At 40.6% G+C, this 57,030-nt stretch carries 62 protein-coding genes; 24 read left to right on the forward strand and 38 right to left on the reverse strand.

Features of this window, described 5'->3' with window-relative positions; genetic code table 11:
• Window positions 1-459 precede the first annotated feature (459 nt).
• The 4 genes from B9T29_RS01315 to ftsY form a co-directional block, all read right to left on the reverse strand.
• The gene (locus B9T29_RS01315) at window positions 460-1,134 is read right to left on the reverse strand and encodes a DUF2057 family protein (RefSeq protein WP_086174195.1); all 675 of its coding nucleotides are present in this window, start codon (window positions 1,132-1,134) and stop codon (window positions 460-462) included.
• A gap of 211 nt (window positions 1,135-1,345) precedes the next feature.
• Complete coding sequence (locus tag B9T29_RS01320) at window positions 1,346-1,939, reverse strand: nitroreductase family protein (protein ID WP_086174196.1); 594 nt, start codon at window positions 1,937-1,939, stop codon at window positions 1,346-1,348.
• Between the two features lie 189 nt (window positions 1,940-2,128).
• Entirely contained in the window at window positions 2,129-2,815 is a 687-nt protein-coding gene (locus B9T29_RS01325; protein WP_086174197.1) for a nitroreductase family protein, read from the reverse strand.
• 172 nt (window positions 2,816-2,987) lie between these two features.
• Window positions 2,988-4,088, reverse strand: coding sequence for a signal recognition particle-docking protein FtsY (gene ftsY, locus B9T29_RS01330; RefSeq protein WP_086174198.1), 1,101 nt, complete (start codon window positions 4,086-4,088; stop codon window positions 2,988-2,990).
• A gap of 223 nt (window positions 4,089-4,311) precedes the next feature.
• On the opposite strand from ftsY, the gene B9T29_RS01335 reads away from it, so the two are divergent.
• Together B9T29_RS01335 and B9T29_RS01340 are read left to right on the forward strand one after the other, a co-directional pair.
• A complete protein-coding gene (locus B9T29_RS01335) occupies window positions 4,312-5,652 on the forward strand; it encodes a M16 family metallopeptidase (protein ID WP_086174199.1) in 1,341 nt (446 codons plus the stop codon).
• An 11-nt stretch (window positions 5,653-5,663) separates the two neighbouring features.
• On the forward strand, window positions 5,664-7,244 hold the full coding sequence (locus B9T29_RS01340) for a M16 family metallopeptidase (protein ID WP_171263947.1): 1,581 nt from the start codon (window positions 5,664-5,666) through the stop codon (window positions 7,242-7,244).
• On the opposite strand, the gene B9T29_RS01345 is transcribed toward B9T29_RS01340, so the two are convergent.
• Together B9T29_RS01345 and B9T29_RS01350 are read right to left on the reverse strand one after the other, a co-directional pair.
• Window positions 7,171-7,491 carry a hypothetical protein gene (locus B9T29_RS01345; protein ID WP_086174201.1) on the reverse strand — a complete coding sequence of 107 codons (321 nt, stop codon included), beginning with the start codon at window positions 7,489-7,491 and terminating at the stop codon, window positions 7,171-7,173. The two genes, B9T29_RS01340 and B9T29_RS01345, sit on opposite strands and share 74 nt — an antisense overlap.
• A 106-nt stretch (window positions 7,492-7,597) precedes the next feature.
• Window positions 7,598-7,960 carry a hypothetical protein gene (locus B9T29_RS01350; protein ID WP_086174202.1) on the reverse strand — a complete coding sequence of 121 codons (363 nt, stop codon included), beginning with the start codon at window positions 7,958-7,960 and terminating at the stop codon, window positions 7,598-7,600.
• Between the two features lie 222 nt (window positions 7,961-8,182).
• Here B9T29_RS01350 and B9T29_RS01355 point away from each other — a divergent pair, with 222 nt between their 5' ends.
• The 3 genes from B9T29_RS01355 to B9T29_RS01365 all read left to right on the forward strand — a co-directional run bounded on the left by B9T29_RS01355 (window position 8,183) and on the right by B9T29_RS01365 (window position 9,492).
• Window positions 8,183-8,416, forward strand: a complete 234-nt coding sequence (locus tag B9T29_RS01355) for a hypothetical protein (RefSeq protein ID WP_086174203.1) — start codon at window positions 8,183-8,185, stop codon at window positions 8,414-8,416.
• A 138-nt stretch (window positions 8,417-8,554) separates the two neighbouring features.
• Complete coding sequence (locus B9T29_RS01360; protein WP_086174204.1) at window positions 8,555-8,929, forward strand: DUF2750 domain-containing protein; 375 nt, start codon at window positions 8,555-8,557, stop codon at window positions 8,927-8,929.
• 131 nt (window positions 8,930-9,060) lie between these two features.
• A complete protein-coding gene (locus tag B9T29_RS01365) occupies window positions 9,061-9,492 on the forward strand; it encodes a CBS domain-containing protein (RefSeq protein ID WP_086174205.1) in 432 nt (143 codons plus the stop codon).
• 134 nt (window positions 9,493-9,626) lie between these two features.
• On the opposite strand, the gene trpB is transcribed toward B9T29_RS01365, so the two are convergent.
• The 9 genes from trpB to B9T29_RS01410 all read right to left on the reverse strand — a co-directional run bounded on the left by trpB (window position 9,627) and on the right by B9T29_RS01410 (window position 17,333).
• On the reverse strand, window positions 9,627-10,835 hold the full coding sequence (gene trpB, locus B9T29_RS01370) for a tryptophan synthase subunit beta (RefSeq protein WP_086174206.1): 1,209 nt from the start codon (window positions 10,833-10,835) through the stop codon (window positions 9,627-9,629).
• A gap of 45 nt (window positions 10,836-10,880) precedes the next feature.
• Window positions 10,881-12,068 (reverse strand): vWA domain-containing protein, encoded by a 1,188-nt coding sequence (locus tag B9T29_RS01375; protein WP_086174207.1) that lies wholly within the window; start codon window positions 12,066-12,068, stop codon window positions 10,881-10,883.
• Between the two features lie 12 nt (window positions 12,069-12,080).
• Window positions 12,081-12,932, reverse strand: coding sequence for an AAA family ATPase (locus B9T29_RS01380; protein WP_086174208.1), 852 nt, complete (start codon window positions 12,930-12,932; stop codon window positions 12,081-12,083).
• A 21-nt stretch (window positions 12,933-12,953) separates the two neighbouring features.
• Window positions 12,954-13,337, reverse strand: a complete 384-nt coding sequence (locus tag B9T29_RS01385) for a hypothetical protein (protein ID WP_086174209.1) — start codon at window positions 13,335-13,337, stop codon at window positions 12,954-12,956.
• A gap of 21 nt (window positions 13,338-13,358) precedes the next feature.
• On the reverse strand, window positions 13,359-13,667 hold the full coding sequence (locus B9T29_RS01390; protein ID WP_086174210.1) for a YcgL domain-containing protein: 309 nt from the start codon (window positions 13,665-13,667) through the stop codon (window positions 13,359-13,361).
• Window positions 13,668-13,796: 129 nt separating this feature from the next.
• A complete protein-coding gene (locus B9T29_RS01395; protein ID WP_086174211.1) occupies window positions 13,797-14,939 on the reverse strand; it encodes a ribonuclease D in 1,143 nt (380 codons plus the stop codon).
• Between the two features lie 225 nt (window positions 14,940-15,164).
• Window positions 15,165-15,761 (reverse strand): recombination mediator RecR, encoded by a 597-nt coding sequence (gene recR / locus B9T29_RS01400; protein ID WP_086174212.1) that lies wholly within the window; start codon window positions 15,759-15,761, stop codon window positions 15,165-15,167.
• 12 nt (window positions 15,762-15,773) lie between these two features.
• Window positions 15,774-16,103, reverse strand: coding sequence for a YbaB/EbfC family nucleoid-associated protein (locus B9T29_RS01405; RefSeq protein ID WP_086174213.1), 330 nt, complete (start codon window positions 16,101-16,103; stop codon window positions 15,774-15,776).
• Between the two features lie 42 nt (window positions 16,104-16,145).
• Window positions 16,146-17,333, reverse strand: a complete 1,188-nt coding sequence (locus B9T29_RS01410) for an O-succinylhomoserine sulfhydrylase (RefSeq protein ID WP_086174214.1) — start codon at window positions 17,331-17,333, stop codon at window positions 16,146-16,148.
• 137 nt (window positions 17,334-17,470) lie between these two features.
• Between B9T29_RS01410 and B9T29_RS01415 the strand changes: the two genes are divergently transcribed.
• From B9T29_RS01415 to B9T29_RS01460, 10 genes are all read left to right on the forward strand, one after another.
• Window positions 17,471-18,562: an alpha/beta fold hydrolase gene (locus B9T29_RS01415; RefSeq protein ID WP_086174399.1), complete on the forward strand. Its 1,092-nt coding sequence runs from the start codon at window positions 17,471-17,473 to the stop codon at window positions 18,560-18,562.
• A 10-nt stretch (window positions 18,563-18,572) separates the two neighbouring features.
• On the forward strand, window positions 18,573-19,445 hold the full coding sequence (locus B9T29_RS01420; RefSeq protein WP_086174215.1) for an NAD(P)-dependent oxidoreductase: 873 nt from the start codon (window positions 18,573-18,575) through the stop codon (window positions 19,443-19,445).
• Window positions 19,446-19,526: 81 nt separating this feature from the next.
• Window positions 19,527-19,796 carry a YARHG domain-containing protein gene (locus tag B9T29_RS01425; protein WP_086174216.1) on the forward strand — a complete coding sequence of 90 codons (270 nt, stop codon included), beginning with the start codon at window positions 19,527-19,529 and terminating at the stop codon, window positions 19,794-19,796.
• A 31-nt stretch (window positions 19,797-19,827) separates the two neighbouring features.
• Window positions 19,828-20,241, forward strand: coding sequence for an HIT family protein (locus B9T29_RS01430; protein ID WP_086174217.1), 414 nt, complete (start codon window positions 19,828-19,830; stop codon window positions 20,239-20,241).
• Window positions 20,242-20,546: 305 nt separating this feature from the next.
• Complete coding sequence (locus tag B9T29_RS01435) at window positions 20,547-21,647, forward strand: porin (RefSeq protein ID WP_086174218.1); 1,101 nt, start codon at window positions 20,547-20,549, stop codon at window positions 21,645-21,647.
• 446 nt (window positions 21,648-22,093) lie between these two features.
• The gene (gene cydP / locus B9T29_RS01440; protein ID WP_086174219.1) at window positions 22,094-22,285 is read left to right on the forward strand and encodes a cytochrome oxidase putative small subunit CydP; all 192 of its coding nucleotides are present in this window, start codon (window positions 22,094-22,096) and stop codon (window positions 22,283-22,285) included.
• Window positions 22,285-23,871 carry a cytochrome ubiquinol oxidase subunit I gene (locus B9T29_RS01445; RefSeq protein WP_086174220.1) on the forward strand — a complete coding sequence of 529 codons (1,587 nt, stop codon included), beginning with the start codon at window positions 22,285-22,287 and terminating at the stop codon, window positions 23,869-23,871. Before cydP ends, B9T29_RS01445 begins: the two co-directional genes overlap by 1 nt.
• On the forward strand, window positions 23,868-25,013 hold the full coding sequence (cydB, locus tag B9T29_RS01450; RefSeq protein WP_086174221.1) for a cytochrome d ubiquinol oxidase subunit II: 1,146 nt from the start codon (window positions 23,868-23,870) through the stop codon (window positions 25,011-25,013). Before B9T29_RS01445 ends, cydB begins: the two co-directional genes overlap by 4 nt.
• A gap of 32 nt (window positions 25,014-25,045) precedes the next feature.
• Complete coding sequence (gene cydX, locus B9T29_RS01455; RefSeq protein WP_002120988.1) at window positions 25,046-25,147, forward strand: cytochrome bd-I oxidase subunit CydX; 102 nt, start codon at window positions 25,046-25,048, stop codon at window positions 25,145-25,147.
• 3 nt (window positions 25,148-25,150) lie between these two features.
• Window positions 25,151-25,447 carry a cyd operon YbgE family protein gene (locus B9T29_RS01460; RefSeq protein ID WP_086174222.1) on the forward strand — a complete coding sequence of 99 codons (297 nt, stop codon included), beginning with the start codon at window positions 25,151-25,153 and terminating at the stop codon, window positions 25,445-25,447.
• A gap of 47 nt (window positions 25,448-25,494) precedes the next feature.
• On the opposite strand, the gene B9T29_RS16235 is transcribed toward B9T29_RS01460, so the two are convergent.
• The 8 genes from B9T29_RS16235 to B9T29_RS01495 all read right to left on the reverse strand — a co-directional run bounded on the left by B9T29_RS16235 (window position 25,495) and on the right by B9T29_RS01495 (window position 32,418).
• Complete coding sequence (locus B9T29_RS16235) at window positions 25,495-25,644, reverse strand: hypothetical protein (RefSeq protein WP_171263948.1); 150 nt, start codon at window positions 25,642-25,644, stop codon at window positions 25,495-25,497.
• Window positions 25,645-25,659: 15 nt separating this feature from the next.
• The gene (locus B9T29_RS01465; RefSeq protein ID WP_086174223.1) at window positions 25,660-26,169 is read right to left on the reverse strand and encodes a DUF6988 family protein; all 510 of its coding nucleotides are present in this window, start codon (window positions 26,167-26,169) and stop codon (window positions 25,660-25,662) included.
• Window positions 26,170-26,219: 50 nt separating this feature from the next.
• Window positions 26,220-27,356, reverse strand: a complete 1,137-nt coding sequence (gene rodA / locus B9T29_RS01470; protein ID WP_086174224.1) for a rod shape-determining protein RodA — start codon at window positions 27,354-27,356, stop codon at window positions 26,220-26,222.
• A gap of 82 nt (window positions 27,357-27,438) precedes the next feature.
• A complete protein-coding gene (gene ispD, locus B9T29_RS01475; RefSeq protein ID WP_086174225.1) occupies window positions 27,439-28,155 on the reverse strand; it encodes a 2-C-methyl-D-erythritol 4-phosphate cytidylyltransferase in 717 nt (238 codons plus the stop codon).
• Entirely contained in the window at window positions 28,121-28,516 is a 396-nt protein-coding gene (gene ftsB / locus B9T29_RS01480; RefSeq protein ID WP_086174226.1) for a cell division protein FtsB, read from the reverse strand. Before ftsB ends, ispD begins: the two co-directional genes overlap by 35 nt.
• Before the next feature lie 17 nt (window positions 28,517-28,533).
• A complete protein-coding gene (eno, locus tag B9T29_RS01485; protein WP_086174227.1) occupies window positions 28,534-29,823 on the reverse strand; it encodes a phosphopyruvate hydratase in 1,290 nt (429 codons plus the stop codon).
• 64 nt (window positions 29,824-29,887) lie between these two features.
• Window positions 29,888-30,745 carry a 3-deoxy-8-phosphooctulonate synthase gene (gene kdsA, locus B9T29_RS01490; RefSeq protein WP_086174228.1) on the reverse strand — a complete coding sequence of 286 codons (858 nt, stop codon included), beginning with the start codon at window positions 30,743-30,745 and terminating at the stop codon, window positions 29,888-29,890.
• A gap of 32 nt (window positions 30,746-30,777) precedes the next feature.
• Entirely contained in the window at window positions 30,778-32,418 is a 1,641-nt protein-coding gene (locus tag B9T29_RS01495; RefSeq protein WP_086174229.1) for a CTP synthase, read from the reverse strand.
• Between the two features lie 226 nt (window positions 32,419-32,644).
• Here B9T29_RS01495 and B9T29_RS01500 point away from each other — a divergent pair, with 226 nt between their 5' ends.
• The 3 genes from B9T29_RS01500 to B9T29_RS01510 all read left to right on the forward strand — a co-directional run bounded on the left by B9T29_RS01500 (window position 32,645) and on the right by B9T29_RS01510 (window position 34,440).
• On the forward strand, window positions 32,645-33,070 hold the full coding sequence (locus B9T29_RS01500) for an internalin (RefSeq protein WP_086174230.1): 426 nt from the start codon (window positions 32,645-32,647) through the stop codon (window positions 33,068-33,070).
• A 267-nt stretch (window positions 33,071-33,337) separates the two neighbouring features.
• Window positions 33,338-33,814 (forward strand): CinA family protein, encoded by a 477-nt coding sequence (locus B9T29_RS01505; RefSeq protein ID WP_086174231.1) that lies wholly within the window; start codon window positions 33,338-33,340, stop codon window positions 33,812-33,814.
• The gene (locus B9T29_RS01510) at window positions 33,814-34,440 is read left to right on the forward strand and encodes an aminotransferase (RefSeq protein WP_416202473.1); all 627 of its coding nucleotides are present in this window, start codon (window positions 33,814-33,816) and stop codon (window positions 34,438-34,440) included. Before B9T29_RS01505 ends, B9T29_RS01510 begins: the two co-directional genes overlap by 1 nt.
• Window positions 34,441-34,482: 42 nt before the next feature.
• Here B9T29_RS01510 and prpC read toward each other — a convergent pair whose 3' ends face one another.
• Both prpC and prpB read right to left on the reverse strand, forming a co-directional pair.
• A complete protein-coding gene (prpC, locus tag B9T29_RS01515) occupies window positions 34,483-35,622 on the reverse strand; it encodes a 2-methylcitrate synthase (RefSeq protein ID WP_086174233.1) in 1,140 nt (379 codons plus the stop codon).
• A 23-nt stretch (window positions 35,623-35,645) separates the two neighbouring features.
• Window positions 35,646-36,521: a methylisocitrate lyase gene (prpB, locus tag B9T29_RS01520; RefSeq protein ID WP_086174234.1), complete on the reverse strand. Its 876-nt coding sequence runs from the start codon at window positions 36,519-36,521 to the stop codon at window positions 35,646-35,648.
• Between the two features lie 247 nt (window positions 36,522-36,768).
• Here prpB and B9T29_RS01525 point away from each other — a divergent pair, with 247 nt between their 5' ends.
• The 3 genes from B9T29_RS01525 (at window position 36,769) to B9T29_RS01535 (ending at window position 39,021) form a co-directional block, all read left to right on the forward strand.
• Window positions 36,769-37,419 (forward strand): TetR/AcrR family transcriptional regulator, encoded by a 651-nt coding sequence (locus tag B9T29_RS01525; RefSeq protein ID WP_086174235.1) that lies wholly within the window; start codon window positions 36,769-36,771, stop codon window positions 37,417-37,419.
• 110 nt (window positions 37,420-37,529) lie between these two features.
• Window positions 37,530-38,450 carry an ornithine carbamoyltransferase gene (gene argF / locus B9T29_RS01530; protein WP_086174236.1) on the forward strand — a complete coding sequence of 307 codons (921 nt, stop codon included), beginning with the start codon at window positions 37,530-37,532 and terminating at the stop codon, window positions 38,448-38,450.
• A gap of 142 nt (window positions 38,451-38,592) precedes the next feature.
• Window positions 38,593-39,021, forward strand: coding sequence for a hypothetical protein (locus B9T29_RS01535; RefSeq protein ID WP_228146544.1), 429 nt, complete (start codon window positions 38,593-38,595; stop codon window positions 39,019-39,021).
• Window positions 39,022-39,061: 40 nt separating this feature from the next.
• On the opposite strand, the gene B9T29_RS01540 is transcribed toward B9T29_RS01535, so the two are convergent.
• The 8 genes from B9T29_RS01540 to rpiA form a co-directional block, all read right to left on the reverse strand.
• Window positions 39,062-39,415, reverse strand: a complete 354-nt coding sequence (locus tag B9T29_RS01540) for a YnfA family protein (RefSeq protein WP_086174238.1) — start codon at window positions 39,413-39,415, stop codon at window positions 39,062-39,064.
• 100 nt (window positions 39,416-39,515) lie between these two features.
• The gene (clpA, locus tag B9T29_RS01545) at window positions 39,516-41,792 is read right to left on the reverse strand and encodes an ATP-dependent Clp protease ATP-binding subunit ClpA (RefSeq protein ID WP_086174239.1); all 2,277 of its coding nucleotides are present in this window, start codon (window positions 41,790-41,792) and stop codon (window positions 39,516-39,518) included.
• A gap of 9 nt (window positions 41,793-41,801) precedes the next feature.
• Window positions 41,802-42,215, reverse strand: a complete 414-nt coding sequence (gene clpS, locus B9T29_RS01550) for an ATP-dependent Clp protease adapter ClpS (RefSeq protein ID WP_086174240.1) — start codon at window positions 42,213-42,215, stop codon at window positions 41,802-41,804.
• Between the two features lie 18 nt (window positions 42,216-42,233).
• Window positions 42,234-42,989, reverse strand: coding sequence for a DUF6776 family protein (locus B9T29_RS01555; protein WP_086174241.1), 756 nt, complete (start codon window positions 42,987-42,989; stop codon window positions 42,234-42,236).
• Between the two features lie 78 nt (window positions 42,990-43,067).
• Window positions 43,068-44,123 carry an N-acetyl-gamma-glutamyl-phosphate reductase gene (gene argC / locus B9T29_RS01560; RefSeq protein WP_171263950.1) on the reverse strand — a complete coding sequence of 352 codons (1,056 nt, stop codon included), beginning with the start codon at window positions 44,121-44,123 and terminating at the stop codon, window positions 43,068-43,070.
• Window positions 44,124-44,308: 185 nt separating this feature from the next.
• Entirely contained in the window at window positions 44,309-45,055 is a 747-nt protein-coding gene (locus tag B9T29_RS01565; protein WP_086174243.1) for a PDZ domain-containing protein, read from the reverse strand.
• Window positions 45,056-45,193: 138 nt separating this feature from the next.
• On the reverse strand, window positions 45,194-45,871 hold the full coding sequence (locus tag B9T29_RS01570; protein WP_086174244.1) for a SprT family zinc-dependent metalloprotease: 678 nt from the start codon (window positions 45,869-45,871) through the stop codon (window positions 45,194-45,196).
• Between the two features lie 131 nt (window positions 45,872-46,002).
• The gene (gene rpiA, locus B9T29_RS01575; RefSeq protein WP_086174245.1) at window positions 46,003-46,674 is read right to left on the reverse strand and encodes a ribose-5-phosphate isomerase RpiA; all 672 of its coding nucleotides are present in this window, start codon (window positions 46,672-46,674) and stop codon (window positions 46,003-46,005) included.
• Between the two features lie 107 nt (window positions 46,675-46,781).
• On the opposite strand from rpiA, the gene ilvA reads away from it, so the two are divergent.
• The gene (gene ilvA, locus B9T29_RS01580; protein WP_086174246.1) at window positions 46,782-48,320 is read left to right on the forward strand and encodes a threonine ammonia-lyase, biosynthetic; all 1,539 of its coding nucleotides are present in this window, start codon (window positions 46,782-46,784) and stop codon (window positions 48,318-48,320) included.
• Between the two features lie 49 nt (window positions 48,321-48,369).
• On the opposite strand, the gene B9T29_RS01585 is transcribed toward ilvA, so the two are convergent.
• Window positions 48,370-48,915: a hypothetical protein gene (locus B9T29_RS01585; RefSeq protein WP_086174400.1), complete on the reverse strand. Its 546-nt coding sequence runs from the start codon at window positions 48,913-48,915 to the stop codon at window positions 48,370-48,372.
• Window positions 48,916-49,215: 300 nt separating this feature from the next.
• Between B9T29_RS01585 and B9T29_RS01590 the strand changes: the two genes are divergently transcribed.
• On the forward strand, window positions 49,216-49,866 hold the full coding sequence (locus B9T29_RS01590) for a potassium channel family protein (RefSeq protein ID WP_086174247.1): 651 nt from the start codon (window positions 49,216-49,218) through the stop codon (window positions 49,864-49,866).
• 3 nt (window positions 49,867-49,869) lie between these two features.
• Window positions 49,870-51,210, forward strand: coding sequence for a TrkH family potassium uptake protein (locus B9T29_RS01595; protein ID WP_086174248.1), 1,341 nt, complete (start codon window positions 49,870-49,872; stop codon window positions 51,208-51,210).
• 55 nt (window positions 51,211-51,265) lie between these two features.
• Here the strand turns inward: B9T29_RS01595 and B9T29_RS01600 are convergent, their stop codons facing one another.
• The 4 genes from B9T29_RS01600 to B9T29_RS01615 all read right to left on the reverse strand — a co-directional run bounded on the left by B9T29_RS01600 (window position 51,266) and on the right by B9T29_RS01615 (window position 56,955).
• Window positions 51,266-52,420: a phospholipase A gene (locus B9T29_RS01600; protein ID WP_086174249.1), complete on the reverse strand. Its 1,155-nt coding sequence runs from the start codon at window positions 52,418-52,420 to the stop codon at window positions 51,266-51,268.
• A 23-nt stretch (window positions 52,421-52,443) separates the two neighbouring features.
• Entirely contained in the window at window positions 52,444-55,383 is a 2,940-nt protein-coding gene (locus B9T29_RS01605; RefSeq protein ID WP_086174250.1) for an insulinase family protein, read from the reverse strand.
• A gap of 207 nt (window positions 55,384-55,590) precedes the next feature.
• Window positions 55,591-56,358 carry a hypothetical protein gene (locus B9T29_RS01610; protein ID WP_086174251.1) on the reverse strand — a complete coding sequence of 256 codons (768 nt, stop codon included), beginning with the start codon at window positions 56,356-56,358 and terminating at the stop codon, window positions 55,591-55,593.
• A 147-nt stretch (window positions 56,359-56,505) separates the two neighbouring features.
• Window positions 56,506-56,955, reverse strand: a complete 450-nt coding sequence (locus B9T29_RS01615) for a GNAT family N-acetyltransferase (protein WP_086174252.1) — start codon at window positions 56,953-56,955, stop codon at window positions 56,506-56,508.
• Between the last annotated feature and the right edge of the window lie 75 nt (window positions 56,956-57,030).

Here is a 57,030-nt window from a genome sequence, read left to right on the forward strand (position 1 = left end):
TCAAAACACCAAATCTGGCTCATCAATTTTCTGACATTAATTTCTCAAATAAACTTCGAGTCATTTCTACCATCAATCAATGAAAATAATTTCGATCAATCAACCAGTAAAAATCCACACAAGTTGTTCTTCATAATCTCTTAATGATCTTCTTGCTGATTCGTCACCAGCAAGCTAACGTTTAACACTTAACGTTTCGTTTCATGTATCTCGTCGGGATGCAGCGTATTCTATAGAGTTTTTAAATCAACACAACCCCTATTATAGAATTTTCTACAATTTTGTATTCGAGTGTTTGTTTTTTAACCCAGAAAGGTATTTTTAGCATATTTAAAGGTTATTTTGAGTGTTTTTTACACATTGCTACATTCATTTTTTAGATCATCTCGACCATTTTAATTTTTAATCTTCCCTCTCAAAATAATAAAACCAGCTTTATGCTGGTTTTATTTAAACTTATTAATTGGAATGCTCTGCTAGCCATGACATAAACTTCTGACGTTCTGCCTTATTTGCTTTTTGCCATAATTGAATCAGTTGCTGATCGCCAGTGATTGCTAAAGCTCCTGACTCACTAGAGGCAACTGCCGCTACTGTAGGTTGAACTGCCGCTTGTATATATACAGGTGCAGGCTGATTCTCCACAGCTGTTTTCTTTTGAGTTAAATCTGTAGGTTTTGAAAATATACCCTGCCCCAGCCAAGGTTTTTGCTCTGTGTTTGCACCCACTTGTTGAACCACTATCTGATTATTTTTATCAAACAGTGCCACAATAGGTTGTTCAGCATATTTTTTGGCAGCTTCAAAATTTGCTGGTGCATTGACCAAGTCTAGTCGATATTCTGTACCATCTTTTAAATCTGGTGTTTTAATAGTAACAACACCAGATTTCACAATATCGTGTTCACCATTCAAATGTTCAAAATACTGAGTGTAACGCACACTGATATTACTCGTACCTGCATCGACTTTATATTGATTGTTCTTGGCACGAAATAATCCGGTATTAACTTCTTGATCATTCACCGCTAGAATTTTAATTTCTTCTGGAGCTGAAATAGTGACTGCCGAAAATGCAGCACCACTTACACTTACCATCAATGCAGCTGCAGCAAAAGTTAATTTTAAGCTCATCCCACTATCTCTTCTTTGAATATTAAAAATATATTGCACTATGCAATTAACAAATGACAATTTTATGACAAAGCTATTTTCAATACAGCTGTATTTTCAAGACTTTGTTGAGATAAGCTTTGCAACTTAACTGATTTATCTGCAATTCGCCCTAGCAATAAAGAGAGTGCTGTTTTAGCACTCTCTTAACTTCACTTAAATGAAACATTCATCAGTCAAATCTTTTGAAACGCATACTATCATCAAGAAATGTTTTTTCTCCCGCTGATGCTTCAATTGAACCAAACACCAGTTCAGCACGTAACTTCCAGTTTTTAGGAATATCGAAAGTAGCTGCCACTTCATCATCAATTACAGGATTGTAATGCTGTAAAGAAGCACCAATATGCTGTTCTGCCAATGATGACCATACGGCAAATTGTGCAATTCCGGTGGAATGCTCTGACCATGCCGGAAAATGTTCAGCATATAAGGGAAATTGTTCTTGAAGCAACTTTACCGCGTCTTGATCTTCAAAAAACAATACCGTGCCATATCCTGCTGCAAAACTGTTAATTTTTGCATTGGTATTTTCAAATGCACTTTCTGGCACCATTTTACGTAACGTTTCGCGCACAATACTCCAGAATTTCGCATGCGATTCACCATATAAAGTCACCACACGTGAAGTTTGTGAATTGAAAGCAGAGGGGCTATTACGCACTGCATCTTTAATGACGTCTTCTATTTTATCTGCTGTGATCGGAACGTTTTGACCAATTGCATAAATAGTACGGCGTTGTTTCATATGGGCTAAAAATGACATGGTTTCACCTTCCTTGAATTTTAATAAGCGTAATCAGAATATATTGATCTTATGTTAATTTTAGAATTATTCCACAATTAAAAAAGTGACATTGTGTTTTATTTATGGAACAGTTTCATAGCTGATTTTCAACTGATATAAAAATAAAAAAGCACCCATTAAAAGTGCTTAATTGATACAGCGATGAGATTAATTCAAAATTCTAAATCGTTCAGCGTTCTGAGGTTCCTGTTTGATCTCTGCTTGTTGCTCTATAGAACCGAATACCAGTTGTGCCCGTAACAACCAGGATTCATCAATATGAAAATGTTCCGAAACTGCCGTATCAATACTCGGATTATAATGTTGCAAACAAGCACCAATACCTGAATCAGCCAAGGCTGTCCATACTGCATATTGCACCATACCCGATGTTTGCTCAGACCAAATTGGAAAATCATCGGCATTAAAAGGAATTTTCTTTTGCAATTTTTGTATGGTGCTCTGATCTTCATAGAACAGTACGGTTCCATATCCTGCCATACATTGCTCTATCTTCATTTCCGCACCGGCGAATACATGTACGGCAACTAATTTGCGTTGTACTTCTTTGACAATTTGCCAAAATTGCTCATGGGAATCACCAAATAAAACTATAATTCTAGAACTTTGAGAATTTAACGCAGACGGACAACTTTTTACTGCTTCCTGAATAAGCTGGGTCAAATAAGCCTGGCTAAAATGAACCTTTTTCCCCAGCACATAAATACTCCGACGCTTTTTTAAATGATCGACAAAAGTTAATTCAGGAATCTCATCTGTGATTCTTTTTTTCAATTTCAAATCTTTGGTGATATCTGCCGTTAGAACCTGACCAATTTTATCTAATAACGCCACAGCAGTACTCCCCAATACAAATGCTAAGCTTGTAATATTTTTAATATTCTAGCGGTTTTATTGAGGGATCCTTTGAATTAGATATTTTTGAATGTCGTTTTTTAAATCAAACAGTTATCGCAAAAACAACAAACTCCGCATTTAGCGGAGTTTGTGTGAAATATAACGCATTTTACTTTTCAGTTTCAAATAACGCGGCAACAAATGATTTTGCCGAGAACGGACGTAAATCATCAATTTTCTCGCCCACACCAATAAAGCGAATAGGCACATGGGTACGGCTTGCAATGTTAAATAACACCCCACCTTTAGCGGTACCATCCAGTTTGGTAATGGTTAGTCCTGTCAAACCTACAGCTTCATCAAACATTTCAACTTGATTAATTGCATTTTGACCTGTGCCTGCATCGACCACCAACATAATTTCATGCGGTGCTGTGGCATCAATTTTTTGCATCACTCGTTTTACTTTGGTGAGTTCCTGCATTAAATTACTTTTATTATGTAAACGTCCTGCAGTATCAGCAATCAGGACATCTACACCTTTGGCACGTGCACTTTCAAAAGCATCAAAGATCACAGAAGCACTGTCTGCACCATGACCCTGTGCGACAACTGAAATATTATTGCGCTCACCCCAAATCTGAAGCTGTTCAGTGGCTGCTGCACGGAAGGTATCCCCCGCGGCCAGCATGACTTTTTTACCTTCACCCTGCAAGCGTTTAGCCAATTTACCAATGGTTGTGGTTTTACCCACACCATTTACACCCACCACCAAAATCACAAATGGATTTTTATTGGGGTCAATATGTAAAGGTTTAACACGCGGTGCCAGCAAAGCCACCAATTCTTCTTGCAGTGCTTTGTAAAGCGAGTGTGAATAGATCAAATCGCCACGTTCAGTACGCTCAGTCAAGTTTGCAATAATGGTTTTAGTTGCCTCTACACCAATATCTGCAACCAGTAATTGCTCTTCAACTTCTTCCAGCAATTCATCATCGATTTCTTTACCACCAATGAGAATATTAACCATACCATCGGCAAGGTTTTTACGGGTTTTGGTCAACCCGACTTTCATGCGGCTGAAAAAGCCACCTTTAGATGAATCATCTTGTTCTGTTTCTGTGGCTACAGGCGCAGAAACAGCAGCTTGTTCATTTTGAGTTTCAACAATAGGGATATTTACCGCAGGTAAATTCGGTAAAGTGACATCGTCATCCCCGATATCAGCATCAATCAAAAATTTATTTTGCCCATTAGATTGCTGTTGCATGCCGAATCCTTGAAAAGCATTGCGTTAAAAAACAAGAATTCTAGCATAGTTTTGTCGTGCATTTCCCAGTAGACATTGAACACACCAAAAACCAACAACTTAAGCTTGCTTTCAAATTAGAGTTTCTGAAAAATATTTATAAATTTAATTCATCACTTGGGTAAGTCTTGTGCTCAAAAGTTACCTCTCACTTTTTCCAAAGCTGACTTTTTCTAAAAAGTATATGTTAACGATCAGCTTGGTATTGCTTACGCTGCAAAGCGATTTGACGCAGGCAGAAACGCGGAGTGAACTGGCACGTACCACCTTTGAAACTACACTGAAGAATGGTTTAAAAGTGATTATCCGGGAAGACCACCGTTCTCCCATGGTGATGACACAAATTTGGTATCGCGTGGGCAGTAGTGATGAATCGGGAAATTTATTAGGGATCTCACATGTACTGGAACATATGATGTTTAAAGGTACGCAAAAAGTTCCCAATGACGAGTTTACCCGCTTAAGCCGTATGTATGGTGGCAGGGTCAATGCTTCGACTTTTACCAATTACACCAATTATTATCAGCTTTATCCTAAAACCTATTTACCGATGGCTTTGGAACTTGAAGCGGATCGCATGAGCAACTTGTTGTTACGCCAACAAGATTTTGACCCGGAAATTAAAGTGGTTATGGAAGAACGGCGCTTGCGTACCGACGACAACCCGACAGCACTGGCTTTTGAACGTTTTAAATGGATTACTTATCCAACCAACCATTATCGCCAACCGGTGATTGGATACATGAAAAACCTGCAAAACATTCAGCTGGAAGATGTCAAAAAATGGTATCGAGACTGGTATAGTCCGAATAATGCCATCTTGATTATTGTCGGTGATGTAAATGCTGAAAATGCCTTGCTGCAAGTGCAAAAGTATTTTGCCGATATTCCTGCCCGAAAAACCCCGCCACGTAATGACGTATTAGAATTTGATCATGTTGGTTATCGGCATATGGAACTGAATCTGCCTGTTAAAGTGCCGAATCTGTTTATGGCCTGGAACGTGCGTTCGTTACCTACTGCAAAAAATCCGCAAGATGCTTATGCCTTAACCATTATTAAAAACATTTTGGACAGTGGAATTTCTTCACGACTGCAAGATCGGCTGGTGCGCGATAAAAAAATATTGACCGCAGTCAGTGTGTCCTATGACCCTTATAGTCGCGGAGACAGCTTGGTGAGTATTTCGGCCTTGCCCGCGGAAGACGTGAGTTTGCAAGAGGCTGAAAAAGCTATTCAGGCTGAAATTGAGCTGTTAAAAACAGAGTTGATTAAGCCCGAAGAAGTCAATCGCGTGACAGCTAAATATGCCTCCAATTTAGTCTATAGCCAGGATGACATTGCTGGGCAAACCCGAATGATGGGTAATCTGGAAATCAATGGTTTAAGTTTTCGCTTGATGGATGAGTTACCAAAACATTTTGAAACCGTCAGTCCACAGGACATTCAGCGCGTGGCGAATGTTTATTTTAGCCGGGACAATCTGAGCACCTTATACCTTTCGCCTGAAAATAAAGCCCAATAATGGAATTTACCATGATCAAGCTACATTCTTTTCTTATTTTCAGTTGCATGAGTTGGGCTCAAGCCGTCATGGCAGATGTGGATTTAGATACCATTCCAGATGACAATCCGACACAGCTTACCTCTATTTTGCTGTTACAGAGCTTAAAAACTGCCAATAAACAAAGTCAATTTTATGCCCCTTATGTGCATGAGCTGAAAAATAAATATAAAGTTCGCACGCTCTTTGTAGAATCAGCAGATTTGCCTATGGTTGATGTTCAGCTGACATTCAATGCTGGCTCAGCCCGAGATGAAGAAATTGCACCCGGTTTATATGGCATTGCCAATATGGCGGCAAAACTGATTGATGAAGGTACAGAAAACTATACGGCCAATGAAATTGCCAATGCTTTTGAAAGTGTGGGAGCGCGATTTAGTGCCCAAGCGTATCGGGATATGTTCATTGTAAAATTACGGGTATTATCTGATCCTCAAAAGCTTGAACCCGCCTTGGCGATGATGATGGAGCTTTTGAAGCATGCCAGCTTTGAAAAATCCCGTATCAGTCTGGTATTAAGCAACACGCAAGTCGGACAAAAGCAAATTCAGGAAAGCCCAAGCCGGATGATGAGTGTTCTGTTTTATCGGGCTTTATATGGGAAACATGCCTATGCCGAACCGATTAGCGGAACTCAGCATAGCATCAGCAAAATCACACCAGCACAATTAAGACAATTTAGTGATCAATTTTTGGTGGCACAAAACCTGAACATTGCCATCACAGGTCAACTCAGTAGCAAACAGGCACAGCAACTTTCTGAACGTATTGCCGGCAACCTGAAACAAGGTGAAAAAGCCAAACCCTTGGCTCAACCCGTCGATAAATCAAGTTTTGATATCCGTCACATTAAATTTAATTCCACTCAGGCACATGTCATGATGGGTCAATTAGGTCCCTCACGCTTCGATCCGGATCGCCTGGCCCTGGAAGTTGCCAATCAAATGTTTGGTGGAAGTGGCTTCAACTCCATCTTGATGAAAGAACTGCGGGTTAAGCGCGGTTTGAGTTATGGGGCTTATAGTTCATTTTCCTTTAGCCAGGCTCCAGGAACCTTTAGCTTCAGCTACTCTACCCGTCAAGATCAACTGCTCGACAGCCTGAAAGTCGCCCATCAGGCTTTGGTCAATTTTGTCCAACAACCCATTGACCAGAAACAGCTGGAAGAAACCAAAGCAGGTATGTTACGTGCCTTTCCGAATAATTATAGTAGTAATGCCAACATTAACGCCCAGTTAGGTTCTATAGGATTTTACAACCAACCGGCAGACTACTTGAGTCACTATCCAAAATTATTAGAAAAAATTACCGCACAAGATGTGCAGAATGCCATTCAAAAACATCTACATCCTGAACGTCTTACCATCATTGTAGTGAATGAGAAATTAGATAAAATCGCATTGGAAGCAGTACTAAAACAAGACCTGAATCCGCAAACTCCCAAAAACATACCTACAATCAAGCAGAACCCGGAAACTATTATTGCTCCGGTTGCAGAGGCGGTAACTGATGCGCCTGTGTCATCTCCAACTGATGCGCCTGCATCAATTTAAAATATTGGGCATAAGGAATCTGAGGTTGCTGCATCAGCAGCAAAGCCATTTCTTGAGTATCTGGATAATTGGCTTGAACTGAAAGTTTCACGACATTTTCAAATTGTTGAACCGAAATGGGGCGATGCAGAGCAATGAAAGCAAGACTCAGGATAATGGCAATGATTGTAGCGATAAATCCGTTATAAATATCTTCAAGCTTTATTTGAGATTTTAATTGAACAATTTTTTGTAAAGCAATATGCATAACCTACCTCGAACTCAAGGTAGTGTAGGATGCGGCATGAATAAGCACAAGCAGATTTGCTCAATTTCGCCGCATTCGTAACAGAAATTGAGCAAATCAAAATGATCTAGTAACCAACTACATTCCTGATGACCGCATAATAAAGCACCAGAGCAATAATCCCCATGACTAGGGCAATTGCAAATACACCCACCCCTCTTTCTGCATGCACAGGATGCAGCTCATCATCATCCGCTATGCGCAGCAACTCACCATTATAGAGGCTATAAAAATCCTCACGTTGTTGCACATCGAGCTGGCGAGTAAAATCATAAACCCTTTTACGCTGTGCCAAGCAAAAATTACCCAGATGAATTTCCTGGTGGAAAATGGCTTCATCCAAATTTCTACGATGCTGATGCGCGAGTTCAATGATTTGATCTGGAGTAGGAGGCAAATCAAAGGTGAAACCGTCTAATGTTTTTGTCATGTTATTCTCCTTATATTTTCAAATTCCTCTACTAAGATACTAAGCAAAAATTATTTTGTATATTGTTTAATCATGTAACCTTGATTTTAATGCTATAGCCCACATATATTGTTTGACAATCTGAGTTCAATGTAATATTACTTTAACAATACTTAGTTAAATTAGTATCAAGACAAATTTAATCGTCTTACTAGCAATCATAATTACAATAAGGAGTTTAATATGATTCAACAACTCTCTCCTCAAGATCTAGAACATGCATATGCAGATGCCGTGAATACCATTCAATCTCAAATGAATTTTTCAGATGCAGTTCAAAAATTGGAAGAAGTCGCTCGTGCCGGGCATGGTAAAGCCGCTTTATTTTTAGCAGAACTTTACTATCAAGGCTTCCGGGTAGAACGTGACTCGCTCAAAGCACAATATTGGCAGAAACTGGCCACGATGCAAGCCTAATTAAACGTCACCAAGGTGGCGTTTTTTAATCCCTTTTATTTTTAAATACATATTTATTTACATTGTTTCTCAAAGCTTACACAGAACTTTCATCTAAATTTCTTACAATAACTGCTGAATTCACTACATGTCTCTGGTATGAATCGAATTAACTCATTACAACTGGTTCCTAAAGACTTATTTTTTAAAATCACGATTTTAAAATCAATGATGTACTGCGGTGTTCTTTGGGGACTCTATCATCAACAAGGCTGGGCCATGATGGCCGACCATGAAGATTACATTTTTCCATTTTGGCTGAACGGCATTCAGGCACAAAAATATGCACAGTTGCACTGGCCAAATTATACACCGCGTAAAATTACGCCAAAGGATTTTCAGGAATCCTTGCTGCCGACATTAACTCGCTTAAATGTAACCCCTGCACTCTGTCATTCGTCGAGTCGGAAATTTAAATTGACCACTCAACAAATGCGGCATTTCTTTTTTTCTGATTCTGTACAACCGGCTTAATGTCTTCTGCCAACAGCAATAATGAAAAATAGGGAAATGTAAATTTTTATTTATGACCCGAAAAGTATTTGCATTTTTCTTATTTCGCGCTAAGTTTAATGTCAAATGAATAACAAAAAGGATGATAATAAATGACCAATGTAGCACAAGTTATTCAGAACAAAATTGAGAAAACGATTTTTACTATTAGTCCTGAATCGACGGTACTTGAAGCAATTTCACTTATGGCAGCTAAAGGCATTGGTGCACTGGTCGTGACTGACCAAGAAAAAGTGGTTGGTATTCTGTCCGAACGTGATTACATGCGTAAAGTGACGTTGATGGAACGGACCTCTAAAGAAACGACAGTCGGTGAAATCATGACTGCTAAAGTACTGACCGTGACTAAGTCCACCAGTGTGGAAGATTGCTTAGGCTTAATGACTGATCGTCATTTACGTCATCTTCCTGTAGTTGAAAATGCAAAACTGGTAGGGTTAATCTCGATTGGTGATTTGGTTAAAGCTGTAATGGATGATCAGCGCAAACTCATTGATCAGTTACAACAATATATTGCAAGTTAAGATTTAATGCCTAAAAAACCTCTCATGTCGAGAGGTTTTTTTTAATCCCTCTAAATCTCCCTTTAATAAAGGGAGATTTTAACCATCCTCTTTTAAAAGATGAGCCATATATGGCACTAGAGAGATTTTTATAATTAATTCAAACCCAATTTTGCAGCCACATAGTCTGAGTCTTTATCACCACGACCCGATAGATTCACGACAATTTTTACATCTTTGGCCATTTTTGGTGCTTCACGCAAAGCCCAGGCGACTGCATGTGAACTTTCCAGTGCAGGCACAATTCCCTCTACACGTGAAAGAGTCATAAAGGCATCCAGACACTCTTGGTCGGTTGCTGTGGTATATTCCACACGGCCCAAGTCTTTTAGCAAGCTATGCTGTGGACCTACGCCCGGATAATCTAAACCTGAAGCAATCGAGTGTACCGGTAAAGGCTCACCTTGCTCATCTTCAAGCACATAACAGGCCATACCATGAAGCTGGCTTGGTTTACCCAGAGTTAAAGTTGCTGAGTGCATATTAGTATCCAAACCATGTCCTGCAGGTTCTACACCTACCAGTTTTACATCATTATCATTTAAGAATGCTGTAAAAGCGCCCATCGCATTGGAACCACCGCCAACGCATGCAACCACATAATCAGGATTTGATCCAAAACGGTCCTGGGTTTGAACCTTGATTTCATCACCAATAATGGACTGAAAGTCACGCACCATTTTCGGGAATGGATGTGGACCTACCACTGAACCAATCGCATAGATAAAGTTTTTCGGATCTTTTAAGTATTCTTCAAAGGCACTGTCCACGGCATCTTTTAGGGTAGCGGTGCCACGTGTAACTGAAATCAGGGTCGCACCCAAAATTTTCATTTTTACAACGTTTGGATGTTCTTTTTCAATATCCACTTGTCCCATGTGAATTTCACATGGAATGCCCACTAAAGCACATGCTGTTGCCAATGCTACACCATGCTGACCTGCACCCGTTTCAGCAATGACTTTCTTCTTGCCCATGTATTTGGCAAGCAAAGCCTCACCTAAACAGTGGTTGATTTTGTGCGCGCCGGTGTGGTTCAAATCTTCACGTTTCAGGTAGATTTGTGCTCCACCCAATTGATCGGACAAACGTTTGGCATGAAACAGTGGACTTGGACGACCGACATAATTGGCAAACAAATCGGCTAGTTCATTCTGGAATTCAGCAGTATGGCGGATTTGCTCATACGCCACATTGATTTCGTCCATCGCTTCTTTTAAATGAGGTGGAATAAACTGACCACCGTATTGTCCAAAGAAACCTTCTTCATTGGGTAATGGGATGCCATTAATTTGATGATCCATTTTCAATTCCTTCATTTAAAAAGAACGCATTTGATTTCAATACGTTTAACGAGCCAAATATTTTGTCATGTCTTCCACACCCTTTAAGGTCATGGGATACATATGATCTTCAAAGATTTGTTTGATCTGACCAATGGTATGGGTGTAATGCCAATAACTGTCTTGTTCTGGATTAAGCCAGGCCGTCTTTTCAAAATGTTGACGTAAACGCTGTAACCAGACATTACCTGCTTCATCATTCATATATTCAACAGAACCGCCCACCGAGTTCAGCTCATAAGGTGCCATACTGGCATCTCCTACCACAATTACCCGATAGTCGCGCCCATAAGTATTGAATAAGTCCCAGGTATTCATGCGGGTATTAGAACGGCGGATATTGTCTTTCCAGACATAGTCATACAAACAGTTATGGAAATAAAAATATTCTAAAGTTTTAAATTCGGTTTTAGCCGCGCTAAACAGTTTCTCACATTGCGCGATGTGCGAATCCATCGAACCGCCCACATCAAACAACATCAGCACTTTAATGCGGTTGCGACGTTCCGGCACCAGCTGTACATCTAAAATGCCCTGTTTGGCCGTTTCCCGAATGGTCCCGTTAATATCCAGTTCTTCAGCTGCGCCTTGACGGGCAAATTTACGCAGACGGCGTAATGCCATTTGCATTTGGCGTGTACCGAGTATTTGCTCATCATCCAGGTTTTGGTATTTACGCTGCTCCCAAACCTTGACTGCAGAACGTTTACGTCCCGGCCCACCAATACGCACACCTTCAGGATGATCGCCATAGGCACCAAATGGCGATGTGCCACCAGTACCAATCATCTTGTTACCACCCTGATGCTTCTTGTGCTGCTCACGAAGACGCTCTTCCAGCATCTTCATCAGTTCTTCCAGCGAGCCTGCTTTCTTCAGCTCTTCACGTTGTTCTGGAGTAAGATGCTTTTCTAAAAGCTCGAGGTCGAACCAGTCTTTCGGCAGTTTATGTACCTGATTGAGCAAATCATCCAGATCAAAAGTAGAGATACCATCAAAGTAATCTTTCATGGCACGATCAAACTTGTCAAAGAAACGCTCATCTTTGATCATGACCGTTTTAGCCAGTTGATAGAACTCGTCCTGATTGGCAAAAACCAGACCAGAAGCAACCGCTTCATTCAGATCAATCAGTTCACGCGTTGAAACCGGTACGCCGTATTTTCTTAAGGTATAAAACAATCGCACAAACATGGCGATGTCTCCTTAACGACGCGACATAAAGGCTAAACGTTCAAGCAATTGCACATCTTGCTCGTTTTTGATCAGGGCACCATACAAGGGTGGAATAGCCTTGGATTTGTCATGCTTGCGCAAAATATCTTCTGGCATGTCATCTGCCATCAGCAGGCTTAACCAGTCAATCAGTTCAGAAGTGGATGGTGGTTTCTTTAAACCCGGAATCTGACGCAGTTTAAAGAAAACCTGCAAGGCTTCATTCACTAAAGTTGCGGAAACTTGCGGGAAATGCACATCGATAATCTCGCGCATGGTCGCTTCATCAGGGAATTCAATATAATGAAAGAAACAGCGGCGCAAGAATGCATCCGGCAATTCCTTTTCATTATTTGAAGTAATAATCACGATCGGACGTTGTGTCGCGGTGATGGTTTCACCAGTCTCATAAACAAAAAACGACATTTTGTCGAGTTCATGCAACAAGTCATTCGGAAACTCGATATCTGCCTTGTCAATTTCATCAATCAACAACACACAGCGTTGTTCACTGGTGAAAGCTTCCCACAATTTTCCAGGCTTGATGTAGTTTTTAATGTCATAAACACGATCATCACCTAGCTGACTATCACGCAAGCGCGATACGGCATCGTATTCATACAAGCCTTGCTGGGCTTTGGTGGTCGACTTGATATGCCACGTGAGCAGCTTAAGCCCCAAGCTTTCAGCCACTTGTTCAGCAAGTAGCGTTTTACCGGTTCCTGGTTCACCTTTAACCAGAAGTGGCTTTTGCAAACGACGTGCAGCCTTGACAGCAAGTTTTAAACTATCAGTCGCAATGTACTGATCTGTACCGATAAATTGTTGGGTATCAACAGACATGATCTAACCTTATTGTTTTACTTAAAGCGGTGAACTATTTTTGTTTAATTCGAATTTTGCCTTGTTGGCAGTGTATTTTGACCATAAGGCACCAATGACCAAACCTACTCCGAGCACAAACAAGATCAGAGAGGCATTTGACCAAATCAGCGTCTTTTCTTTGGTGAGCACACCGAACAGCAAGCCGAAAATAGCTGGAGCGATAGCAGCATTATTTCCTTCAGAAACTGTGGGTGTCAGTAAAATGGCAAAGCCGATGAGCCAGGTCATGCCACCTAAAGGTTTAGGCAAACGTTTTGCAATGGCATACCAGGCCCATAGAATAATCAGACTGCCTACAAGATAAACCGTGACAGCAATACTATCTTCAGGAATTGAATCTAGTAGTGAAAGAAAACCATTCATCTTACAACTCCTGATTAACCATTAAGCGCCACGAAGCCCTTCAGGTGCAACAGCATTTGGATTGATTAACCCTTCTGGAGGTACTTGAATAAAGAAGCCTTTAGTTTCAATAGAATCGATCACATGCAACACATTTACACGTGCCAATTTACGACCTTCAGATAACTCTAAATCCATAACAAAAGTTGCACGACCAAATGCAACGCGCATCGCTTCCGGTAAAACTTCTAGCGGATTGATTGCCTCAGCTTCATGTTCAGTGGCTTCTGGACGGGCGATGTAAAGATACATTTCATCTTTTTTGCTAGATTTAAAAATTGAACATTGCATAGTTGGAACAGTACTCATAAAACTCAGGACAAAGCATACAGCAAAAAAAAGACTGATACATTAATGATTATTAACGCATCAGTCGTGATTGTATATAAATGTTAATTCTTTAAACAGAATGGCTAAAAATCAATCTATCACTTTCATTTGGGTAGACAGATAATTTTCATCTGCATGCAGAACTTCAATCAGCGGCTTGGTCAGTACATCATAACGCCAGCCGAGCAGATAAGCCGGTAAATCCTGCTCATCATTATGAAAGACTACATGCTGATACAGTGCATTCAGCCATTTTTTACGCATCAATACTTCTTTAGGTACTGTGGTTTCCTGAACCACAGCCTGAATGACATTATCCACTTTTTCACCAATCTCTTTGGATGAGTGACGAATTGGACGTGCCATACGCAGTGGCCATTCTGCCTGTTCAGGCAAGAATTTAAGTAAATCCAGAATGGTTTTACCATATTCACGCACAATATTTTGACGGATATCTTTAATGCTGGACAACTGGAACTGATTACGCGGATTTTTTTCCACCAGATCAATCAGGGTAGAATTTTTCAGGATAAAGCTGCGCGGATAATTCAGGGCCTTGACCATCTGCTCACGCCATACAGCCAGTTGCTGTAACTGCATCAATTGACGGCGCGAATGACGATAATTGCCAATATCGTGATAAAGCAACTCTACAGGCGTTTCCTGACCAATTTCATGAGTCAGATGACGGCAATCTTCCAGTGTAAAATCCAGTAAATATTTATCGCTTAATTGCTGCTGAATTTTATTGGACAGGTTCATCAGATACAGTACGTCATTCGCCGCATAGGTGAGTTGCTCCGAGCTTAACGGACGCGCCAACCAGTCAGATCGGGTCTGGTCTTTATCAATGTCCACATCCAGCATGTGCTTTAATGCATTTTGATAGCTCATCTGTAGTCCATGCCCTAAAAAAGACATACCGACCTGGGTATCAAAAACATTTCTTAAGCTTTTTTGCTGTGAATAATGATAGATTAAATCGATATCTTCACTGCAGGCATGGAAGATATTCTGCTGAGCATCAAACAGTCTTGCCCAGAATAACGACAAATCCAGACTTGTGCCATCCAGCAAAAACACCTGATCGGCAACATTGATTTGAAATACACCCAATTTGGGCCACAGGGTATCGACCTTGATGAATTCGGTATCCAATCCATAAACGGATGTCTGCCCCATCAAGTGCAAAATATTGTCTAAATCTTTTTGTTGCTGAATAAACTGAAACATATTACCGAGTCTAAAAACCAGATTCTCTCAAATGTATTTTAACCTATATATAAAATTTAGATATAACTAAATTTACATTTGGCTCGTACATTCTCTATTTATAAGTATTTTTTTAAAAAGGCAACTATTTTTTATATATTTTTTGTATAAGTTTAAATTAAATTCAAATAAATGTTACTTAAGTCTTGTTTCATATCTTAAATGATAAAATAAGCACCTAAGTACTTATTTCATACGCATACGATTATGCACCGCCTGACTTAAGGTATGACTATCGACATATTCAAGCTCTCCTCCTTGAGGAACACCTTGAGCTATCCGGGTCATCTGTACAGGCAAATGCTTGGTGGCTTCAACCAGATAATGTGCTGTCGCCTGACCTTCTACAGTAGCATTGGTTGCCAATATCACTTCAGAAACAGTACCCTGACTTAGGCGCTGAATCAGATAAGGAATCCCGATTTCTTCAGGGCCAATACCATCCAGCGGCGACAAATGCCCACCCAGTACATGGTACTTGCCACGAAAACTGCCACTTTGCTCAATCGCCATGACATCCGCAGGTGATTCAACCACACAGAGTAACTGATCATCGCGCTCATGCGACAGGCAAATGTCACACACTTCATTTTCTGTCAGTGAATGACAAACACTACATTCATGAATATAGGTCGTGGCTTCATTCAAAGCATGTGCCAAGCCGACTGCACCTTCACGGTTTTTCATGATCAGGTGCAATGCCATGCGCTGAGCCGATTTCGGCCCAACACTTGGCAAAATACGTAAAGCTTGAACCAGTTGATCAAATCGATCACTAAACACTGGGCGTATTCCTTAGAATAAACCAGCAAGGCCTGGTGGCAAGCCCATACCAGAGTTAGCCGCTTTCATTTTTTCTTCAGAAATGGCTTCAGCCTGACGTGCCGCATCATTCATTGCAGCTGCGATTAAATCTTCAATCATGTCGGCATCATCTTGAAGCAATTCAGGGCTGATTTCGATACGTTTCACCACATTGCGGCAAGTCATGGTCACTTTAACCAAGCCACCGCCTGCTTCAGCCTGGACTTCAGTTTGTGCAAGCTGTTCTTTGGCTTTTTTCATGCTGTTTTCAACATCTTTCTGCATGCGCTGTGCTTGCTGCATCAACATATTAATGTTCATAAAATTCTCCGAACAATCAATTACTAAATTAATGTTTATAAATTAGATTAAATCTAAACCACGACCAATGTCGCGAATAATATCATCAATATCTTCTAAACCAACAGATACGCGAATTAATCCTTCACGAATACCTGCGGCTTCTTTAGCCTCAGGTGAAAGCTTACCGTGAGTAGTGGTTGCTGGATGGGTAATGGTGGATTTGGCATCACCCAAGTTACCGGTAATTGAAATAAATTGGGTGTTGTCGACCACTTTCCAAGCCCCTTCACGACCACCTTTCACTTCAAATGACACAATCCCGCCAAAGCCGCTTTGTTGTTTAGCTGCAAGTTCATGACCGACATGTGAAGGCAAACCAGCGTAATATACTTTTTCGACTTTGTCGTGCTGATTTAGGAATTCAGCCAGCTTTTGTGCGCCTTCTGAATGTGCTTTCATACGTAAACGTAAAGTTTCCAGGCCTTTCAAGAACACCCAGGCATTGAATGGGCTCATAGATGGACCAGTAGTACGCACATAACCAAATACTTCTTCAAGCAATTTGTGATTACCCACCACAGCACCACCCAAAGCACGTCCTTGACCATCCAGATATTTGGTTGCCGAGTAAATGACTAAGTCCGCACCAAATTGAATAGGTCGCTGTAAAACAGGAGTACAGAAGCTGTTGTCAATTGCCAGCAATGCACCATTGGCGTGGGCAATATCAGCCAAGGCCTGAATATCCGCCACTTCAGCTAAAGGGTTGGATGGAGATTCAACAAACAGTAATTTTGTTTCAGCTTTGATGGCATTTTTCCATGCATCAAGATCGGTTAAATCGACAAAATCGACACTTACACCAAATTTAGCCACATATTTTTCAAAAAGAGAAACCGTAGAACCAAACACAGCACGTGAACAGATCACATGATCGCCCAATTTCAAGTATGACATTGCCACAGCCATGATGGCTGCCATACCAGAACTGGTTGCCACCGCACGTTCAGTACCTTCCAAAGCCGCAAGACGTTTTTCAAACATTGCAACCGTCGGATTGGTAAAGCGCGAATAGATATTGCCCGGTTCCTGACCTGAAAATTTAGCTGCGGCTTCTGCGGCATTTTCATAGACGAATGATGAAGTCAGGAAGATCGGCTCGCAGTGTTCACCTTCAAAACTGCGTGTATGACCTGTACGAATGGCTAAAGTGTCTAATTGGTATTCAATGTCGTCTTGTTGGCTCATCTTCTCTACCCAGTCCTGGACTGCCGTTGCTAATAATTGCCAACATTTTGAGCGCCTATGGCATTTAAGGTCAAGGTATAATGCATAAATATCGCCTACACTTCGATCAATCCGCCCATATGTTAGTAGCACCCGCAATGATTCAAGTTAAAAATAGAATGGCCAAACATAAAAGCAAACTCAAAAACCTGTCAACGAGTTTGTTTAATTCAAAATCGCTGGTTCTATCGCAAACTACACCCTATGAAGTCATTGCAGAATATAAACAAACCCGCGTGCGTTATTACGCCTCACCCGATAAACAATATAAAGAACCTTTAGTCTTTGTTGCCCCACTAGCCATTAACATGGCTATTTATGACCTTTATCCTTACCGCTCTCTGGTCAAGCATTTTCAACATAGTGGCTTTGATGTCTATCTGCTGGAATGGGGTCAATATAACTATAAAGACCGCTTTTTAAATTTTATGTCTTTTATTGACGATGCGATTCCGCATTGCATTAACCAGATACGTACCCATTCCAATAGCGATCAAATTTCACTGCATGGCTGGAGTATGGCCGGTGTATTTGTCATGCTGTATTGCGCATTGCAAAAACCGAACCACGTTAAAAATTTAATTGTATTGGGCAGTCCTGTAGACAGTCATGCCTCGGGTCGTACAGGCAAACTGTTCCAGAAGGTCAACCAGCTGGTTGCCAAAAATAAAGCCTTGCAAAACAAGATTTATTCAGGAACCGTACCCAAGCATCTCATTCATAGCCCCGGTATACTCAATTCACTGGGTTTTAAAATAATTGATCCTGTGGGATGGATTCAGAGCCAAAAGCAGCTTTTAGCAAACCTGGATAATCCACAAGCCTTATATGAACATGCCACTATGGGCAATTTTCTGAACCGGATGATTGACTATCCAGGTGGTATCAATCAGGACATGATTTTCAATGTTTGGTTACAAAACCCGCTAAAAAACGGCGTTATTACCTTACAAGATAAGAATATCGAATTAAAAAATATAGACTGTTCTTTATTGGTAGGCGCGGGTCGTAGCGACCAGATCGTATCTAAAGAGGCAGTTAAGCCCTTAATTGAATTGACAAATAGCCAGGATGTCACGTTTACTCTCATCCCGGGTGGTCATTTGGGCTTGATGTCAAGCCAGTCCAGTGCCAACGAGTTCTGGCCATTTATGACCACCTGGCTAAAACAGAGATCGAGCAAAATATAAGGGATACATCATGATTCAGTCAGTTGCATTTATCGGCTTAGGCGCAATGGGTTACCGTATGGCAGCACATTTACCTCAACATTTCGATACGGTGTATGTATGGAACCGCAATTTCGAAAAAGCCAAGCAACATGCAACTGAATATGGCACCCAAGCTGTAGAACTTGAGCAAGCTGTACAGGCAGATGTCATCTTTTCATGTTTGCCAACCAGCAAAGACGTCGAAAACCTGATTGCAAATACCAACATCAAACCTGGTGCTATATGGGTCGATTGCACCAGTGGTGTACCCGCATCAGCAAAAAAACTGAGCCAGCATTTAAAAGCACTTAATGTAGACTTTCTGGATGCACCAGTTAGTGGTCAAACTATTGGTGCAGAAAAAGGCAGCTTGACGGTGATGATTGGCGGTGAAGCCAGTGCTTTTGAAAAAGCCCTGCCCGCAATTCAAGCCTTTGGCCAACTGATTAAACATGTCGGTGAATCAGGTGCAGGTTTCGCGGTTAAAGCAGTAAACAATATGTTATTGGCGGTAAATCTTTGTTCTGTTGCTGAAGGCTTTACGACATTAAAAGCACATGGCGTCAACCTCAATGAAGCTTTAGACTGCATTAATGCATCGAGTGGTAAAAGTGGCGTGACTGAAACTGTGTTGCCACAACGCGTTTTAAACCGCGAATTTCCACTGACCTTTGCCCTGCCGTTATTGGCTAAAGATACAGGAATTGCTCTGGATCTGGTTCGTGAAGCCAAACTTTCTGCACCCGTGATTGCCTTAACCCAAAGTCTGATTCAGGCAGCTAGCAATTTAGCAGAAAAGGAAAGTGATTTTTCTAGTGCTGTGAAAATGTATGAATCCTGGAGTAAAATTACACTTGAGTAATAACTCGCCATTGAATAATAATAAAGAAACCTAATATTGTGTAGAAGTGTTCTACACAATATTCCATTAGAGGAAACCCTCATGATTAAGTTTACTGTTGCAATGTTGGCTAGTTTTGCAACTTTGTTTGGGGCAACAGCATTTGCCGCGACGGCCGAGCAAGAATGTCAAAAATTGAAAAATGACCATGATATCATTTATGCATCTAAAGGTTTTTGCTTTAAAGATCCTGAAGCCAAGGCGAAGTTTGGCAACGACAATTGCTACACAACTAAACCAAAATTTTCAGAAAAAGAGCAACAACGACTTGACGCCATCAAAGATCGTCAGAAAGAATTGAACTGTAAATAACTACAGTACCCAATCACTTCAAGGATTAGACATGCTTTACGATGATCAGAATATTTTTGCACGAATTATTCGTAATGAACTTCCTGCAATTAAAGTATACGAAGATGACCAGGTTCTGGCTTTCATGGACATCATGCCACAAGCTGAAGGTCACACGCTGGTCATCCCTAAAACACCTGCGATAACATTGCTAGATCTACCGCCTGACGCTGCTGCTTACACAATTCAAATTGTGCAAAAAGTTGCCCAAGCGATGAAAATAGCACTTGATGTTCAAGGGATTGTACTGATGCAACTGTCAGGTGCATCTGCTGGTCAAACGGTTCCGCATGTACATTTCCACCTCATTCCAAGTTCGGTTCATGAATTGGGCAAACATGCTTTACACATGGGTGATCAAGAAAAAATCCAAGCATTGGCGGAAAAAATTAAAGCTGAACTTTAAAATTCACTAGAATTTTAACTTGTCAAAAATGGAGCTTATGTTCCATTTTTTTATATCTGGGATGATCTAACTTTATCTCATGGATTTTAAATAAAATTTAAACAACTGAAAAATAATAAAAAATATTAATTAAAGTAATTTTTCTCGTCATAAAATTGTCATATAGCTTTCACTTCCCTGTCATAAAGTTTGCAGATACTGCATAGCAAGTTGGTGAGCTTCTGTAACTTTTTGTACTTAAGCAAACTAAAAAGAAGTGTTAAGTAAGGCAAATGCCATTTAGAACCGTTTTTGGAGAAATCTCAATGAAAAAATTGCTTCTTGCTGCAGTTGTAGCGGCTATGGGGATGAGTGCAGCACAAGCAGCGCCAACTTTGTACGGTAAATTAAATGTTACCTTAGACCAAGTTGACAACAGTAAATTTGATGGCAAAAACGTTACAGAAATCAACTCAAATGCTTCTCGCTTAGGGGTAAAGGGCGAAGAAAAATTGACTGAAAAAGTCTCAGCAGTTTACCAAGCGGAATGGGAAGTTGCGACTGATGGCGGTAATACAGATTGGAAAATGCGTAACCGCTTCTTGGGTCTTAAATTTGCCGATATCGGTACATTAAAAGCCGGTAACTACGATTCTTACTTCAAAACTGCTGCGGGCAATAACCAAGATATTTTTAACGATCACAACCACCTTGATATGACCAGCATGCTATATGGTGAAGATCGTTTAAATAACGCAATCGGTTTTGAAACCGATAAAAAGTTACTTGGCGGCCTGCAATTCAACATCATGGCGCAGCAAGGTGAAGATTCAGCGACCGACAATGACAGTAAAGGTCAAAAAGGCAAACGCAATGGCTTTGGTGATAGTATCTCTACATCACTTAGCTATGAAAACAAAGATTATGGCGTGGCTGCAGCAATTGCAGGTAACTTCGGTGTTGCAGGTAAATACAACGCTTACAACTTCACAGGCATATATTCAGATGCCGTTCGTGTAACTGGTTCTGTTGATTTAACTAAAGCTGGTGTAGACGGTCTGGTTTTTGGTGCTCTATGGCAAACTGCTCAACCAACTGACGATACGGTAACAACATCAAGCACAAGTGGCACTCCTCCTGTTACTACAATCACCTCTTATAAAGGTTTACAAGAAGATGCTTACGGTGTAACAGCTGCTTACGTGATTCCATCTACACCATGGAAATTAAAAGCTGAATACCTATCTGCTAATACTTCTGTAGATAGTAAATCTGACCGTAAAATCGACCAGTATGGTCTAGGTGTCGATTACAATCTAAATAAACAAGCACGTTTCTACGGTGTGGTAGCACAACAAAAACGTGACTGGATTAATGAAAATGACAAGAAAACTGTGATTGGCCTGGGTATGGAATATAACTTCTAAGCCCTCTTCATCTACTTAAACCAGTTATTAAAAAGACCACATTCGTGTGGTCTTTTTTTTGATGCAAGAATCTTAACTTCTTCTCTCATCTATCCTATATTTTAAGTCAAGATGTTTAATTGAATTTATACAGAACATATTAAATGGAAATTCAAACAAGAACAATTATCAGTTAATTGATTATATCTCCTAAGAAAGATACAAGTGTTTTAGTTGGATTTAAAAGTATATAAGTATTTTAGTCAGAATTAAAAATTAAATACGCAGTGTTTTAGTCAACTTTATAATGACAAAAATTTAGTATAATTTTTAACGCAACAAGGATATATATTATTGTTTTTAAAACAAAAAATAATATATTTTTATTTTAACTGTTCAATCTATTTATTTTTAGTTATTTTTTGTTTAATAATACACATTATGTTTTAAAAAATAGGCTTATGTGCATGAGCTTAATACCCAAAGATTTCAATCAAAGATTAGTTCGTGAGATCGCAATCATTTTAATAATTAAGGTTGCCCTCTTGCTAACGATTAAACATATCTGGTTCGACGCCCCTACCATTCCTCAAAATTTTGACAATCAAGTTGCCGAGCATATTGCTGGCAATCCTTCCCCAATCAAGGAGACACGTTGATGATTTCTGAAAGCGTGGTCGATCTCTCGCGGTTCCAATTTGCAATGACCGCGTTGTATCACTTTATATTTGTACCTCTCACTCTTGGTCTGGCTTTTATTCTTGCCATTATGGAAACCACTTATGTGATTTCCGGTAAAGAAATTTATAAAGACATGACCAAATTCTGGGGAAAACTTTTTGGTATTAACTTTGCCTTAGGGGTAACTACAGGCTTAACCATGGAGTTCCAGTTTGGTACAAACTGGGCGTATTACTCACACTACGTGGGTGATATTTTCGGTGCACCACTGGCTATTGAAGGATTAATGGCGTTTTTCTTGGAATCGACTTTTATTGGTCTGTTCTTCTTCGGCTGGGATCGACTTTCTAAAGTTCAGCATTTAGGCGTGACCTGGCTGGTTGCCCTCGGTTCCAATATGTCGGCACTTTGGATTTTAGTTGCCAATGGCTGGATGCAAAACCCTGTCGGTGCAGCATTCAACTTTGAAACCATGCGTATGGAACTGGTTGACTTCGGCGCACTGATTTTCAACCCGGTGGCTCAGGTTAAATTTGTCCACACCGTATCTTCAGGTTATGTGACTGGTGCAGTTTTCGTTTTAGCGATTTCCAGTTTCTACTTGCTCAAAAAACGCGATGTTCCTTTTGCACGCCGCTCTTTCGCGATCGCTGCAATCTTTGGTCTAGCTTCTACTCTTTCAGTGATTCTACTTGGTGATGAATCAGGTTATGAACTTGGCGATGTGCAAAAAACCAAATTAGCTGCAATTGAAGCGGAATGGGAAACTCACCCAGCACCTGCACCATTTACCTTGTTTGGTATTCCAAATCGGGAAGAACAACGCACTGATTACGCCATCAAAATTCCATATGTGATGGGTATTATTGCCACTCGTTCTCTTAATAAAGAAGTGACTGGCCTAAAAGACCTGATGGTTCAACATGAGCTTCGTATCCGTAACGGTATGATTGCATATAGCGAACTTGAAAAACTTCGTGCAGGCGATCGCTCACCAGCGCTGATGGCTTCTTTCAAAGAAAATCAAAAAGACTTGGGTTACGGCTTACTTCTTAAAAAATATACACCAAATGTAGTAGATGCTTCTGAAGAGCAAATCAAAGCAGCAACCAAGGATACTGTTCCTAACGTAACTGCCCTGTTCTTCTCGTTCCGTGCCATGGTAGCTTCTGGTTTCTTAATGTTGTTGCTATTCGTCCTTGCAACTTATGCAGTAGCTAAACGTAATGCAGAAAACAAACCATGGTTACTTAAATTTGCACTTTACGGACTTCCATTGCCTTGGATTGCTACACAAACTGGCTGGTATGTGGCTGAAGGTGGCCGTCAACCGTGGACCATTGGTGAGGTTTTACCTACACATCTTTCTGCTTCAAGCTTAAGTACTGGTGATATTTGGGGTTCAATCTTAGCGCTTGCAGCATTCTATACAGTACTTCTGATTATCGAAATGTACTTGATGATTAAATTTGCTCGCTTAGGCCCAAGTTCTTTACATACTGGCAAATACCATTTTGAAAAAGCTGATGATCAAAACCACGCTGCTGCGGAGGCTCAATCATGATCGAATATGAATTACTCAAAATCATCTGGTGGGTTCTGGTTGGTGTACTACTGATTGGCTTTGCACTCACCGATGGCTTCGATATGGGCTCCATGGCAATCATGCCATTCGTGGGCAAAAACGATGAAGAACGTCGTGCAGCAATCAATACGATTGCTCCACACTGGGACGGTAATCAGGTCTGGTTCATTACCGCAGGTGGTGCACTGTTTGCAGCATGGCCAATGGTCTATGCAACTGCATTCTCTGGTATGTACTGGGCACTACTCCTAGTTCTCTTTGCATTATTCTTGCGTCCAGTTGGTTTTGACTACCGCTCAAAACTTGAAAATAAAAAATGGCGTACCTCTTGGGACTGGGGTTTAGCAGTTGGTGGTGCGGTTCCTGCATTAGTGTTCGGTGTTGCCTTCGGTAATATGTTCTTAGGCGTACCCTTCACTTTAGATGAAACAGTACGTTCAACTTATACTGGCAGCTTCTTTGCACTGCTTAATCCGTTTGCCATTGTTTGTGGTTTGGTCAGCCTATCTATGCTGTGCGCGCATGGTGGTGCCTGGTTGATGCTTCGTACAGATGGTGACTTACGTGCACGTTCTGCTAAAGCAACTCAATTGATGGGTGTAGTGTTCCTGGTCTGCTTCCTGGGCGCTGGCGCATGGTTATACTTCGGTGGTATTGAAGGTTATAGCCTAGCTCAACCATTTAATACCAATGGTGTTGCAAACCCGCTTGCCAAAGAAGTCATTACCAATGCCAACCACGGCTGGATGAATAACTACACTACATATCCAATCACTAAAATTGCACCTATTGCTGGCATTTTAGGTGGATTGATTGTGGTGCTTGCTGCAGGTAAAGCTAAAGCCGGTTTAAGCTTCCTTGGTTCATCACTTGCTGTAATTGGTGCTATTTTAACTGCTGGTTTTGCATTGTTCCCATTCCTTATGCCTTCAAGCATCAACCCTGTTGCCAGCTTGACCATGTGGGATGCGGTATCAAGTAAAAACACACTAACAGTAATGACTGTTGCAGCCTGTATTTTCGTGCCAATCATTTTGTGCTACACCACCTGGTGTTACTACAAAATGTGGGGTGTTATTACCAACAAACACGTTCAAGAAAATTCACACAGCCTCTACTAAGGCTGTGTTAGAAAAACTAGGAGTTATTCAATATGTGGTATTTTGCTTGGATTCTCGGGATTTTAATGGCGTGCTTTGCAGGCGTATTAAGTGCCCTTTATATCGAACATCATCAAGATTTAGATGAGGAATAAACCATGACAGAAATCGCAATGACAGCAGAAGAAAGCAAGCCAAATAAATTTGTAATGGCCATTTCGTTTTTGATGGCATTGCCACTTGCTACGGTGCTATTGATTCACCCTGCACTCATGCTAGATGCCAATGGTCACTATAACCATAGCGCATTAATGATGATCATGATTGGCATTTCAGGTGGATTTATTTACGGAGTAGGATTTCTGCCTAAGTTCTGGCTGTGGAAATGGCTGTTTAGCCCATTTATTGCATGGCCGTTGATGATCTGGGGTTATTACACCTGGTTCCTCACCTAATATAATCTTGAAGTTAAAAAGCCCTCAATTGAGGGCTTTTTTTATGTCTATTTATAACGCGCTAAAATCTTTTGTCGTTCTTCTTCTAATATATCTTCAGGTAACATAAAACATTCACGATACTTTTGAATAAAAACCTGAATAAGCTTTTGACGATCAGGCAAAGTATGCTTTAAATAAATTTGTGCAACCATCATCGTTAAATTATTAGATTACTTAATGACCATTTTTTTGTGTTCATTACTCAAGCCAAATGTATGATGCAAAAATGTTTGCTTCCCGCTATGTAGAATTGAATTGAGATAATCTAAAGAGAACAACCTGAACTCTTCGAGTTGCTCAACAATATGCTTTATTTCCTGAATTTCCTTCAAAGCTTCAATCATTGGTGTTGCAGTAAAACGGCTAATACTTTTATGTTCTTTTAAAGTGAACTGCTCTATTGAATTCATCATACCCAACTCATTCACTTGCTCATCCGTTGCTGCAAATAATATCCAATAAGCACGTACCATAGATTCAAATTGTGTACGAAACAATGCAAGAGCTGATGTAAACAGTTCAGCTTCTAACAATGTTTTAACTGCTAATCCATGTTCAATTGATATATCGCAACATTGATATACCAAATCTAAACGCATCCCGCCATCTACAAATTCAGACTGGGATAACTCTTGATTTAATTCATTAACCATTCTCAGAGATTGTTCAAATAAATCCATTTATATCCCCTCAATAAAAAAACCGGATATTTAATCCGGTTTTTTCATCATTAACGATGTGTATGAATCGACATCACAATACCCATACTGGCCAGCAAAGCAATGACTGCCGAACCGCCATAACTCATCAATGGCAATGGATCTCCAGTCACGGGTAAAATACCGCTGGCCATGCCTGAGTTTAAAAAGACAAAGAAAAAGAAAGTCAGACCGATAGAACCTGCAAACAAACGGCCAAAGTTATGAAAACTGTTCAGCCCGATCATGAGACAACGAATAATAATAGCTGCAAAAAGGCTGAATAATAAAAATACACCTACAAAGCCATATTCTTCAGCATAGGTCGACATAATAAAATCGGTATGATGTTCAGGTAAGTAACCCAAATGCGACTGTGTTCCAGTTAAATACCCTTTGCCGGTTAAGCCGCCAGAACCAATGGCAATTTTAGACTGAATGATATTCCAGCCCGCCCCCAGTGCATCGGACTCCGGATCAAACAAAGTCAGCACACGTTTCTTTTGATAGGCTTGTAATACAAACATCCATAATACTGGTGCTGCCACTGCCAAGGCAGTCAATGCGGCTAAAATTAAACGCCATGACATTCCACACAGGAATAAAGCAAAAATACCCGGAATAATTAAGCCAATATTCAAATCGGGCTGCAAAGCCACCAAAACAAAGGGAATCATCATCAAGATTAACCCAATCACGATATTACCAAACTGGGGCGGGAATGCACGACGCGAAAAATACCATGCCATCATCAGCGGCATGGAAAACTTCATCAACTCACTCGGCTGCATACTGCCAATACCAGGAATGGTCAGCCAGCGTTTTGCTCCCAAACGGGTATCCCCAATCACCAAAACCAGCATCAGCAGTACCAGTGAGATGATATAAAAATAGGGACTTGCAGCCTGATAAACTTTCGGAGGAACCTGGGCACATAAAAACATGAGGATAAAGCCCACAGCAAAACTTGTGGCTTGGCGAATCACCATGCTGCTATCTTGCATTGTCGCACTATAAACCACCATCAGCCCCAAAGCTGCATTCAATATTAAAAAAGAAAGCAACCATGGATCTAAATGCAATCTAGTCCATCGGGATGAGTCATGTTTGATGCTTCTACCATCACGTAATGAGTGACGTAAAAAACGATACTGAGGTGATGGTATCATTTGAAATATTTGAACGTGTGGATGAGGTAAGAAATTATAAAATTAAAGTTATTCAGATTATACATCTGTAGCCATTTTTATTTTATTTTTGCGCCATTAAAATCAGTTTTGCCAGTTCCAGATCATCAGCATAGGTAATCTTGATATTATCTGATCGCCCTTGTACTACTTTCACCTGCTCACCTATATACTCCAGAGCACTCGCTTCATCAGTAATGGTCATGCCATCCTGCAATGCTTTTTCAATCGCATGCTTCAAAATGCCTAATCGGGAGATTTGAGGAGTTTGTGCTTGCCATAAATGATCGCGACTGACCGTCTTATCAATCGCATTTTCATGTGCAACATATTTCAAAGTATCACGCACAGGAATGGCTAAAATTGCACTGCAATTTTCCTGAATAGCGGTATTCACCAAACGGTTCAGACAATCTTGAGTCACACATGGACGTGCGGCATCATGTACAAATACCCAATCCTCTTCAGCTGCAAATGCGTCAAGATAGCTTAAGGCATTGAGAACCGAATTGACCCGCTCTGCACCGCCCGAACAAAAATGAGCCTTTTCAGGATTTGAAAATGTTAAGGTTTTTGCAACATCATCCTGTGCCCCAATAGCAAAAACATAACCTGCCAAAGGCAACTGATTCAGACGCGCAACGGTATGTTCAAGTACGGTTCGATCTTGAATGAGTTGGTATTGTTTAAGTTCTGTTTTAGAAAAACGGCTTCCGGAACCAGCAGCAGGAATGACTGCCCATATTTTAGGGTTCATCTTCGACTGGTGCTCCAGTGTCATTCTCATTTGTTCTTAAATCAACTTTGGCATTTGGATCAATATAAATCGGTTTATAGTGAGTACCAATGGTGCTCATTTGCACAAAAGTTTCATGTGGCTTGATCAAGCCCAAATCTAAACGTGCATGCTCTTCAATGGCTTCAATACCATTTTTCAAGTCATAGACTTCTGCAGCCAGAACTCGATTACGTTCTTTGAGTTCGGTATTTAATTCTGTTTGTTGTTGAATTTTTTGTGCCAGCTTCTGATGGTCATGGTAACCACCTTCACCAAACCAAAACAAGTACTGAAACCCTGCGATCAAAATGATCGCAAGGCCCAATAATACTTTACTCATTAAAGAGTCGAATACATTTAACATAAATGGCATTCAGTCGCTTAGTTCAAACCTTTGAACTCAGCTTTACCGCGATAAGCAGCTTTAGTCAATTCTTCAATACGAAGTAATTGGTTATATTTCGCTACACGGTCAGAACGGCAAAGTGAACCAGTCTTGATTTGACCAGCGCCAGTACCTACTGCAAGATCCGCAATAGTTGAATCTTCAGTTTCACCAGAACGGTGTGAAATCACTGTAGAGTAACCATTTGCTTTAGCAAGATAGATTGCATCTAAAGTTTCAGTCAAAGTACCGATTTGGTTGTATTTAATAAGAATAGAGTTAGCCACTTTCTCATTAATACCGCGTTGTAAAATCTTAGGATTTGTAACGAACAAGTCATCACCAACCAACTGGATTTTGTCGCCAAGGATAGAAGTCAGGTAAGACCAACCTTCCCAATCCGACTCGTCCAAACCATCTTCAATTGAGATAATTGGGTATTGGTTTACTAAACCAGCTAAATAGTCAGAGAACTGGTTGCTTGTGAAAGCCTTGTTGCCTTCACCAGCAAGAATGTATTGACCATTTTTGTAGAATTCTGAAGATGCACAGTCAAGCGCAAGCATGATGTCAGAACCTGCTTTGTAGCCAGTTTGCCCAATTGCTTCAAGAATTACAGTGATCGCTTCTTCGTTAGAACGAAGGTTTGGCGCGAAACCACCTTCATCACCCACAGCAGTGTTTAAACCTTTTTTGTTTAATACTGATTTCAAAGAATGGAAGATTTCAGCACCGGCACGTAACGCTTCAGCAAATGAAGTGAAACCTACAGGTTCAATCATAAACTCTTGAATATCAACGTTGTTGTCTGCATGTGAACCACCATTGATGATGTTCATCATTGGGACAGGCATAGTCAAGATTGAATTGTTGCGAAGGTCTGCGATGTATTGAAAAAGAGGAATTTTCTTTTCATCAGCAGCAGCGCGTGCAGCAGCCAAAGACACCGCTAAAGTTGCGTTTGCACCTAGTTTTTCTTTGTTTTCAGTACCGTCTAAAGCAATCATCGTGTTATCGATGTCTTTTTGTTCGAATACAGATTTACCAAGCAAAGCATCACGGATTACAGTGTTTACGTTGTTAACCGCTGTTTTAACACCTTTACCTAAATAACGTGCTTTATCGCCATCACGAAGTTCTAAAGCTTCACGAGAACCAGTTGAAGCACCAGATGGTGCACATGCACGGCCTACTACGCCAGAGGCTAAGATTACGTCAGCTTCGATGGTAGGGTTACCACGAGAGTCCAAAATTTCACGTGCACGAATGTCAACGATTTGGCTCATGAACAATTCCTCAGTTGATTAATAAAGATGATGCATCAAAAAGACGCATCAATGTAAATTGGGTTTAGTGTGTGTCGAGCTTTTGAAAGCCTTTCACCAAAGTATCTAATTCTTTCAATTGCGCCAAGAATGGCTCAAGTTGTGACATACGTAATGCACATGGACCATCACATTTGGCTTTGTCCGGATCTGGATGTCCTTCTAAGAACAAACCAGCCAAACCAGTTGCCATACCTGCACGCGCCAATGTGGTAATCTGCGCACGACGACCGCCAGCAGAGTCTTCACGCCCACCTGGGGTTTGTAGCGCATGGGTGACATCAAAGAACACTGGGACATTCATTTGTTTCATGGTGTCAAAACCAAGCATATCGACTACAAGATTATTGTAACCAAATGCTGAGCCGCGCTCACATAAAATCAATTTATCATTACCCGCTTCCAAGCATTTGTTCATGATATGACGCATTTCATGCGGTGCAAGGAATTGTGCTTTTTTGATGTTGATAATGGCATCTGTTTTTGCCATTGCTTCAACCAGGTCAGTCTGTCGACTTAAAAATGCAGGCAACTGAATAATGTCAGCAACTTCTGCCACAGGAGCAGCCTGATATGGCTCATGCACATCGGTAATGATGGGTACATTAAAGTGTTTTTTAATGTCCGCTAACCATTCAATCCCTTTTTCCAGGCCTGGGCCCCGGAAAGAGTTCAAGCTTGAACGGTTGGCCTTATCAAAACTTGCTTTAAACACGTAAGGAATGTCCAAACGTTTGCAGATATCTACATAAGTTTCTGCAATTTCAAAAGCGAGGTCTTTTGACTCAAGTACATTCATTCCGCCGAATAATACAAATGGCAAGTGATTTGCCATTTGTATATCGCCTAAACGTACAATTTCTTGTGGTTTTAATTGCGACATTTAAACTTTCCTAGTTTAGTCCTACCCAGCCATTATTTGGTTTTTTGGTACTGTTTTTTCGCAGCATCAATGAAGCTAGCAAACAATGGATGACCATCACGTGGTGAACTTGTAAATTCCGGATGGAATTGTACAGCAATAAACCAAGGATGTTGAGGAATTTCAACTGTTTCTACCAAATGTTGTACTGGTGAATAACCTGAAATCTTCATGCCTTTTTCTTCAAGCACTGGAATATAGCGGTTGTTCATTTCGTAACGGTGACGGTGACGTTCAATGATTTCTGCTGAACCATACACGTCACAAGTTTTAGTACCCACAACCAGTTCAGATTTTTGAGCACCCAGACGCATGGTACCGCCAAGGTCCGAATCGACATTACGTTGTTGAACTTCACCACGTTCATCCAACCATTCAGTAATCAAACCAATTAAAGGTGATTTAGTAGAACGGTTAAATTCAGTAGAAGTAGCATCAGGAATGCCTGCAACGTTACGTGCATATTCGATTACAGCCAACTGCATACCTAAACAGATACCCAAGAAAGGCACACCGTTTTCACGTGCGAATTTAATCGCTTGCATTTTGCCTTCAGTACCACGTTCACCAAAACCACCTGGAACCAGGATTGCATCAGCATCTTTCAATACTTCGCTTACATCTTGGCTTTCAAGTTCTTCAGCATTGACATAGTCGATTTGAACTTTCACACGGTTTTTAATACCAGCGTGTAAAAGTGCTTCGTTTACAGATTTATATGCATCTGGAAGCTCAACGTATTTACCGACCATTGCAACACGCACGGTATATTCAGGGTTCAATAACGCGTCTACAACATGATCCCAGTCAGAAAGGTCTGCTTCTGGAAGGTCGTTATAACCAAAACGTTCACAGATTAAATCATCAACGTTTTGTTCATAGAAGGTACGCGGAATTTGATAAATAGAACGGGCATCTTTACATACCACAACTGCACGCGCTTCAACGTTGGTAAATAACGCAATTTTGCGAGTGGTATCGGCATCTACATCATGTTCGGTACGGCAGATCAGGATGTCTGGTTGAATACCAATAGACAACAGCTCTTTTACAGAGTGCTGAGTAGGTTTGGTTTTGAGTTCCGCTGCTGACTTAATGTATGGAAGTAAGGTCAAATGCATAAGCATCGTGCGTTTATGACCAAGTTCTACCATTAACTGACGTACAGATTCCATGAATGGGAGAGATTCAATGTCACCTACTGTACCGCCAATTTCAACAATGGCAACGTCATAACCTTCGCCAGCGCGAAGCACACGTTCTTTAATATTATCGGTAATATGTGGAATAACCTGAACAGTACCACCCAGATAGTCACCACGGCGTTCTTTATTTAAAACGTCCTGATAAACACGACCTGAGGTGAAGTTATTCAATTTGGTCATTTTCGCACGACGTAAGAAACGTTCGTAATAACCCAAATCCAAGTCAGTTTCCGCACCATCCTCTGTGACAAAAACTTCACCATGTTGGAACGGACTCATCGTCCCTGGATCGACATTAATGTATGGATCCATTTTGACCATGGTCACTTTTAAACCACGGGCTTCTAAAAGCGCAGCCACAGATGCAGCTGAAATACCTTTACCTAGTGATGATACAACACCACCAGTAACGAAAATAAAATGGGTCATTAAGTTTCTCGTACAATGGAGCCTAAATTGGCCTACAATGTTGTGCGATTTTACTTTACTCTGTACCAATAAAGCAAAGTCATTCCGCATCAATTCATAGAACAATAAACAATTGGTTATTCTATCAGCATTTCCGATAAAAAATTAGAGTAACTTCATAGGATTTTTATATTCGTAATTGCTGTTATAATGGCAACATCCAATTAATGCTTTATTTTGTGCGATTATGAATAACAAACTTTTACTTTGTGGTGCTATTGCAGCAGGTTTACTTTTAACAGCATGTGTAAAAAAAGAAACACCAAAGGAAGATGAGCAAGAACAGGTTGAAACAACTCAACAAACTGAACAATTGGATCAACCTGCACAAGCAGAACCTTTAGAAGCTGTTGAAAATAACGAAACCCAAATTCCAACACAGGTAGAAGTTGAACGTCAGGAAACAGCAAATACCACGACTGAAATTCGTCGTGAAGTACGTGACGCACCGCAACAAAAGCCGGCTACTGAAGCAGCCCCTAAAGCTGAAACTGCAAAGGTTGAAGAAAAGCCAACCCAAGCGGTTCCAAGCAAACCAACTTCAGCAGCACAGACTGAAGATGATGCCGTTGCTGCTGCCATTGCGGCTGCAACTCCTGCACTGGATAAATAAATTCCGTGATTCTAAAAACCCGTCTTTATGGCGGGTTTTTTATTGCAGGCTTGTACATGATTAACGATAATTTATAGGGTTTAAATTAAATTTTCATTTAAAAAGTATTTAGATAAATTAAAAACAAAAGAAGGTGAATTTAAAAGAAAAAATATGAACTTAAAAATGAGGAATGGATTTCTACTTTTAGTCTTGTTTGTACAAACCCTCTGCCAAGACAAAAGAATCACCTAAACTTAAATATCATTTATTTTGAGAAATTCATTCATGTTAAAACAATGTTGTGATCTACTTGAACAACGTCAATTAAAGATCGCTTTTATTGAAAGTGCCAGCTCCGGTTATCTTTCCAGTCAATTTTCTATTTGCAAGAACAGTGGCGCCGAGATTTTACTTGGTGGACTGGTCAGTTATGATCCCTCAATCAAGATTGATATACTGAAGATTAATGCTGAACTTATAGAAAAATACACAGCAGAATCAACCGAAGTCACTGAGGCAATGGCAAGGCAAGGAAAAAATCTCTTTACTCAAGCCGATATTATCGTTGCTTGCACGGGTTTACTCAAACCTGGTGGTAGCGCAACAGAAAGTAAACCTGAAGGCACATTTTTTATCTCAATTTTATATTTAAATAAAATTCATAACTTTCATTATTTTATTGATGGAACACCATTAAAACGGCTGGCTGTTTTAAGCCAATATATTGCAGATGAAATAACCAAACTCATTCAGGGAATTTAATAATGCTTAACATTAAAACTTTCGCATTTAGCTTCATACTGCTGCCCTGCACCTGTTTTGCAACCGTAGGCGGCCCTCAAAATATTGAAGTTCTGGGGTATGAAGGTAAAGAACAAAAAGTTTATCTGCTTAAACATTATCTGGATGGTCGTGGTCGCCTGCCACAACTCTATTATTATCAGTTCAAAAACACCAAACAGCCTGAAAAACTGATCCAGGTGAATTCACTGTATATCAATCCAAAAACCAAGAAAATTGATTATGACCAAGATAGTCGGCAGTTCGATAAGGAAATAGCTAAAATTAAAAAGCGGCTTAATCCCCTCGCGCCTATACCTAAATCGAGCATCAAAATTCAGGTATTAAATAAAACCACCTCAAAACAACAGTCATGGTATGACCCTAAACAATATATTGCCAAATATACTTATAAATATCAGCTCAGCAGTAAAAATTTTAAAAGCCAAACTCATCAGGCCATTGATTACCGCTATGGATTAAACATCTCTCAAGCCTACAAAGTTCCTCAGCAACAAAAAATTTTAGCGGTGGTTAAATATCTGGGCCTGCCTTATGAAACTGGTTATAGCATTGAAGATCCGGTTTTATTGACTGCAAAAAAATAAAGCCTCTAATTAGGCTTTATTTTTGATTCAACAATATCAGACTTAAGCAGCAGAACTACGCTCGGCAATTGGAACCACTTTACGCAGTTCAGGACCGGTATAATCCGCACTTGGACGAATAATACGGTTATCCGCACGCTGTTCCATCACATGCGCAGCCCAACCTGTTACACGCGACATCACGAAGATTGGCGTAAACAGTTTGGTTGCAATATCCATAAAGTGATAGGCAGAAGCATGGAAGAAGTCAGCATTACAGAATAATTTCTTCTCACGCCACATCACTTCTTCACAGCGTACTGATACCGGATATAGTACGGTATCACCTACATCTTTGGCTAAACGCTCAGACCAGATTTTGATGATGCCATTACGCGGATCATTATCTTTGTAGATGGCATGACCAAAGCCCATGATCTTTTCTTTACGTTCAAGCTTGCCCAGCATTTCACGCTCAGCTTCGTCGGCAGAGGTCCAGTTTTCAATCATTTCCATGGCTGCTTCATTGGCACCACCATGTAACGGGCCACGCAGTGAACCGATTGCACCGGTAATGCATGAGTGCATATCAGACAAGGTTGAAGCACACACACGCGCAGTAAAGGTTGATGCGTTGAATTCATGCTCTGCATAAAGAATTAATGATACATTCATCACTTGCTCATGCAATTCATTTGGCTTTTCACCACGTAATAAATGCAGGAATTGAGCACCGATAGAATCATCATCGGTGTTTTCTTCAATACGCACGCCATCATGGCTATAACGATACCAATAACAGATGATCGCAGGTAAGGTTGCTAAAATACGATCTGCAACATCTTGCTGCTCAGCAAAAGACTTTTCTGTTTCCAGGTTGCCCAGCATGGAAACGCCAGTACGCATCACATCCATTGGGTGTGAATCTGCTGGAATGCGTTCCAATACTTCTTTCAATGCTTGAGGCAATGCACGAAGCGATTTCAGCTTCGCCTTATAAGCTGCAAGCTGTTCAGTCGTTGGCAATTCACCAAAGAAAATCAGGTAAGCGACTTCTTCAAACTGGCAGTTCTCCGCCAAATCTTGTACATCATAACCACGATAGGTTAGACCTGCACCGCTCTTACCTACTGTCGAAAGTGCGGTTTTACCGGCAACCTGTCCGCGCAATCCTGCACCTGTCAGTACTTTTCCTTCAGCCATTTTAATTCTCCTTTTTGAATTATTTATTTAAACAGTTTATCCAGAGTATTTTCAAACGTATGATAATCCAGGAATTCGTAAAGTTCTTTACGCTGTTGCATCTTATCCAATACGTTGACTTGCGTACCATTTTCACGAATAGAACGCATCACTTCCAAAGCTGCTTTCTGCATTGCACGCGTAGCAGAGAGTGGATAAAGCACCATACGAATGCCTTGTTCACCCAACTCATCCACTGTGTAATAAGGTGTATCACCAAATTCGGTAATATTGGCCAATACAGGAACACCCACCGCATCACACACTGTTCTGTACATGGTGATATCTGTCATCGCTTCTGCAAAAATGGCATCTGCACCCGCTTCAACACATGCACATGCACGGTCAATCACGGCTTGCAGACCTTCTTTTTGTAAGGCATCAGTACGCGCCATCACTACAAAGTTTGAATCAGTTTTGGCATCTACCGCAGCTTTAATACGATCGACCATTTCCTGTTGGGTTACAATTTCCTTGTTCGGACGGTGCCCACAGCGCTTTTGCGCTACCTGATCTTCAATATGTACAGCTGCAGCACCTGCTGCAATCATCTGCTTCACAGTACGTGCGATATTAAATGCACCGCCCCATCCTGTATCAATATCTACCAGTAATGGCGTATCTACACGTTCGGTAATACGACGCACATCTTCTAATACGTTATCTAAACTGGTCATACCCAAGTCAGGCAATCCATAAGAATAGTTGGCAACTCCTGCACCCGATACATAAATGGCTTTATAACCCACTTCTTTCGCCATCATGGCTGCATAGGCATTCACTGTGCCAATAATTTGTAATGGCTTTTCCACTTCCAGTGCTTGTCTAAATCTTAAGCCTGCAGACATTTGTTGTGTCATCTTCCTTTCCACAGTTTCACTTTATTTATCGAAGTTTGAGTATATCCATAAACCCCTGTTTGGCCATGACTATTTAGAATCTTTACTCTATAACTTTAGTCAAATATTCACCAAAACTATAGTAATATTTCGTTTCTTCATAATTGTTTCTAAATAAGACAAAGCCTTTATTTCAAGAAATGTGTACATATTTTTGCTATAATTGCAATTGAATTATTTTTTTTGATTGTTGACACTAATACGCCATATGCAAGAACTCGCTCAATTAGAACCGCTCGCTCGTGATACACCACAAACAAAACGTGGTCATGAACGATGTCTGGCACTTTTACTCAGTGCCAACGAGCTATTTCTGAAACATGGTTATGATGCCGTGTCCTTAGATGATATTGTCAATCATGCCGGTGGTTCCAAAGCTTCAATCTACAAATTTTTTGGCAATAAAGAAGGTCTATTTACCGCGATCTGTGATTATCGCCGTGAACTGTTTTTTAAAGATATCTGCATACCTTTTGAACACGGCAAAGATGATCTTCGTGCCTATTTAATTCAGACCCTGATGAATGTTAAGCAACATTTAATGCTTCCAGAAAATGCAGCCTTCCTTCGCTTAATCATTGAACAGACACAGCGCAGCCCACAGCTTGCTCTGTACATTCATGAACAGGGTCCAAAGCATATTCAAATGGCCATAGCCAATGCGCTAACCAAAGCCGATGAAATCGGCATTATTAAATGCAAACAACCGATTTATTCTGCTCAACTGTATTTTGGAATTATCCGCAATATTGAATGGTGCGTTCTAATGGGTGTTCCGATCCGTGAAAATGATCAAGAAACCAGCAATTACATCACTTATTGCGTAGATCGTTTTCTGGAAGGCCATCAACAGGTCTAGTTTTTTTGCAATTCTCCCTGCATATAGTATATTAATCGATTCCCTTTCCATTTAACCAACCAACAACTAATTGTTGTTTTTTTCTATTCAGCAATTATTGTGGAGTAACCATGGCTCTACGTCATTTTCTAACTTTACGCGATTTATCGACTTTAGAACTGAATCAAATTTTGCAACGCGCGATTGAACTCAAACGTAAGCAACATAACAACGAAGTTTTCCAACCTTTTGTTGGCAAAGTCATGGGCATGATTTTTGAAAAATCGAGCACCCGTACGCGTGTTTCGTTTGAAGCAGGTATGAGCCAGTTTGGTGGTAGTGCAATTTTCCTATCATCACGTGACTCACAATTGGGTCGTGGTGAACCTGTAGAAGATTCGGCACGTGTGATCTCAAGCATGCTTGATATTGTGATGATCCGTACTTTTGGCCATGACATCGTGGAACGTTTTGCTTCTTATTCAAAAGTTCCGGTAATTAATGCCTTGACTGATGATCATCATCCTTGCCAGCTTTTAGCTGACATGCAAACTTTTATTGAACACCGTGGTTCAGTTGAAGGAAAAACCGTGGCCTGGATTGGTGACGGCAATAACATGTGCAACTCTTATATTGAAGCTGCACACATGTGGGGCTTTAAACTCAAAATTGCTGCCCCTAAAGGCTATGAACCACAAGAAAAATTCTTGTCTGAATTTGCCCATTGCGTAGAACTTGTGGATTCTGCTGAAGATGCAGCCGTGAATGCTGACTTAATCGTGACTGACGTTTGGGCAAGCATGGGCCAGGAAGAAGAGCAAAAAATCCGTGAAAAAGCCTTTGCCGATTATCAGGTGAATGAGCGTTTAATGGATTTAGCACATCCTGATTGCTTGTTCATGCACTGCTTGCCTGCTCACCGTGGCGAAGAGATTTCAGAGAATATGCTAGACCACAAAAATGCTGTGGTTTGGGATGAAGCTGAAAACCGCCTGCATGCGCAAAAAGCGCTGGTTGAATTCTTGATCAATGAAAATTTAAAGAAAGACTAAGTTTTCAGACTAAAGTTTTCTAAAAAAGCACCTTCGGGTGCTTTTTTTATGCGTATAAAAAGTTTAATTTAAGCCATAAACTTTTTAAGTGATTATAACGATGCCTTTAAAAAAAATATTTATATGTTTAAGTACTTTTTTCATGCTCCATACAGCTCAAGCTAAAGCCACAGAACTTGATCAATATTTAGTTAAGAAACAGATTTTAGACAACTCATTTAAAATCCAAAACAGTAAAGCACTCAATGAAATTTTAGATGTAATTAGTGATGAAGACTCACGTACGCTGCCTTTCCAGATTGATCAAAACATGCTGATGGAAAAATACAAAATGAGTGCGAATAAAGTAGAAATTGAAGGCATTATCACCACAGCTGATTTTTCCCAGTTTGCACAAGATGTGGGTGAAAAAGAAGTCAAAAAGCTGATTAGAAAAAATATCCTGCAAAGTTGTAATTTGTTGTTTGAAAATGAATTTCAGCGGGTCAATCCATATAAAGTTGAGCTAAAACTTTCAGCTGAAAGTCAAAGTTATGACTTTAAAATCAAAAATAGTGAATGTACTTTCTAACAGCATAATTGGATACGTTAGTAGTGAATATATTCATGCACTAACGTATCAAACCTTGCGGCTGTAAAATAATAATCATCGCACCAAGTATGACGACTAATCCCCCTAACATATCCCAACGTGTCAAAGTTACATGATCGACGAAACGTAGCCACATTAAAGCGGTAAAAATATAAATGCCGCCATAAGCTGCATAAATTCGACCTGATGCAGCAGGATGCAAAGTCAGCAACCAAACAAACACCGTCAATGCCAGAGCAGTAGGCAACCATAACCACTGGGATTTCGCTTGATTCAGAATCAGATAAGGGAAATAACAGCCTAAAATTTCCATCACAGCAGTGACTAAGAATAATAAAAATGTGGTGATAACTTTATTAAGCTGGATATCCATAATTTTTAATTGATCAGTTTTTCTATCTTTAGGAAAATGTCAGAATGAAAATAAAAAAATAACCCGTGTGAACACGGGTTATTTGATTAATTAAGTTTGATTAAGCTGGTTCAGCAGTTTGATCTTCAAAAACTTCAAGTTTAAGCCCTACTGCTTTACCATTTTCTTTCTTCACAGATACTGCGACATTACCACCATGTTCTGCAAGCTCGCCAAATAGAATCATCTCGGCAAGTGGCTTCTTCAAGTGTTCCTGAATCAAACGTTGCATTGGACGAGCACCCATCAAACGGTCATAGCCATTTTCAGCCATCCATTCACGTGCACTCTTATCCACTTCCAGAATCACTTTCTTCTCATCAAGCTGTGCTTGAAGTTCAGTCAGGAATTTATCAACCACATTTTCAATGACTGTCGTTGGCAATGCCTTGAATTGAATCACACCATCCAGACGGTTACGGAATTCTGGAGAGAATGCTTTTTTCATAGCGTCCTGGTTATCATTGCTGTTGTCCTGCTCCCTAAAACCAATGCTGGCGCGTGAAATACTTTCAGCCCCAATATTGGTGGTAAGAACCAGAACCACATTGCGGAAATCTGACTTGCGACCATTATTATCGGTCAATGCACCATGATCCATAATTTGCAATAACAAATTAAACACATCTGGATGCGCTTTTTCAATTTCATCCAAAAGCAATACACAATGTGGATTCTTATGAATCGCATCTGTGAGTAGCCCGCCTTGATCAAAACCGACATATCCTGGAGGTGCACCAATTAAACGGGAAACTGCATGACGTTCCATATATTCCGACATATCGAAACGAACCAGTTCCACACCCAACAGTTTTGCCAACTGCTTGGTGACTTCAGTTTTACCTACACCTGTAGGACCTGCAAAAACAAAGCTACCCACCGGTTTATCCGGTGATTTTAGCCCTGCACGCGACAATTTAATTGCAGAGCCCAAGGCTTCAATTGCCTCATCCTGACCGAAGACCACACGTTTAAGATCACGTTCCAGATTTGAAAGCACTGTTTTGTCATCTTTCGATACGGTTTTCGGGGGAATACGCGCAATTTTGGAGATGATATCTTCAATGTTTTCAACCGTGATTAAAGTATCATCCTGCTCCGCTTTCAAACGACGTTGAGCACCTGCCTCATCAATTACATCAATTGCTTTATCTGGCAAGAAACGATCATTAATAAACTTGGCTGATAACTCCACCGCAGAAACCAAAGCTTTATCGTCATATTTCACGTGATGAAAATCTTCAAACTTGGATTTTAAGCCACGTAAAATATCAATGGTTTCTGAAATAGAAGGTTCATTGACATCAATTTTCTGGAAACGACGCGACAAAGCATGATCTTTTTCAAATACTTGGCGATATTCCTGAAAAGTGGTTGAACCGATGCAGCGCAAGCTACCATTCGACAACGCCGGTTTAATTAAGTTTGATGCATCCATGGTGCTGCCCATACTTGAGCCTGCACCAATAATCATGTGAATTTCATCAATAAATAACACGGCTTCCGGTTTCTTTTTCAACGCATTCAACAATTGTTTCAAGCGTTTTTCAAAGTCACCGCGATATTTGGTTCCTGCAACCAAGGCACCAATATCCAGACTATACACTTCAGCATTGGCTAATGGTTTAGGCGCTTTACCATTTACAATCAGCCAAGCCAGACCTTCTGCAATCGAGGTCTTACCCACACCCGGATCACCGACCAGCAAGGGATTGTTTTTACGTCGACGGCATAGAATTTGTGCGGTACGTTCAATTTCTTTTTCACGCCCGATCAAAGGATCGGTTTTCCCTTTTTGCGCTTCTGCATTCAAATTGGTGGTGTATAAATCCAGTGGACCTGCATTTGACGAACTTGATGTTTCTCCATCCAGCTCTTCCACTTCTTCTTCAGCAGGTACGTCTTCTTTACGGGTACCATGCGATAAATATTGAGTTAATGTTAAACGATTAATCTGGTGACGTTTAAGTAAATAAACCGCAAAAGAATCCCGTTCAGAATACATTGCAACCAAAATGTCTGCACCTTCTACTGTACGATCACCGCCGCTGGATTGCACATGGAAAATTGCACGTTGCAGAATGCGATCAAAGCTTTCAGTCGGATGGGGTGCCTGATCACTATGTTCGGCCAGTTTAGGGGTGTGTTGTTCAACGTATTCTTCTAGCTCTTTACGGAGTACGATGATATCTGCTCCACACGCTTTTAGCGCATTTACAGCAGAGTCATTATCAAGTAAAGCCAACAATAAATGTTCAACCGTGAGAAACTCATGTCTCTTTTGACGAGCCATGCTAACAGCCAAACGTAAAGATACTTCTAATTGACGACTGAGCATGTAATCCCCTTAATCTTTTGGCTCAATCTGACAAAGTAATGGATGACCTTGAGACCGAGCATAATTATTGACTTGGTTCGCTTTCGTTTCCGCAATGTCTCGTGGATAAACGCCTGCAACACCTTTCCCTTCATAATGTACAGTTAGCATTACTTGTGTGGCTTGGTCAAGATTCAAAGCAAAGTATTGTTGTAAAATTTCAATTACAAAATCCATCGGGGTGTAATCGTCATTCATTAAAACAACAGCATACAAGGGTGGACGCTTTAACTCAGGAGGTGCTGTCTGGACAGCAATATCCCCTTCAGATTCATCCTGCGAGTCATTTCCTAAGCGTGGACTAATATGCCAATCGACATATCCTGATTGATGAAAAGAATTTTTGATGGTATTTAAACAATTTTGACGCTTATTCATTCGCATAGGATTTTTAATTCACATTTATTGCGCATTTGCTTCTGCTTGAGGGATTTCAGAAATAAATGCCGATTGACTCTCTACAGGTTTACCACGGCCCCAACTAAAACGCTTAATTACCGGTGTGCTTGTAGCGCCAGTTAAACGAACTTCAATAAATTGTGGTGTAAAGCCTTTAGGCATGGTCCAACGTCCAGTTAAACGTTCATAATCTTCAAAATTAAAGTTCTTGTCTTCCATAGGAACAACTAAAACTTCAATACCTTGAATTAAACGCAACTCTACAGTTCCGGAAATACCACGTTTATTTGGACTGATTTGCACCAGATCAAGTTGATATTCATAAGCATTTTCAGGTAAGGGTTTAATACCGATATTCTGTATGGTCAGGCTTAAACCACCGCGCTGACGCAATACTTCACGGTAAATTGCACTTAAACCTTCAGACTGGGTTTTATCTTCCCGTGCCTGATTTAATGCAGTAAATAAATCATTTGAATTACTGACTGCAACATCACGTTCCTGCACAGCTAGATTCAAGTTCTTATTCAGTGTTTGCAAACTCGTCTTTTGCTTTTGCACAACTTCTACTAGTTGTTCTGCATCCGCTTCATAGCCTACCACAGTCAAACCTTGCCGATGTCCAACTGAATAGCCCAGCAAACCACTTCCCAGAACAAGAATGGTAGCACTAATTCCTAGCGGTAAATTGCCTTTTAAAAAAGGCTTTTTACTGAGCAAAGACAGTTGTGATGGAGTATTTGAGTCAGAATTCGGCATCGTCATCTCTTATTTTGATTCATTCAAAACACACATTTAAATCCAAATCCAAATGTGTGTGAAGCTGAAAAACGTTTTTTATGGTAATAAACCAATTCCTGCAAGACCTGCATTCTCAGCAAAGCCAAACATCAGGTTCATATTTTGTACTGCTTGTCCTGCTGCACCTTTCACCAGATTATCCTGTACAGATAACACAATCAGCTTTTTCGGTTGCGGTTTATATAGCGCAATACGAAGCTGGTTTGCACCACGCACAGAACGTGTTTCTGGCGAGCTGTTGGCTGGCATTACATCTACAAACTGTTCATTGGCATAGAATTGTTCATACAAGCTTTGCAAATCAGCCGCATCACCTGCATCAGTCAAATCGACATAGATGGTACTCAGCATACCGCGGATCATAGGAACTAAATGAGGTACAAATAAAATGTGATTAAACACATCTTTAAGACCGGAAATATTTTCCAATGCTTCCACAATTTCAGGATGATGACGGTGACCTGCCACGCCATAAGCCTTAAAGTTGTCAGCATTTTCAGAATAAATCATGCCGAGGCTTGCTTTACGACCTGCACCGGAAACACCCGATTTAGCATCAATAATAATGCTTTCCGGTTTAACCAAGGCTTCAGCCTGTTTGAATAATGGAGCAAGACCAAGTTGCACAGTAGTTGGATAGCAACCCGGGTTACCAATCACATTGGCATTTTTAATTTTGTCACGGTTCAGTTCTGACAAGCCGTAAACTGAATCTTTTAAAATATCTGGGCAGGCATGTTCAAGACCATACCACTTTTCAAACTGTTCTAAATTTTGCAAACGGAAATCTGCCGCCAAGTCGATTACTTTAGTATTGGCTGCAACAAGTTCTGCCGCATGTTTCATTGCCACACCATGAGGCGTTGCAAAGAACACCACATCGCATTTTTTCAGTTCATCAATGTTTAAATCTGAATATTGAAGATCGGTATGACCACGCAAGCTTGGGAACATGTCATCTACACGGCGACAATTTTCGGTACGTGATGTCAGTACATTAACCTGCACATTTGGGTGTCGTAGTAAAAGACGCAACAATTCAACGCCTGTATAACCTGTACCACCGACAATACCAACAGTAATCACGATCACTACCTCAAATCTAAAGTTTTCATTTCGTAACTGCGTAGTATGACAGGAAGTTTTGGTTTTCTAAACTGTTTTACTTGGGTTTATTGCAATTCGAATATTTTTATCAGGTTAAAAGAAAACATAATTTCAAAAAAGATTAGACGTAGGTAGTGTGAAGGGTTAAATATTCTATATACCTGTCAATATCACTGTTTCATACTGATTTCTAGAGATAATTTTTGGCCTTTTCTCAGAATTTCAAACTTGACCGTATTTGCTTTTAAATAATTTGAACTTTCAACAAAAGCACTCACATCTTTGATATTTTCATCATTCATTTTTAAAATTATATCTTGTGGCATTATAACATTTTCTGCTGGAGAATCCCGCTTAACCACTTTAGCAATGACGCCTGATTGAATACTGTTATAAATTTTATCTCTTTCCGACAAATCAGCAGGGTAAATGCCAGTTATTGAATTAAATTTATAAAAATAAATTACCCTAAACTGATCATGTAAAGCTGCATACCGGACTGGCCTACTTTCTATCGCTCCTACCGGTATATTATTTAAATTATTCACGTCATTTTTATTTCTGTCATTGCCTGAAATTCTCGCAGCTTCTGGCTCACGCATCCGAGTTTCATAAATGACCTTATTTCCTTGATATTCACTGCTAAAAACAGCAATGGGCGAACCATGAAGCAACGCTTTTTCTCGAATATCTCTCATGCTTCTGTTATAGGAATAATTGACAAACTTTTCTGTAGATATGGGCACATATCCATCTTGCAGCATTTCAAGTTTCTTTTCTTCTAAATCATCTACTTTAAAAATTTCTGGATTTAACCTTTGTACATTTTTTCCACTGTAACCCTCCGCACGAACTATATTACCGCTGCAAACCAGCATCAAAACACCGCAGAATCCTAATAGCTTCATCATTTTCATTTTCTCTCTTATATTTTTAATTTTGTATTTAACCTAAATATATAAATGAAAAATCCTTATTTATTCAATCATTATTAAATAAAAAGGCACTTTTTATTCCAAAGCAACTATGGTGCATAAATACTTAAATTTTAGTTTCTATACACTCCACCACCAAGGCATTGGCGTTGTTTTCAGCATTTTCCGATGTTGCTGGAAATTGACATCGTTTTTTTGCACTTCTGCCCAAAACCTTGAACTATGATCAAAATGCTTGGTATGCGCCAACTCATGCACGCAAACATAGCGTGTAATCTCTTTCGGAAACAGCACCAAACCACTATTCAGCATAATGTCATGTCTGGCAGAACAACTGCCCCAGCGAGTCTTGGGCTGGCGAATCGCACATTTACCAAAACTCAGATTACATGCTTGGCCAGTCTGATCTAAATAAACAGGTAAGTGATGTTTAGCATAAGCAATCACAAAATTTTTTAGATATTGTTCAGGCTGACGATCACTAATCAAAAGTTGTAAGTTTTCATCATCAAAAATAAATGACTGCTTTTGAGTTCGATAAATAATCTGTAAAGGTTGATCCAAATTAAAAAGCTTCAATTCGGTGGGTAAGCTTTTATCAATCTGCTCTGCTGTTACCTGCTGTTTCTGCCATGTTTCAATCATCCATTGTTCTAATTGTTTTAAGAAGTCTTGAACTTGGCGCTGTGTGCAAAACTGCGGCACAGTTAATTTAATTTGAGTCGGCTCTACGCGCAGTCTCAAGCGTGTTGCGCGTAATTTTCGAGTGATTTGAATTTCTGGGAGGTTTGTGGTCATTTTTTATTAGTTTTTGAATTTAAATCCCCCTCGATCCCCCTTTAATAAAGGGGGAAGCTCCATTGCAATTCAATGAACGGAGCAAAAGCCCCTCTTAGAAAAAGAGGGGTTTGGGGGAGATTACAAATAGATTAAACCGCTGTACGCTCTTCAATACCATGATCAGTTGCAACTACAGCGATATCCGCTTTATTAATCGCGAAGATACCGTTACACACTACACCCGGAATGTTATTCAGGGTTTTTTCAAGTTCCAGCGCATTTAAGATATTCAGGTTATGCACATCTAAAATTACATTGCCGTTATCTGTTACTACGCCTTCACGGTAAACAGGATCACCACCTAAAGAAACAATTTTACGTGCCACAGCAGAACGTGCCATTGGAATCACTTCTACAGGCAGTGGGAAATCACGCCCCAATTGTTGCACCCATTTAGAATCATCCACGATACACACGAATTTTTTCGCAATTGAAGCGACAATTTTTTCACGAGTCAGTGCAGCACCACCACCTTTAATCATGTGCATATGACGGTCAATTTCGTCCGCGCCATCGACATAAGCATCCAAACCGCCTACAGAGTTCATGTCGACCACTTCAATGCCTAATTTTTTCAGACGCTGGGCAGTGGCTTCAGAACTGGCAACTGCAGCTTCCAGTTGCAATTCTGGCAATAATTCAATGAGGAAGTTCACTGTACTTCCTGTACCTACCCCCAAAATACCGCCTTTAGGCAAGTGTTTTAAAGCAGCTTTTGCAGCAGCTTGTTTCTTTTCATCTTGGGTAGCATACAGACTCATAACTTGGCTCAACTATTTTTTGACATTTGTTGCTGATTAAACAGCCCAAATGTACAGGGGTTTGTTACAATAAAGGCCTATTTTAAACTGTTAGATGGAAAATTAACATGCTGTCTCGTTTGGTTCGACAAATATTACAGGCAACGGTGTATGACGTTGCAATCGAAACCCCACTCGAAGCAGCGCCACGAATTAGTGAAAAACTAAATAATAACATTCGCTTTAAACGCGAAGATCTACAACCTGTCTTTTCCTTCAAGCTACGCGGTGCCTATAACCGTATTAGTCAATTACCGAAATCTCAGTTGCAACGTGGCGTTATTACGGCTTCAGCGGGTAACCATGCACAAGGCGTGGCTCTATCTGGTAAAAAACTGGGAATTCGCGCCATTATTGTGATGCCGAAAACTACACCAGACATTAAGGTTCAGGCTGTAAAACGTCTAGGCGGTGAAGTGGTATTACACGGCGACTCTTTTGACGTTGCCAATAAATATGCCATTCAGTGTGCGCAAGATGAAGGCATGACTTTTATTCCGCCATACGATGATGAACTGGTGATGGCCGGTCAAGGCACCATAGCCAATGAAATTTTGCGTCAATGGCGTGATGTGGAGTATGTATTCGTTGCTGTAGGCGGTGGCGGTTTAATTGCTGGGGTTGCTGCTTATCTGGGTGATGTTGCTCCACATGTGAAAGTCATTCCTGTGGAATATGATGAATCTGCTTGTTTGAAAGCTGCTTTTGAAGCCAATGAACGTGTAATTTTACCTTCTGTCGGTTTATTTGCTGATGGTACTGCAGTCGCTCAAATAGGCGCAAAACCGTTTGAAGTGATCCAATTACAAAAATCGGATAACTCCGGCCCAATTGTTGAGCGTGACGTAGTCTTGGTCAATACAGACGAAATCTGTGCTGCGATTAAAGATACCTATGACGAATGCCGCAGCATTGTTGAGCCTTCCGGTGCCATGGCACTTGCAGGAATCAAGAAATATGTTGCTGAACATGGCTTAGAAAATAAAAACATGGTGTCGATTGTTTGTGGTGCCAACATGAACTTTGACCGCCTGCGTTATATTGCTGAACGTACAGAACTGGGTGAACGTAAAGAAGCCATTTTTGCAGTCACCATTCCAGAAGAAAAAGGTTCATTCCTGAACTTCTGCCGCGCCCTGCAAGGCCGTAACATTACCGAATTTAACTACCGTGCCAGCACTTCTAGTGCCGCACAAGTTTTTGTTGGCATCAGCTTGAAAGGCGGTGAAAAAGAACGTCATGACATTTATGAAACCTTAAAAATTCAGTATGACGTAGATGACTTGTCTGATGATGAAGTTGCAAAACTGCATATTCGTTATCTGGTCGGTGGTCATGCGGACATTGAAAATGAACGCCTGTTCCGCGTGGAATTCCCGGAACGTCCAGGTGCGTTGCTAACCTTCCTGGAACGTTTAGGACCAACGCATAACATTACCCTATTCCATTACCGTAACCATGGTGCAGCTGAAGGTCGTGTTCTGGTTGGCTTGGAAGCAAGCGACGCGAAACAGAATCCGGATGGTTTAATTGAAACATTGGAAAGTATTACTTATCCATATGCGGAAATTACCAATAACCTGGGTTATCAGCGCTTCTTAAAGTAAGCGATTTAAAAGCCATTAAAAAAGAGCCAGCCATTGGCTCTTTTTTATTTTAGGTCGATCTTAAACAGTCTAGTTTTATATAGTGCTCTATACAAATCCCTTCGTGCTTAAATTGTTTCGAGAAAGATTTACAGAATTTATGGATTTTGACATCCTGATCAGGCACTGCCATCCAATATGCTTTTTCTGCATAAATAATTAATAATTCAAAATTTTGAGATTTTAGAAGATTATAAATTTCTTCGAAAACGATATCAAAAGCATGCGCGTCTACATTGTAATATTTCCCAATCACGTCTTTATGCTTTTCATAATGCTGATATAAAGGGGTAACTCTTTCACGAATTTTCTGCTGGGTTAAACCAATATCAAGGTTGATGTGCTGTATAACAGCGCAGTGCTCCAAGCTGTTTTCATAAGGGTTTTCAACATCAACTGGCATTAAATAGGCACAATTTTGTTTATTCACTTTTTCAGCTTTCACCCATGCCAGAAAATCCTGAAAAATATCTCTATGCTTCTTCTTCGGCATTTCCTGTTGTTTCAGCACAGGGAACCATTCCTGTAATAATCTAAAAATCTTTTTATCATCCATTTTCATTCACTATAAAAATAGAGTTTTAGAAATAAATCATATCCAGATTTTTTGAACGTTTTATGACATGCTGCAATCAACATGACTCTATCTAGCAGATACCCTTCACAATTCACTCATCTTTAAAATTATGGATAAACGTCTTGTAGTTATGCGAGTAAACAGTTTTAGAAATAAGCCTTTGTTATTAATAATTTTGTAAGCCTGATAGCCGAATGAAACATAACATTATAAAATCAGCCTATAGTGATATATAGCTCATGAATCAAAAACACATAACATGGATAAGGAATACTTTGCATGGCACAGTTTGCAGTGATTGGTTTGGGTAGTTTTGGTGCAACCGTCGCAACCAAATTAGCCATTTTAAACCATGATGTGATTGGTATAGACAGCAATAAAAAATATGTAGAAACCATTTCTGATCAGCTGACTCATGCAGTCATTGCCGATGCCACAGATGAACATGTGCTCAAAGAACTGAATATTCAAAACTGTGAAGCCGTGGTGGTGGCTATTGGCGAAGACATTGAAGCCAGCATTTTATGTGTTTTGCATCTAAAAAATATGGGGATTAATAAAATTTGGGCTAAGGCCAAATCGCAAGCCCATCACATGATTTTGACCCATCTTGGCGTGGATAAAATCATTCATCCTGAAGAAGATATGGGTAATCGGGTTGCCCAGTCATTAAGCTACCCGATGGTCAGTCGTTATATGGGTTTAGAAGACAATCATTTCATCGTTAAAATTGAAATTAAAAAGAGTCAGCAGGGAGAACGCTTTCATCAGCTTATGAGTCATGTTCCTGAAATTAAAACTATTCTGCACAAACGCGGCAAGCAAGTTTCATATAGCATTGATCCTAATTTAATCATGCAAGAAGGTGATATCTTAGTCGTGGAAGGTGAAATTGAACCCTTAAGAAAACTGTCTGCCCGGTTTAAATAAAATATGAATCAAGCGCAAAACAAAAATCCTAATACGATCAATCTAAGCCCACCCAGTTTACTGGCTCTGGGTTTCTTGAGCTTTATCGTTGTCGGAACTTTATTGCTCAAACTCCCGATTTCACATCATGGTGAATTAAGCTGGCTGAATGCCCTGTTCACTTCAACTTCTGCCGTGACCATTACCGGGCTGTCTGTGGTCAATGTCGGAGAAGCCTATACTACCTTTGGCAAGATCGTCATTATGCTGTTATTGCAAAGCGGCGGCCTGGGGTTTATGACCTTTGCCATACTGGCTGCACTGAGCCTTTCTTCCAATATCAGGCTCAAACAGCAAATGATGGCGCAGGAAACCATTGGTCAAACCAGCCTGGCCAAAGTGTCATTCACCATTAAAGGAGTGCTGTTATATTCCCTGTTTTTTGAGGCGATTGGCACATTGATTTTAACCATTGCCTGGATGCCAGAATACGATCTGGCCCACGCGTTCTTTTATGCCGCCTTTTACAGTGTTTCGGCTTTTAATAATGGTGGTTTCTCGCTTTTCCCCAACAGTTTAATGAGTTTTGCAGACCAGCACCTGATTACCTTTACCATTAGCATGCTCTACATTATTGGTGGTATTGGCTTTGTAGTACTGATGGATATCCAGCGCTCTCGTCGCTGGAAAAAATTAAGTGCCAATAGCAAATTAATACTCTCTACTATTGCAGGTTTAAACCTGTTTGCCTTTATCGTGATTTGGGCACTGGAAGCCAACAACCCCCTAACCCTGGCGAATATGAGCCTAGGTGATCAAGCACTAAATGCCTGGTTCCATGCTACCGTTCCGCGCTCATCCGGTTTTAACAGCCTGGAGATGGCGAACATGACCGATGCTTCCACCTTAGTCACCATGATCCTGATGTTTATTGGTGGCGGTTCACTCAGCACGGCTGGCGGTATTAAGGTGGGTACTTTTATTATTGTGGTCTTAAGTGTGATCACTTTTTTACGACGCTCCGAAGAATTAACTGTATTCAATCACTCAGTTTCTAAAACCACCTCATTTAAAGCCTTAGCCGTGGTTTCCATTACCGCCATACTGATATTTTTAGGATTATTTACGCTTCTTATTCTGGAGCCCAGCAAAAACTTCCTGGATTTACTCTTCGAAGCAGTTTCTGCCACCTGTACGGTAGGATTATCACGTGGCATTACCAGTGAATTACAACCAGAAAGTCTGTTTGCTTTAATCTTACTGATGTTTGCGGGTCGTTTGGGGCCACTGACTCTGGCCTACCTGATTGCTACCCCGAAAAAGAGCCGTTTAAAACATCCACCGGCAGATATTCAAATCGGTTAAACCCGATTCAATAAAAAACCACTCATAAAGAGTGGTTTTTTTGAGCCTCAGTGATTTAGTACCAATTCATCAAGGACACACCTAAACCGACATAAGTGGCCCGATGGTTATAATCAATCAGGCTTTCACCATAGCCATCAAATAATTGGAAATGACCACGCAATTTACCGCTAATCGGGAATGCCCAATCAAACTGCATAGCACCGTGAGCATCATTACCACCTTTAAGCGAATGACGCAGCATCAGTGAAAATTCATGATCATTCTTGCGGTAGAATGCGGTTAAATCACCACGGCCAATATAGTTTTTAATATCCGGGTTGTTATCATCTTTTGCATCTTCTTCAATGCGATACCAGGGACGTAACATCAATGCAAAGTTGTCGCGCTCCAAACCGACATTAAAGATAATGCGGTTCCAGCTACGCGATAAAGGATCAGCACGACCGTTGGACTGATGGTTAAAGGTCACGCCAAGTAAACGTGCGTTTAAGCCCAAAATTTCATAATTGGTACGAAAAACCAGACTGGCCTCAGGTTCATAGTCGGTTTCACGGAAAGGGCGCGAGGCATCTGCATTATAAACCTGCCAACGTGAAGACTGGGTATAACCGAACCAGATATCGCCATTATCACCAAACAGGTTTTCAACTGCTTTGGTTTTTAAAGACAACTGGAATTTCGCCTCCATCGATTTCAGGTTTTGCTCTTGATCTGCTGTCACAGTGTTATTTACATTCGGACTTGACGGACGTTTATTTCGATCTGAAGTCCAAAATCCCGGCAATAAATAAACCGGCTGATGGGCACGAATGTTCCAGGTACCGAGCTTGCTTTCAGGTGCCAGTTCCCAACGCTTGTCCAGCAAAGAGGTATTGGGATCAATTTTGGGTCCCTCAACCGCAAATATGTTACTCACCCCATGACTGATTTTTTCTTTTATCGTTTCCGCTTCAGTCGGTGCAGGTGCAATTTGATTGGCTGCCTGAGGTTCAGACACCAATTGAGGTTTCTCTGTCTCAGGCACCTTGAACAAAGTGTCATAACAGGCCAAACGATCCGCATTCGATTCCAATGCCACGCATGCTGCGGGACTTGCAGGTGTAATTAAAGATTGTGGGGTTTGTGCATGAATATTCGTCACATACAAAGAACTGAGCATGATCATGCTCAGTTGCAGCGTAGTGCGTTCAAACATTTTGAACGCCATAAGGTCTTACCTCAAATGTTTTTTTAGTTCACTTGTTGAATATTGAAGCCAAGTTCAATCAAGGCATCGCGCTTCGCTACTGGCGCAACCACAGCTTTTACGGGGGTTTGCTGAACCAGATATTGTTCTGCTACCCGTTTTAGATCATCCAGTGTCACAGCAAGTAAACGCGCACGTAATTGCTTACGAACAGCCGGTGTACGTGCATGCAATAATGCATAACAGGCTGTAATCGCCTCACCAGCCGGAGAACCCGGTTTATCCATACTCGCAACCAATCCCAAAATAGCTTCTTCGAGTTGATGCGGTTTGTGTTCGCTATTCAACAACCACTGGATACTGGCTTCAAAATCTTTAAAGGTTTCTGCCAGACGCGGATCGCGATAGCTATAAAAACGGAATGAACATGCATTGCCGTCATAACTCGCCCCACCACCGTAAGCGCCACCTTTTTCACGAATCGCACTGTGCAAGAAGCCATTGCGTAAATAAGCCGCCAAGATCATGAGCGGAGCAGCATCGGGATGAGACACTTCTACCGCAGGATATGCAGCTGCACAGAATTGAACATTGGCTTGAATTAACCAAGCTTCGTCATGATTACTATTTTCTGTGACAATGGGTGTTAATTCTACAGCTGTTTGATCAACCGCAAGCTTGTCCCAAACCTCTTGAACTTCTTCAATTAAACGATCAGAGTGATGTTCTTCACAGACCAGCAAGAATTGTTTTGGTGCCTGTAAAAGCAGACAATGAATGGCTTTTAGCTCTGCAATCAAAGCATCATAAGCGGCTTCATCTTTTTCAATTTTAGTGACCAGATCACCTAACCAGTTCAATGCTCCCAAACCGGTATTGTGATAATCACGTTGCGCCAAGGCACTATGATTACGCCCTGCAATTTGCATGGCATAGCTATGACCTGACCCCGAAATACGTGAATTCCAACGTGTCTTACGTTGTTGCAGCAACTCAATAATGCGGTCTTTTTCATCAAAGCGTAGCTGTTCAAAAGCCAGTTTTAATAAACGGATGGCCTCAAAATTATTCACCAATGATTTAGTGGTCAAAGTCAGCCATGCGCTAATTTTATTTTTATCATCAATTTTTGAACGCAGTGATGCCCCCATCCCCACGCCACCGCTCACGGCGGTTTGCAGTTGTTGCAGTTCAAGATAACCATACTCGCCTGCACCCACTTCACCCAACAGAATAGACAGCAGGTTAAAATATGGCGATTGCACCACCTGGTCTGGAATCTTGATGGTCACTTGCTGATAGTAAAGACCATTGGTTCCGGCATGGTACAAATTCAGCGGTGTATCCAGATTATTGCTGATAATTTCACGCAATTGACCTTGTACAATATGCAGGTCTGCCGGTACATCTTCCAGTCCTACTTTAGGCAACAGGTTCAAATCATCCGGAGTATCCTGACGGACTTTGAGCGCTTCAGTTTGCTGAACAATAGCAGCTTTCTGTTCATCGGTCAGCTGGGCACCAATCGCTGCCAAACGTGCTTTTTCCGCTTCAGCTTCCTTGGCAGATTTAGTTGCATCTGGTACTAAAGTCATTTGTACACGGTGCGGATTGTCCAGCAGATATTGTTTAATCAGGTTCGATAACCACATTGGGTCTTTGAGCTCTTCCTTGACTTGCTCAATCGCACTATCCACATCCCAGACATGCACCGGATCACTATGATGAATCGCACTGCTCAAACCGTTGAGAATCAGGCTTAAGCCATATGGCATACCATCGCCATTGATTTCACGCTGATGCAATTCAATCTGATGCAAAATGGCATCAACCATTTCAGCATCTACGGGTTTAGAGGCCACATCTTCAAGAATCTTAAATACACCTTCTTTAAATTCTTGAGCATGCTCAGGATTCGAACCCTGTACACCACAGAAGAAAGTCATTTCAAAGTTGGAATCGTCTACACCCATAATTGGACCGGTCGACTGGGCATAACCACAGGTTTCCAGATAATGACGCAAAGGCGAAGCCGAATCTTCCAGCAAAATCCCTTCCACCAAACGCATGCCTAAGCGCAATTTGATATCACTGGCCTGTGGCAACAACCATGAAATCACGTGATAGGTTTTATCCTTCAGGTCTTCTGCATCTACCGCATAGGTCTCAGTCACTTCAATCGGTGCAGTCAAACGCGTTTCAGGCGTTGAATGCAGGGTTTGGCCTTTTTCAAACTTAGCCAAGGCTAAAGTTTCAAATTGTTCCTGCAAATGATAGGCAGATTCATTACCAAAAGTCATAAACACGGCATTACTTGGATGGTAATGTGACTTATAGAAATTAACTAACTCTGAGTAAGTTAAGTCCGGAATATCCTTAGGATCGCCACCTGAATTGTAGTGATAAGTGGTATGCGGGAATAAATGATGTGCCAATTGATGATACAGCTGATCTGAAGGCGAACTCATGGCGCCTTTCATTTCATTAAACACCACGCCTTTATATACCGGCTGACCATCTTCCAGCTCAATACGAATCCCTTCCTGAGCAAAATCCAGTTCATTTAAATTCGCGGCAAAAGCAGCATCTAAATACACTTCCAGTAAATTTTGAAAGTCTTTTTTATTTTGCGTGGCAAAAGGATAGGCTGTCCAGTCCGCCGAGGTAAACGCGTTCATAAACGTGTTCAATGAACGACGGATCATCAGGAAAAACGGATCACGAACAGGGAATTTTTCCGAACCGCAGAGCGCAGTATGTTCTAAAATGTGCGCTTCACCCTTCGAATCCATCGGCTGGGTACGGAACGCAACCAGAAAGACATTTTCATCCAGATCACTGGCCAGATGATAATGTATGGCACCAGTGACTTTATGCTTATATTCAGACACCCGAATATCTAAGGCCTCAACATGGTGTTGACGTATCAACTGAAACGCAGGATGAACAGTTTGAGAAATGGTTTCAGTGACATCTACAGTCATGTGATCTCCGACATTTACATATTTATAAGATGGTTTTGATTATACCTGAATATTGCGCTATTTGGATTCACAGCTTTACGAAACTCCAAGCATTTTAGTCAGGTTTATGCTGGCGCTTTTTTGAAAACCGGCTCTATTTACACAACAAAAAAATAGCCACGTATGACTATTTTTTTAAATCTCAGCGCAGATAGCTATATCTTACAACTATATCTTTAAGTCCATTTTGGCAGCAGATTGATGGCTAAAGCGAATACACAACAATATTGCAATAAGTATCACCCCTGAAGCGGCAAAGCGGCTTAAATCCAGACCACCCGAGGCAATCGGTTTATCCAGAAAATCGCCCACTACTGCACCCAAGGGACGAGTGAGTACAAAGGCACTCCAGAATAAAAATGTTCGTGAAATTGTGCTAAATAAGTACAGTAATAGAATCACTAAGATGAGTGTGACAAAAACGATAATACCGCCACTATAACCCAAGCCCATGCTATCTGCCGACCAGTCGCCTAAAGCCGTACCCAAGGTTTGGGAAAATGTAATGGTGAGCCAATAGAAAATTTCTGCACGTGGATAGTTTACTGTATGGGGTGAAATACTTCCTTCTACCCTATACCAGGTGAATAAAGACAGACACACCAGAGCGAGTAATATACTCGTGCCACCTGCATAACCGATCCCTAAGGATCGATCGACAAAATCTGCCAGGGTTGTGCCCACTGTGGTACTAGCAATAATGGTGAACCAATACAAATACGGATGATAAGCCTTTGCCCGTATTTGAAAAAATAGCAATAGAATAAATAGCGCGGCAAAAATAAAGGTACTGAGCAAATACCCCAGATTCAGCGACATAGACAGCGCATCTCCGCCTGTTTCACCGAAAGTTGTGGCAAAAATTTTGGTCAACCAGAATAGCGCCGTTATTGCAGGAACTTTTATCAGATGTTGTTTTAATTCAAGCTGTGTCATGAGAAACTGATGATCTAATGGTCATTTCATCATCATTCTCTGCAAGACTTAACCGAGAATTAAAACTCAAGCTTATTTTGTGGGATTGTGAATAAAAGAAAGTACCATCGACGTTCTAATGGTACTTTTTTGGCTCAAATGCTGTCACTAGATCAAATATTTAAAATAACTATAGTTAGGATGATTTTCTACAAACACATAATTTTGCTTTTGATAGAAATGTGCGGCATTTTTGGTGTCGGTATTCAGGCATAGTGCTGAAAAATTGGCACGCGCCTCTTTTTCCAGTTGTTGTAACAATTGCTTGCCCACGCCATGCTTACGATATTTAGGCAAGACATAAAAACGACGTACCCGGCCAATACGGGCATCAATTTCGTTTTCGTTCCACTGCTGATTTAAACCACCACAGGCGATCAGTTTCTCATCATCATAAACAAAAAGAAGAAATTCCCCAGGTTGATCAAACCTGTTTTTGCCACTTTCATACTCTTCAATCAGTTGATCAATAAGCTGAAATCCTTCTTTCTGAGCTTGCTTGGCTAATTCTGTGATTTGTGCAGGTAATTGTTCAGCTTTTGCAATCGTGATATTCATCTAACCTTCCTAATCTTTTCCTATAGTGCATTTTGTACGGGCATCAGTCATATATTGAATTTTATTCATCAATCT

Origin of the sequence: Acinetobacter sp. ANC 3903 (assembly GCF_002135315.1) — a bacterium.
GTDB lineage: Bacteria > Pseudomonadota > Gammaproteobacteria > Pseudomonadales > Moraxellaceae > Acinetobacter.

What these genes read in the sequence shown, in the direction of transcription:
- B9T29_RS01315 (WP_086174195.1), bottom strand. Translation starts at nt 1,134, where the DNA reads ATGAGCTTAAAATTAACTTTTGCTGCAGCTGCATTGATGGTAAGTGTA.
- B9T29_RS01320 (WP_086174196.1), bottom strand. Translation starts at nt 1,939, where the DNA reads ATGTCATTTTTAGCCCATATGAAACAACGCCGTACTATTTATGCAATT.
- ftsY (WP_086174198.1), bottom strand. Translation starts at nt 4,088, where the DNA reads ATGCAACAGCAATCTAATGGGCAAAATAAATTTTTGATTGATGCTGAT.
- B9T29_RS01335 (WP_086174199.1), top strand. Translation starts at nt 4,312, where the DNA reads ATGTTAACGATCAGCTTGGTATTGCTTACGCTGCAAAGCGATTTGACG.
- B9T29_RS01340 (WP_171263947.1), top strand. Translation starts at nt 5,664, where the DNA reads ATGATCAAGCTACATTCTTTTCTTATTTTCAGTTGCATGAGTTGGGCT.
- B9T29_RS01345 (WP_086174201.1), bottom strand. Translation starts at nt 7,491, where the DNA reads ATGCATATTGCTTTACAAAAAATTGTTCAATTAAAATCTCAAATAAAG.
- B9T29_RS01350 (WP_086174202.1), bottom strand. Translation starts at nt 7,960, where the DNA reads ATGACAAAAACATTAGACGGTTTCACCTTTGATTTGCCTCCTACTCCA.
- B9T29_RS01355 (WP_086174203.1), top strand. Translation starts at nt 8,183, where the DNA reads ATGATTCAACAACTCTCTCCTCAAGATCTAGAACATGCATATGCAGAT.
- B9T29_RS01360 (WP_086174204.1), top strand. Translation starts at nt 8,555, where the DNA reads ATGAATCGAATTAACTCATTACAACTGGTTCCTAAAGACTTATTTTTT.
- B9T29_RS01365 (WP_086174205.1), top strand. Translation starts at nt 9,061, where the DNA reads ATGACCAATGTAGCACAAGTTATTCAGAACAAAATTGAGAAAACGATT.
- trpB (WP_086174206.1), bottom strand. Translation starts at nt 10,835, where the DNA reads ATGGATCATCAAATTAATGGCATCCCATTACCCAATGAAGAAGGTTTC.
- B9T29_RS01375 (WP_086174207.1), bottom strand. Translation starts at nt 12,068, where the DNA reads ATGTTTGTGCGATTGTTTTATACCTTAAGAAAATACGGCGTACCGGTT.
- B9T29_RS01380 (WP_086174208.1), bottom strand. Translation starts at nt 12,932, where the DNA reads ATGTCTGTTGATACCCAACAATTTATCGGTACAGATCAGTACATTGCG.
- B9T29_RS01385 (WP_086174209.1), bottom strand. Translation starts at nt 13,337, where the DNA reads ATGAATGGTTTTCTTTCACTACTAGATTCAATTCCTGAAGATAGTATT.
- B9T29_RS01390 (WP_086174210.1), bottom strand. Translation starts at nt 13,667, where the DNA reads ATGCAATGTTCAATTTTTAAATCTAGCAAAAAAGATGAAATGTATCTT.
- B9T29_RS01395 (WP_086174211.1), bottom strand. Translation starts at nt 14,939, where the DNA reads ATGTTTCAGTTTATTCAGCAACAAAAAGATTTAGACAATATTTTGCAC.
- B9T29_RS01405 (WP_086174213.1), bottom strand. Translation starts at nt 16,103, where the DNA reads ATGAACATTAATATGTTGATGCAGCAAGCACAGCGCATGCAGAAAGAT.
- B9T29_RS01410 (WP_086174214.1), bottom strand. Translation starts at nt 17,333, where the DNA reads ATGAGCCAACAAGACGACATTGAATACCAATTAGACACTTTAGCCATT.
- B9T29_RS01415 (WP_086174399.1), top strand. Translation starts at nt 17,471, where the DNA reads ATGATTCAAGTTAAAAATAGAATGGCCAAACATAAAAGCAAACTCAAA.
- B9T29_RS01420 (WP_086174215.1), top strand. Translation starts at nt 18,573, where the DNA reads ATGATTCAGTCAGTTGCATTTATCGGCTTAGGCGCAATGGGTTACCGT.
- B9T29_RS01425 (WP_086174216.1), top strand. Translation starts at nt 19,527, where the DNA reads ATGATTAAGTTTACTGTTGCAATGTTGGCTAGTTTTGCAACTTTGTTT.
- B9T29_RS01430 (WP_086174217.1), top strand. Translation starts at nt 19,828, where the DNA reads ATGCTTTACGATGATCAGAATATTTTTGCACGAATTATTCGTAATGAA.
- B9T29_RS01435 (WP_086174218.1), top strand. Translation starts at nt 20,547, where the DNA reads ATGAAAAAATTGCTTCTTGCTGCAGTTGTAGCGGCTATGGGGATGAGT.
- cydP (WP_086174219.1), top strand. Translation starts at nt 22,094, where the DNA reads ATGAGCTTAATACCCAAAGATTTCAATCAAAGATTAGTTCGTGAGATC.
- B9T29_RS01445 (WP_086174220.1), top strand. Translation starts at nt 22,285, where the DNA reads ATGATTTCTGAAAGCGTGGTCGATCTCTCGCGGTTCCAATTTGCAATG.
- cydB (WP_086174221.1), top strand. Translation starts at nt 23,868, where the DNA reads ATGATCGAATATGAATTACTCAAAATCATCTGGTGGGTTCTGGTTGGT.
- cydX (WP_002120988.1), top strand. Translation starts at nt 25,046, where the DNA reads ATGTGGTATTTTGCTTGGATTCTCGGGATTTTAATGGCGTGCTTTGCA.
- B9T29_RS01460 (WP_086174222.1), top strand. Translation starts at nt 25,151, where the DNA reads ATGACAGAAATCGCAATGACAGCAGAAGAAAGCAAGCCAAATAAATTT.
- B9T29_RS16235 (WP_171263948.1), bottom strand. Translation starts at nt 25,644, where the DNA reads ATGATGGTTGCACAAATTTATTTAAAGCATACTTTGCCTGATCGTCAA.
- B9T29_RS01465 (WP_086174223.1), bottom strand. Translation starts at nt 26,169, where the DNA reads ATGGATTTATTTGAACAATCTCTGAGAATGGTTAATGAATTAAATCAA.
- rodA (WP_086174224.1), bottom strand. Translation starts at nt 27,356, where the DNA reads ATGATACCATCACCTCAGTATCGTTTTTTACGTCACTCATTACGTGAT.
- ispD (WP_086174225.1), bottom strand. Translation starts at nt 28,155, where the DNA reads ATGACACTGGAGCACCAGTCGAAGATGAACCCTAAAATATGGGCAGTC.
- ftsB (WP_086174226.1), bottom strand. Translation starts at nt 28,516, where the DNA reads ATGTTAAATGTATTCGACTCTTTAATGAGTAAAGTATTATTGGGCCTT.
- eno (WP_086174227.1), bottom strand. Translation starts at nt 29,823, where the DNA reads ATGAGCCAAATCGTTGACATTCGTGCACGTGAAATTTTGGACTCTCGT.
- kdsA (WP_086174228.1), bottom strand. Translation starts at nt 30,745, where the DNA reads ATGTCGCAATTAAAACCACAAGAAATTGTACGTTTAGGCGATATACAA.
- B9T29_RS01495 (WP_086174229.1), bottom strand. Translation starts at nt 32,418, where the DNA reads ATGACCCATTTTATTTTCGTTACTGGTGGTGTTGTATCATCACTAGGT.
- B9T29_RS01500 (WP_086174230.1), top strand. Translation starts at nt 32,645, where the DNA reads ATGAATAACAAACTTTTACTTTGTGGTGCTATTGCAGCAGGTTTACTT.
- B9T29_RS01505 (WP_086174231.1), top strand. Translation starts at nt 33,338, where the DNA reads ATGTTAAAACAATGTTGTGATCTACTTGAACAACGTCAATTAAAGATC.
- prpC (WP_086174233.1), bottom strand. Translation starts at nt 35,622, where the DNA reads ATGGCTGAAGGAAAAGTACTGACAGGTGCAGGATTGCGCGGACAGGTT.
- prpB (WP_086174234.1), bottom strand. Translation starts at nt 36,521, where the DNA reads ATGACACAACAAATGTCTGCAGGCTTAAGATTTAGACAAGCACTGGAA.
- B9T29_RS01525 (WP_086174235.1), top strand. Translation starts at nt 36,769, where the DNA reads ATGCAAGAACTCGCTCAATTAGAACCGCTCGCTCGTGATACACCACAA.
- argF (WP_086174236.1), top strand. Translation starts at nt 37,530, where the DNA reads ATGGCTCTACGTCATTTTCTAACTTTACGCGATTTATCGACTTTAGAA.
- B9T29_RS01535 (WP_228146544.1), top strand. Translation starts at nt 38,593, where the DNA reads ATGCTCCATACAGCTCAAGCTAAAGCCACAGAACTTGATCAATATTTA.
- B9T29_RS01540 (WP_086174238.1), bottom strand. Translation starts at nt 39,415, where the DNA reads ATGGATATCCAGCTTAATAAAGTTATCACCACATTTTTATTATTCTTA.
- clpA (WP_086174239.1), bottom strand. Translation starts at nt 41,792, where the DNA reads ATGCTCAGTCGTCAATTAGAAGTATCTTTACGTTTGGCTGTTAGCATG.
- clpS (WP_086174240.1), bottom strand. Translation starts at nt 42,215, where the DNA reads ATGCGAATGAATAAGCGTCAAAATTGTTTAAATACCATCAAAAATTCT.
- B9T29_RS01555 (WP_086174241.1), bottom strand. Translation starts at nt 42,989, where the DNA reads ATGCCGAATTCTGACTCAAATACTCCATCACAACTGTCTTTGCTCAGT.
- B9T29_RS01565 (WP_086174243.1), bottom strand. Translation starts at nt 45,055, where the DNA reads ATGAAAATGATGAAGCTATTAGGATTCTGCGGTGTTTTGATGCTGGTT.
- B9T29_RS01570 (WP_086174244.1), bottom strand. Translation starts at nt 45,871, where the DNA reads ATGACCACAAACCTCCCAGAAATTCAAATCACTCGAAAATTACGCGCA.
- rpiA (WP_086174245.1), bottom strand. Translation starts at nt 46,674, where the DNA reads ATGAGTCTGTATGCTACCCAAGATGAAAAGAAACAAGCTGCTGCAAAA.
- ilvA (WP_086174246.1), top strand. Translation starts at nt 46,782, where the DNA reads ATGCTGTCTCGTTTGGTTCGACAAATATTACAGGCAACGGTGTATGAC.
- B9T29_RS01585 (WP_086174400.1), bottom strand. Translation starts at nt 48,915, where the DNA reads ATGGATGATAAAAAGATTTTTAGATTATTACAGGAATGGTTCCCTGTG.
- B9T29_RS01590 (WP_086174247.1), top strand. Translation starts at nt 49,216, where the DNA reads ATGGCACAGTTTGCAGTGATTGGTTTGGGTAGTTTTGGTGCAACCGTC.
- B9T29_RS01595 (WP_086174248.1), top strand. Translation starts at nt 49,870, where the DNA reads ATGAATCAAGCGCAAAACAAAAATCCTAATACGATCAATCTAAGCCCA.
- B9T29_RS01600 (WP_086174249.1), bottom strand. Translation starts at nt 52,420, where the DNA reads ATGGCGTTCAAAATGTTTGAACGCACTACGCTGCAACTGAGCATGATC.
- B9T29_RS01605 (WP_086174250.1), bottom strand. Translation starts at nt 55,383, where the DNA reads ATGACTGTAGATGTCACTGAAACCATTTCTCAAACTGTTCATCCTGCG.
- B9T29_RS01610 (WP_086174251.1), bottom strand. Translation starts at nt 56,358, where the DNA reads ATGACACAGCTTGAATTAAAACAACATCTGATAAAAGTTCCTGCAATA.
- B9T29_RS01615 (WP_086174252.1), bottom strand. Translation starts at nt 56,955, where the DNA reads ATGAATATCACGATTGCAAAAGCTGAACAATTACCTGCACAAATCACA.